This window comes from Streptomyces sp. NPDC002870, from assembly GCF_042888505.1.
GTDB lineage: Bacteria > Actinomycetota > Actinomycetes > Streptomycetales > Streptomycetaceae > Streptomyces.
The window spans coordinates 1-57671 of record NZ_JBIAPW010000046.1 but is presented as its reverse complement, the minus strand read 5'-3'; the positions used below and the strand labels follow the sequence as shown (position 1 = coordinate 57671).

The window sequence follows — 57671 nt, the reverse complement described above, 5'->3', positions numbered from 1 at the left end:
GCTGCTCGAACCGTACGAGGGCCGGGTTGTGATCGCGGCACTGAACGGACCGGCCGCCACCGTCATCAGCGGTGACGAGGATGCCGTCGCCGAGGTCGCCGGCCAACTGGCCGCCGCGGGACACAGGACCAGGCGTCTGCGCGTCAGCCACGCCTTCCACTCGGCCCACATGGACGCGATGCTCGAGGAGTTCGCGGCCGTCGCGGCCGAGTTGAGCTACGAGCCGCCGACCGTGCCCGTCATTTCCAACGTCACGGGACGCCCGGCCACCACGGACGAGCTGTGCAGCCCCGACTACTGGGTGCGCCACGTGCGTCAGGCAGTCCGGTTCCACGACGGGACCCGGACCCTCGAAGAGATGGGTGCCACGACGCTCATCGAGCTCGGGTCCGGGGTGCTCACCGCCATGGCGGACGAGTGCCTGACAGCGGACGGGGTGGCGCTCGTCGCCCTGCTGCGCCGCGACCTGGGCGAACCGGAGTCGGTCACCACGGCGCTCGCCCATCTGCATCTGCGGGACCACGGACCTGACTGGGACGCCTATTTCGAGCACTCGGGCGCCCGGCGCGTGCTGCTGCCGACGTACCCGTTCCAGCGGCAGCGGTACTGGCTGGAGGCAGCCGCGAGCCTGGATGACATGTTCGCCGCGGGACTGGAAGCGGCGGGCCATCCGCTGCTCGGGGCGGCCGTGCCGCTCGCCGGTTCCGACGGCGCACTGTTCACCGGGTTGCTCTCCGTCGGGCGCCAGCCGTGGCTGGCCGACCACGCTGTGGACGGCACACTGCTCTTCCCCGGCACGGGTTTCCTGGAGTTGGCGCTCCAGGCATGCGAACGGATCGGCGCCGGCCACGTCGAGGAGTTCACGATCGAGGCCCCGCTCGTCCTGCCGGAGGACGGCACGGTACAGCTCCAACTCACCGTCGGCGACGCGGACGAGTCGGGCCGGCGTGCGGTCACCGTGCACTCGCGGCCCGCGGCACGCGCGGACCAGGAGGACACCCCCTGGACCCGGCACGCCGACGGCACCCTGGCCGAGGGCCCGCCCGAACCCGATGCCCTCGCCCTCGCCGACCTCACCGCCTGGCCCCCGCCGGGCGCGGATCCGGTCGACGTATCGGACCTGTACGAGCGGACGGCCGCGAACGGTTTCGCCTACGGACCGGCCTTCCGCGGCCTGCGCGCCGCCTGGCGCAAGGGCGAGGAGGTGTTCGCCGAAGTGACACTGCCCGAGCAGCACCATGACGCCGGCTTCGTCCTCCATCCGGCGCTGCTGGACGCCGCTCTGCACACGGTCGCGCTCGCCGCACCCGACACGGAACGGGCCGTGCTGCCGTTCAGCTTCCGGCAGGTCACCGCGGCGCCGGCCGCGAGCCCTGACACCCTGCGGGTCCGCCTGGTCCGGCAGGGAGAGGACACCTTCGGCGTACAGCTGGCGGACGCGTCGGGTGCCTGGCTCGCCGCGATACCGGCGCTCGTACTGCGGCCGGTCGACCCCGCGGCGCTGGCAGCCGCCGGACCGAAGTCCGACAGCCTGTACCGGATGGAGTGGGCGCCGCTGCCGCTGGCCGGCAGCGCCGGCGAACCGTACGCCGTGGTCGGCATCGGTGCCGTACCGCAGGCGGCCGACGCCGACGGCGGCCGGTACGCGGACCTGGCCGAACTGGCCGCTGCCGTCACCGCCGGAGCCCCGGTGCCCGCAACGGTGCTCGTCAACTGCCCGCAGGCCCAAGGTGACACGGCCATGGCCACCCGCCGGGCCGTACACCACGCACTGGACGTCGCCAAGGCCTGGCTCCAGGACGAGAGGTTCAGCGGGTCGCGGCTGGTGATGTGCACCCGAAACGCCGTGGCCACAACGGCCGGCGCCGCTGTGCGGGGGCTGCCGCAGTCCGCCGTCTGGGGCCTTGTCCGCACCGCCAAGGCCGAGAACCCGGGCCGTTTCGCCCTGCTCGACCTCGATGGAACGGACCAGTCCGTGGCCTCGCTGCCGGCCGCCCTGGCGACCGGTGAACCCGAGATCGCCCTGCGCGAGGGCGCTGGCAGTGTGCCACGTCTGGTACGGGCCCGGGCGGCAGAGCCGTTCCGCGGCCTCGGCGCGGCCGGCGCGGGAGGCACGGTGCTCATCACCGGGGCCAGTGGCGTGCTCGGCCGCATCGTCGCCCGTCACCTGGTGACGGCGCACGGTGTGCGGAACCTACTGCTCGCCAGCCGCAGCGGTCCGGACGCGGCCGGGATGCGCGAGCTGGAGAAGGAGCTGCGCGAGCTGGGCGCGAGCGTCGAACTCGCCGCCTGCGACGTCGCCGACCGGGCCGAGGTCGCCCGGCTGCTGTCCTCCGTATCCCCCGAGAGTCCGCTCACCGCCGTGGTGCACACCGCGGGCGTGCTCGACGACGGCGTCATCGGCTCGCTGACCGCGGAGCGCATGGACGCGGTGCTGCGTGCCAAGGCCGACGCCGTACTCCACCTGGATGAGCTGACGCGCGACCTCGACCTGGAGGCGTTCGTCCTGTTCTCCTCTCTCGCCGGAACGTTCGGCGGGGTCGGGCAGGGCAACTACGCGGCGGCCAATGCCTTCCTCGACGCTTTCGCCCACGCCAGGCGGGCGGCGGGACGGCCCGCAGTGTCCCTTGCCTGGGGCCTGTGGGCCGAGCGCAGCGGCATGACCACCAAACTGGACGAGGCCGACCTCCACCGGATGGCCAGGGGCGGCGTCCGTCCCATGCCGTCGGACCAGGCACTGGCCCTGCTCGACGCCGCGCTCGCCTCGGGCGAGCCGTTCCTTGCCCCGGCCAGGCTCGACGTGGCGGCGCTGCGTGCCGCTGCCGGAGACGTTCCGCATCTGCTGCGGTCACTGGTGAAGCCGCCCCGGTCCTCCGCCGGCCGTCCGGCCGCCGCGGCGGAAGCCGAGCAGCTCGGCGCCCGGCTGGCCGGGCTGCCGGAAGCGGACCGACGCCGGGCCGTGCTCGATACCGTCCTGAGCCAGGCCGCTCTGGTCCTGGGGCATGCCTCGGCCGACGCGATCGACCCCGACCGCGGCTTCCTGGAGCTGGGCTTCGACTCGCTGACCGCGGTCGAGCTGCGCAATCGGCTCGGCGCCGTGACCGGAACCAGGCTGCCCGCGACACTGCTGTTCGACTACCCGGAACCCACCGGACTGGCCGACCACTTGCTCGGCAGGCTGGCACCCGCGGTGGAGGAGCAGCTGGGCGACGGCTCGGTGCTCGACCGGCTCGACGCGTGGGAGGCGCAGATCGAACCGATCATGGACGACACGGAGGCCAGGGCGGCGCTGCGCAGTCGGCTGCAGGGGCTCATGGCCCGGCTCGAGAGCCTGCCGGAGGACCCGGATCCGGGGCTGGAGAACAGGCTGGAGAAGGCGTCGGACGATGAGCTGTTCGACTTCATCGAGAACGAGCTCGGCGGGTCGTGAAGACCTGACCGCAAAGGGAACGGCCCCGCGCCCGGGCCCCGGGGGGGGGGGGGGGGGGGGGCGCGGGCGCCGGGGGGGGGGGGTGCGATCGCCGTGGGCGCGGGGGGGGGGCCGGCCCCCCGCCCCCCGCGCGCCCCCCCCCCCGGCGGGGGGCGCCGCGCCCCCCCCCCCCCCCGCGGGGGGGGGGGGGGCGCCCCCCCCACGAACGGGGCCTGTCCGAAGAGAACTGACACCAGATCAACTACCTCCAGGTCACGGGCAGTTCGAACACGCCGTAGTGCATGGCCTTCTCCCGGAGCGGCACCTGCGACGCCGGTACCGTCAGCCGGAGATCGGGGAACCTGTCGAAGAGCTTCTGGAACGCGATCCGCAGGGTCGCCCGCGCCAGATGCTGCCCCAGACACTGGTGGATACCGAAGCCGAAAGCCAGGTGTCTGCGCGCGGGACGGGTCACATCGAGTGTGTCCGCGTCCTTGAAGTACTCGGCGTCGCGGTTCGCCGACGGAAGGGACAGCACCACCGTCTGTCCCTTCTCGATCTTCACGCCGTCGATCTCGACGTCCTCCAGCGCCACCCGGCTCGCTCCGAAGTGGGAGATGGTCAGATAGCGCAGCAACTCCTCCACCCCGCTGCTCATCAGCTCCGGATTCGCCCGCAGCTTCGCCAGCTCCTCGGGATGCTCGAGCAGCGCGAACGTGCCCAGCGCCAGCATGTTCGGAGTGGTGTCCAGGGCCCCGCCGATGGCGATCCACGCGATGTTCGCCATCTCCTCCTCGGTCAGTTCGCCGGTGGCGATGAGCCGGCTCAGCAGGTCGTCACCCGGCTCGGCGGCGAACCGCTCGCGCATCATCCGTTCCAGAGTCGTGTTCAGACCCGTGTTGTGATGGATGAACTCTTCGAGGGTGTAGTCGATGCGCATGATCACATCGAAGTGCTCGGCCAGAGTGACCAGATCGCTCTCCGATACGCCCATGACCGAGCAGGTCGACCTGGCCGGGATCTTCAGAGCGAACGCCTTGACCAGGTCGACGGGCGGTTCCATCTCCGCCATCTCGTCCAGTACGCCGTCGATGATCGCTTCGAGTCTGGGCTCGTACTCCTGGATTCTGCGGACGGTGAAGAAGCCCGTCAGCAGCCGCCGGTAACGGGTGTGCTCCGGTGAGTCCATGCGGACGAAGTTGCCCGGCGCGGACGGCTGCGGATCGTAGTTCTCCACCTCGAAGGGCGGCGAGTGCACCAGAGCCAGCAGCTCGTTGCGATGGCTGAAGCGTTGGTCGGTCATGATCTGCCGCACATGTTCGTGCCGCGTGATCAGCCACCCGTCCTTGCGGCCCGGTGCCACGTCGAACGACACCGGGCTGATCGGATCCTCCTCGCGCAGCCGGCTGTACTCGGCTGCCGGATCGAACGGGCAGGTGCGCTTGTAAGGGACCACTGGTGACTTGGGTTTGTAGGCGGGATCCTGAGCAGGCTCGGAAACCATGGCTCCTCCGACTGGGATGGGGACGGGTGGCCTCGCATGACTGTTCGCCCGGACTGGTGCGGCAGGGTCACGCCCGCCGGGACGCCAGGGGCAGTCGCCGCAGACCGAAGACGTTGACCCTGTTCTCGTAGTAGGAAAGCTGCGCGTCCCGGTCCAGCCGGACCTCGGAGAACCGGTCGAGCATCAGGTTGAGCGCGATCCGCCCCTCGAGCCGGGCGAGCGGAGCGCCGAGGCAGTAGTGGATGCCATGGCCGAAAGCCACCTGACGGGCGTTCGGCCGGAGCGGCACGAAGTGGTCCGGGTCGTCGAAGACCCGCTCGTCGCGGTTGGCCGACAGCAGCCAGAGATGCATCATCGTGTTCGCGGCGACCGGCACCCCCGCGATCTCCGTGTCCGCGGTCGGCACCCGCTCGATCTTCAGGAACGGGGGGCGGCAGCGCAGCACTTCCTCGATGTAGGCCGGGATCTGTGAGCGGTCGGACCGCAGTTCGCCCCAGCGGTCCGAGTCGGTGTTCAGGCTGAGCAGCATGTTGCCGAGCAGCACGGACGTCGTGACATGCCCCGCGAGCAGCAGGAGCGCGGCGAAGCTCACCACGTCGTCGTCGTTGAGCCGCTCGCCGTCCACCTCGGCGCGTACCAGGGTGCCGATGAGGTCGTCGTGCGGGGCACGGCGGCGGGCCGTGACGTGCTCGCGCAGATACGCGTCCAGTTCCCCTACCAGTCGGCCGAAGGCGGCGGGGCCGTCAGGGGCCGCGGGGTCGATCGTCAGCAGGTCGTCCGCCCAGCCCTGGAAGAGGTGCCGGTCGGAGATCGGCACCCCCAGCATCGAGGCGATCACGATGACGGGCAGCGGATTGGCCAGCGCGTCCACCAGATCGAAGCGGTCCGAGTCGATGTCGTCGAGCAGCCTGGTCGCCACATCGGTGATCTGCGGTGTGAGATCGCTGATCATCTTCGCCGTGAACGCCTGGCTGACCAGACGGCGCATCTTCCCGTGCCGAGGAGGGTCGAGCAGGAGCAACGTGCCGCCCGGAGGTTCACGCTCGCCGCCCGACAGAGACGTCACCGTGTCGGAGGAGAATGCGGCGGGCTGGGAGACGATCCGCTGGATGTCCCGGTGCCGGAAGACGTGGACATTGCCCTTGTCGTCCCGCCACACGGGCTGCTCGTCCCGCATCCGGCGGAGCCACGCGAGCAGCGAGGCGCCCCCGTCCAGATCGATCTCCGGTGGCGCCGTGACGTCGAGTGCCGTCATCGGCGAGGACCCCTCGCGTACGGCATCGGATGTTTCCTGCGGCACCTTCGTGCCTCCCCTCTCCTACGGCCCTGGGGTGGCGCGTTTACGGGCCACAGGCCGATCGGCCCTCACCCCAGCACGAAGAGCACTCAGCGAGCCAGCGCGGCGGGGGAACTCTAGGGAATCGCCGGTCGAGGCAGGCCGACCTCGTCCTAGGGGTTCTCTTAGAGTCACCGGCCGCCGCCCCGAAGGGCCGCTCGACGCCCACAGAATGCGATCAGTGAGAGCAGGATTCGAACGTCGTTGGTGCCAGCGTGAGGCAGGCCGGTCCGCCAAGTGCGGGTCCTGGGAAGGGAGCTGAGCTGTGAGCGAGGGAAAGCTCCGCGACTATCTGAAGCGGGTGACCGCGGATCTGCACCGCACCGGCAAGCGCCTGCGGGAGATGGAGGCCCGGGAACGCGAGCCCATCGCGATCGTGGCCATGAGCTGCCGATACCCCGGCCGAGTACGCTCACCCGAAGACCTCTGGAAGCTGGTCGCCGACGGCACCGACGGCATCACGCCCTTCCCGGAGGACCGCGGTTGGGACGTCGACTCGCTGTACCACCCGGACCCCGCCAACCCCGGCACCTGCTACACCCGGGAAGGCGGCTTCCTGCACGACGCGGCCGACTTCGACCCGGACTTCTTCGCCATGTCGCCCCGCGAGGCGCTGGCGACCGACCCGCAGCAGCGCCTCCTCCTCGAAACGTCCTGGGAGGCGTTCGAGCGGGCAGGCCTTCGGCGACAGGCGCTCAAAGGCAGCCCCACCGGCGTCTTCGTCGGCGTCATGTACAACGACTACGGCTCGCGGTTCACCGAGCCGCCCGCCGGTCTCGAAGGGCACCTGGGCAACGGCAGCGCGGCCAGTATCGCCTCGGGCCGCGTCGCCTACACCTTCGGCCTCGAAGGCCCGGCGGTGACGGTGGACACGGCCTGCTCGTCGTCGCTGGTCGCTCTGCACCTGGCCTGCAACGCACTGCGCCAGGGGGAGTGCAACCTCGCCCTCGCGGGAGGCGTGACGGTGATGTCCACGCCGGTGACGTTCCTGGAGTTCAGCAGGCAGCGCGGGCTCTCCGCCGACGGCCGGTGCAAGGCGTTCTCCGACAGCTCCGACGGCACGGGGTGGGGCGAGGGGGCAGGCATCCTGCTGCTGGAACGGCTCTCCGACGCCCAGCGCAACGGCCACACCGTGCTCGGTCTCGTACGGGGCACCGCCGTCAACCAGGACGGGGCGAGCAGCGGTCTGACCGCCCCCAACGGGCCGTCCCAACAGCGGGTCATCCGGGCGGCACTGGCCACCGCGGGCCTGGGCCCATCCGATGTGGACGCCGTGGAGGCGCACGGCACCGGGACCACCCTCGGCGACCCGATCGAAGCGCAGGCGCTCCTTGCCACCTACGGCCAGGAGCGGGAAGCCGGCCGGCCCCTGTGGCTCGGCACGGTCAAGTCCAACGTCGGTCACACCCAGGCTGCGGCCGGGGTCGCCGGAGTCATCAAGATGGTGCAGGCGATGCAGCACGGGGTGCTGCCGCGGACGCTGCACGTGGACGCGCCCTCGTCGCATGTCGACTGGTCAGAAGGGAACGTCCGGCTGCTCACCGAAGCGGTGGACTGGCCGGACACCGGCCGGCCGCGGCGCGCCGGGGTCTCGGCCTTCGGGGTCAGCGGCACGAACGCCCACGCCGTGGTCGAACAGGCCCCGCCCGCCGGAACCAGGTGGGAAGGCGCCGACTCCGACGCGGAGGCGGCGCCCGACCGGTCCGGGGAGCTCACCGCCTCGGCTTCGAGCCCGGTGGCGCCGCTTTCCGTGGTGCCCTGGGTGCTCTCCGCCCGCAGCGAGCCGGCCCTCCGGGCCCAGGCAGCGCGTCTGCTGGCCCACGTCGGGGACCTGCCCGAGACCGTCGGCCCCGCGGACATCGGCGCTTCGCTGGCCATGTCCCGTACCGCCTTCGAGCACCGCGCGGCGGTACTGGGCGAGGACCGCGGGGAACTGCTGTGCGGCCTCGCCCAGTTCGCGCAGGGGGACGACACCGGCGTGATCCGGGGGACTGCGGGCCGCGGCAGGACGGCGTTCCTCTTCGCGGGCCAGGGCGCGCAGCGACTCGGCATGGGCCGCGGCCTCCACCGGGAGTTCCCCGTCTTCGCGCAAGCCTTCGACGAGGTCTGCGCCCACCTCGACGCAGAGCTGCGACAACGGCTCCGGGACATCGTCTTCGGTGAGGACGCCGACGTACTGGACCGGACCGGCTTCACCCAGCCCGCGCTCTTCGCCTTCGAGGTGGCGCTCTTCCGGCTCGTCGAGTCCTGGGGCGTCCGGCCCGACTTCCTGCTCGGCCACTCCATCGGGGAGCTCGCCGCCGCGCACGCCGCTGGGGTGCTGTCGCTGGAGGACTCCTGCCGGCTCGTGGCGGCCCGCGGAAGGCTGATGCAGGCGCTTCCGGCCGGAGGCGCGATGTTCTCCCTCCTGGCGGGCGAAGCCGACGTGCTGGCGCTGCTGGCCGAGGCCGACGCCGGCGACCGGCTGAGCGTCGCCGCGGTGAACGGGCCAGGGACGACCGTCGTGGCCGGTGAACAGGACGCTCTCGAACCGCTCGTACGGCGCTTCGAAGAGCAGGGCGGCAAGGCGAAGCGGCTACGGGTGAGCCACGCCTTCCACTCCCCGCTGATGGAGCCCATGCTCGCCGAATTCCGCATGGTCGCCGAGGGTGTAACGTTCCGTCGGCCACGTGTGCCCGTCATCTCCAACGTGACCGGAGAGCCGGCCACCGACCTCGGAACCGCCGACTACTGGGTACGGCACGTGCGCCAGGCCGTACGGTTCGCGGACGGCATCCGGTGGCTGGAACAGCAAGGGGTCACCCGCTTCCTCGAACTCGGCCCCGACACCACCCTCACCGCGATGGCTCAGCTCTGCCTCGACGCGGACTCCGACCACCTCCTCGTACCCGCCCTGCGCAAGGACAGGGACGAGGCCCGCAGCGTCGTCGCCGCCCTCAGTGCGCTGCACACGCGCGGCGCGAGTCCCGACTGGGCCCCCCTCTTCCCCGGCGCCGACCACGTCGACCTGCCCACCTATGCCTTCCAGCGCGAGCGCTACTGGCTGGACGCCGAGGCGGCCGCGGCGCCGCGCCAGGGCGAACACCCGCTGCTCCCGATGGCCGTCACACTGGCGGACAGCAGTGCCGTCGTCTCCACCGGACGCCTCTCCATGTCCACGCACTCCTGGCTCGCCGACCGGGCGGCCGACGGCGCCGTCGTGCTCCCCACGAGCGCGTACCTCGACCTCGCCGTCCACCTCGGCGCACTCGCCGGCTGCGACCACCTTGCCGAACTGGCCGTGGATGCCCCCCTCGTAGTGCACGAGAGGTCATCCGTAGAGATCCAGGTCGTGCTCGCCGCCCCCGCGGCGCAGAACGGACACCGCACACTCACCGTGCACTCCCGCCCCGCCGAGCAGGACGGAGACGCGCCGTGGACACGGCACGCCCACGGCGTGCTCACCCCGCATGCGCCGCAGCTGCCCGCCCACGACCTCGGTACCTGGCCTCCTGCCGACGCCCGTCCCGTGGACCTGGCCGCGTACCGCGCGGCGCGGGAAGGCGACGAGTCCCCGAACAGCCCTGCGTCCGACGGGCTGCGGAGCGTATGGCGAAGCGGTGACACGGTGTTCGCCGAGGCCGAACTGCCCGAGGCGTACCGCGGCGACGCGGCCCGCTTCGCCCTGCACCCGGCGCTGCTCGACGCGGTGCTCCGGGCGCTCCCGGCGGCCGGGCACCCCGGCGCCGTAGCCGTGTCCTGGCGTGACTGCGCGCTGCACGCGGTGGCCGCCGAATCGGTGCGCGCCCGGCTCGTACCCGCCGACGACGGCAGCGTGCAGGTGTACCTCGCCGACGAACTCGGCGACCCTGTCGCCTCGATCGGCTCCGTGACGCTGGTGCCCGTCACCGAGTCCGGACTGCCGCAGCCATCCTCCGACCGCGACAGCCTCTTCACCGTCGATTGGACCGCGCTTCCCGAACCCTCCCCGGGCGCGCCGCGGCAGCCGTACACGCTCACCGTCCTCGGCCACAACAACCCCGGGTCCGGCACCGAAGCGAACCAACTCCACGCCCAACTGGACGCTCTGGCCACCGCCGTGGAAGAGGGCGAAGAGGTTCCCGACATCGTCGTCGTGCCGTGGCGGACAGCGGAATCCGGCGAACCGGCCGACGCCGCGCTCGAGGCTGTGGCGGAGGCGCTCGCGCTGCTCCAGAGCTGGCTCGGCCGCCCAAGCCTCGCCGGCTCACGTCTCGTCCTGCTCACCCGGGGCGCCGTCGCCACCGGCCCGGGTGAGACCGTACGGGACCTCCCCGCCGCCGCCGTATGGGGCCTGGTGCGCTCCGCACAGTCGGAGAACCCCGACCGGTTCGTCCTGGTGGACACCGACGAGGACGAGGCGCCCGGCGCGGCGGTCGCCGATGCGGTGCGCACCGGGGAGACACAGATCGCCGTCCGCGCAGAGCGCGTCATGGCCGCCCGCCTCGTCCGGCTGCCCGCGCCTGCTGAGGAACCCGGGCCCGCGGAATCCGCGGCCAGGGCGCCCTTCGAAGCGCACCGCACCGTCCTCGTGACGGGCGCCACCGGAACCGTGGGTGCCGCCGTGACGAGGCACCTGGTGACGACACACGGCGTACGGCACCTGCTGCTCGCCGGCAGGCGGGGGGCAGCGGCGCCGGGCGCCGGACAACTGGCCGCGGAACTCGGTGAACTGGGCGCCCACGTCACCATCGCCGCGTGCGACGTCGCCGACCGCGGAGCCCTGGCCGACCTGCTGGCCACCGTCCCCGAAGAGCACCCGCTGGGCGCGGTCGTGCACGCCGCCGGAGTGCTCGACGACGGCGTGATCTCCTCCCTCACCCCCGAGCGCATCGCCACCGTGCTGCGCCCCAAGACCGATGCCGCGGTCAACCTCGACCGGCTCACCCGCCACCTCGACCTGTCGGCCTTCGTGCTGTTCTCCTCGGCCGCCGCCACGTTCGGCGGCCCCGGCCAGGGCAACTACGCTGCCGCCAACGCCTTCCTGGAGGCGCTCGCCCACCGTCGCCGCGCCGAAGGCCGCCCGGCGATGGCGATCGGCTGGGGCATGTGGGCCGAGCGCAGCGAGATGAGCGCCCGTCTGGACGAGGCGGACCTGCGGCGGATGAACCGCGGCGGGGTCGGTGCCCTGCCTACCGAGGCGGCTCTCGCGCTCCTCGACCGCTGCCTCGCCCTGAACCGGGTCGCACCCGTCCCGGTCCCGCTCGACGTCGCCGCGATACGCAGGCGGCGCCCGGAGGTTCCCGCCCTGCTCCGCGGACTCGCCGGCGGGCCCGCCAGGCGGACCGCCGCCAGGGCGACCGGATCGGGCGCGGGCGCCGAGTCCTCGACGGCCCGCTCGCTGGCCGCCCTTCCCCGGACAGAGCGCGAGGCCGCCGTCCTCGACCTCGTACGCACCGAGATCGCCACCGTGCTCGGCCACACCTCGGCGGACCGGGTCGACGCAGGCCGCGTCTTCGGCGATCTCGGCCTCGACTCGCTGACCTCTCTCGAACTGCGCAACGCGCTCGGCCGGCGCACCGGGCTGCGACTGCCGGCCACGCTCGCCTTCGACCACCCCACGCCATCGGCGGTCGCCTCCCACCTGCTGGAGGAACTGCTCGAAACCGGTCGCACATCCGAGGCTTCGGAGCCCGACCGCGCGGCTGCGGGCGAGCCCGTCGCGATCGTCGCGATGAGCTGCCGCTTCCCGGCCGGCATCCGGACACCGGACCAGTTCTGGGAGTTCCTGGCCTCCGGGGGCGACGGCATCGGCGAGTTCCCCGACGACCGCGGCTGGGACACCGAGGCCCTGTACGACCCCGACCCGGAGCACGAGGGCACGACGTACACCCGCAAGGGCGGCTTCCTCACCGGCGTCGACCGCTTCGACGCGGGCTTCTTCGGCGTCTCGCCACGCGAGGCCCTGGCCATGGATCCGCAGCAGCGGATCCTGCTCGAGGTCTGCTGGGAGGCGTTCGAGCGGGCCGGGATCGACCCGCTGTCCCTGCGCGGCAGCCGTACGGCCGTATTCGCCGGCACCAACGGGCAGGACTACACCACCGTCCTGGGCAACGCCGCTGAGAGCGTGGACGGTTACCTGGGAACGGGCAACGCGGCGAGCGTCGTCTCCGGCCGGATCGCCTACTCCTTCGGCCTCGAAGGGCCGGCCGTGACCGTGGACACCGCGTGCTCCTCCTCCCTCGTCGCCCTGCACTGGGCCGTACGCGCCCTCCAGGCGGGGGAGTGCTCGCTCGCGCTGGCGGGCGGCGTCACCGTGATGTCGACCCCCGCGGCGTTCCTGGAGTTCAGCCGCCAGCGCGGACTGTCCGCCGACGGCCGCTGCAAGGCGTTCGCCGACGGCGCCGACGGCACCGGCTGGGGCGAGGGCGCGGGCATGCTGCTGGTCGAGCGGCTGTCCGACGCCCGGCGCAACGGGCACCCGGTGCTGGCCGTCGTACGCGGCAGCGCGATCAACTCCGACGGCGCGAGCAACGGTCTCACGGCGCCCAACGGCCCCTCCCAGCAGCGTGTGATCAGGCAGGCGCTCGCCGACGCCCGGCTCTCCACCGGCGACGTCGACGCCGTCGAGGCACATGGCACCGGGACCACCCTCGGCGACCCGATCGAGGCGCAGGCGCTCCTCGCCACCTACGGTCAGGGCCGCGACGAGGAACGGCCGCTGTTGCTCGGCTCTGTGAAGTCCAACATCGGGCACACCCAGGCCGCGGCCGGGGTCGCCGGAGTGATCAAGATGGTGCTGGCCATGGGGCACGGCCTGCTGCCGCAGACGCTGCACGTGGACGCGCCCTCGTCGCACGTGGACTGGGAGGAAGGCGCCGTCGAACTGCTTGCGGCCCCCGTCGCCTGGCCCGAGCAGGGGCGCCCCCGGCGGGCCGGGGTGTCCTCGTTCGGCTTCAGCGGCACCAACGCCCACATCATCCTCGAACAGGCCCCGGAACCTGCTGAGTTGGCAGCCGCGGCACAACCGGCCGACGGCGGGCAGCCCGCCGCCGAGCCGGCCCCGGACCAGCGGGAGGACGCCGACGCCGTCCAACTGCCCGTCGTGTGGCCGCTGTCCGCGCGCAGCCCCGACGCTCTCCGCTCCCTCGCCGAGGCACTGCGAACCCACGTCGGACACCGCGAGGACCTGCCTGCCGCGGCCATCGGCCACGCCCTGGCCACCACCCGGGCGTCCTTCGAGCACCGCGCAGTCGCCTACGGCACCGAGGGCGCGGCCCTCCACGCTGCCCTGGACGCACTCGCCGGTGGGAAGACAGCGGCCGGAGCCGTCGAGGGCGTGGTCCGGCCCGGCGCCCGCACCGCCTTTCTTTTCACCGGGCAGGGCGCCCAGCGCCCTGGCATGGGCAGCGAACTGCACAGCTCCTTCCCGGTGTTCGCCGAAGCGCTCGACGAGATCTGCGGACACTTCGCCGACCACCTCGACCGGCCGCTGCGCGACGTCATGTTCCACGACACCGACGACGCCGACGGACTGCTCCACCGGACCGCGTACACCCAACCCGCACTGTTCGCCATGGAGGTCGCACTCCACCGCCTCGCCGAGTCCGCGGGCCTGCGCGCCGACTACCTGCTGGGCCACTCCATCGGCGAGCTGGCCGCCGCGCACATCGCCGGCGTGTTCTCCCTGGCCGACGCGTGCGCCCTCGTCGCGGCACGAGGCCGCCTCATGCAGGCGCTCCCGGAGAACGGGGCCATGGTCGCGCTCCAGGCGACGGAGACCGACGTGCTGCCGCTGCTGGAAGGGCGCGAGCAGCAGGTCTGCGTCGCCGCCGTCAACGCACCGGACTCCGTCGTGATCTCCGGTGACGAGAGCGCCGTGACAGAGATCGCCGAACGGCTGGCCGCCGAGGGCCGCAGGACCAAGCGGCTCCAAGTCAGCCACGCGTTCCACTCACCGCACATGGATCCGATGCTCGACGAGTTCCGCGAGGTCGCAGAGGCGCTGACCTACCACGAGCCGCGCATCCCGGTCGTGTCAGATGTGACCGGCGAGATCGCCACCGAGCTGGACCGCGCCGACTACTGGGTACGCCATGTCCGCCAGGCCGTCCGGTTCCACGACGGCGTTCGCCTGCTCGCCGAGAAGGGCGTGCAGCGGTACGTCGAACTCGGCCCCGACGGCACCCTCTCCGCCATGGCCGCCGCCTGCCTCCCTTCCAGCGCGACCGGAACGGCGGTCATCCCGCTCGTCCGCGACCGGGCATCCGAGTCCCTGTCGCTGCTCGACGCCCTCGCCCTCGCGTACGTTCACGGCGCGGACCTCGACTGGCCCGCCGTCGCCAACGTGCACCCGGGACGTTCGGCCGTCGACCTGCCGACCTACCCCTTCCAGCGGCAGCGCTACTGGCCGACTCCCGGCGTCGCCACTGGCGACCTCGGCGCCGCCGGACTCGCCCCGGCAGATCACCCGCTGCTCGGTGCCACCGTCGAACTCGCCGACGGTGGCCATCTGTTCACCAGCCGGCTCTCGGTACGCGACCAGCCGTGGCTCGCCGACCACGCACTGGCAGGCACGGTCGTCGTCCCCGGCACGGCCTTGCTCGAACTCGCCGTCCTGGCAGGAGACCGTGCGGGCTGCCGCCGCGTCGAGGACCTGACCCTGGTCAGTCCTCTGATCCTGCCCGCGCGGGGCGCGATGGCCCTGCAGGCAGTTCTCGGCGCCGACGACGGATCGGGCCACCGGCCCTTCACCGTCCACGCACGCGACGCCGAGGCGGATGCCCACGAGCCGTGGACGCTGCATGCAACGGGCATGCTCACCGCCGCCACTCCCGAGCCCGCCGGGCCCGTCCTGCCCACATGGCCGCCCACCGGCTCCGTACCGCTCCCGGTGGAGGACGTCTACGAGCGGCTGAGCGCGGGCGGATTCGACTACGGGCCCCTCTTCCAAGGGCTGCGCGCCGCCTGGCGGCACGGCGACCAGATCCACGCCGAGGTGGCCCTGCCCGAGGAGGCACGGCAGGACGCGAGCCGCTTCGCGCTGCACCCGGCGCTGCTCGACGCCGCTCTGCACGCGACCACGTTTCTGCCGATGCAGGACACGGCGGCCGGACGGCTGCCGTTCTCCTGGCGCGGGGTGGAGATCCACGCCACCGGAGCGACGCAGCTGCGGATCCGCCTCGACCTGTCCGCACCCGACACCGTGTCCCTGGTTCTCGCCGACACCGACGGCCGGTCCGTGGCCGAGGTCGAGGCGCTGACACTGCGGGAGGTCTCGCCCGACCGGATCGCGCTCTCCGTACAGGCCTCCGACCCCCTCTACCACCTCGACTGGCCCACGGCCCCGGTGGACGCGACATCCGCCGGAGAGCCGGCGCGGATCCTCGTCCTGGACAGCGAGGGGCTCGCCGCCGACCTGGACGGCGCGGGTGTGCCCGTCACCCGGCTGACCACTCTCGCCGACCTCGACCAGAACAGCGGCACCGTCCTCGTGGAGCTTCCCGCCTCCCACCCCCACGAGGCGGCCACCGGCGCACTCGCACTGGTCCAGGCGTGGTCGGCGGACCGAGCCGCCCCGACCCGGCTCGCCTTCCTCACCCGGGGAGCCGTGAACGCCCCCGGCACGACCCACCACGACTCCGCGGCCGCCTCGATCTGGGGCCTGGTGCGCTCGGCTCAGTCCGAGCATCCCGGCCGCTTCGTCCTCGCCGACATCGACGACCAGGACGCCTCGTACGCCGCGCTTACCGCGGGCCTCGCGACGGACGAGCCCCAATTCGCCGTCCGCGGCGGCACCGTGCACCTGCCGCGCGTCGCCACGATCCCGTCCGGCACCGGGCTGTGCGAACCCGACGAAGGGGCCTTCTGGTGTCTGGGCATGACCGGGAGGGGCACGCTCGATCACCTCGCCCTCGTTCCACGCGAGGAAGCCGCAAGGCCGCTGGAGCGGGGTGAGGTACGGATCGCGGTGCGGGCTGCCGGGGTGAACTTCCGTGACGTACTGAACGTCCTCGGCATGTATCCCGGGGACGCGGGAGCCTTCGGCCTGGAAGGTGCGGGCGTGGTCACAGAGACGGGCCCCGGTGTCGTCGGTTTCGCCCCGGGGGATCGGGTGATGGGGCTGTTCCCGTATGCCTTCGGGCCGGTGGCGGTGGCTGACGAGCGCACGGTCATCCGTATTCCGGAGGGGTGGTCGTTCGGGCAGGCGGCGGCTGCGCCGGTGGTGTTCCTGACGGCGTATTACGCGCTGGTGGACTTGGGCGGGCTCCAGGCGGGTGAGTCGGTGCTTATCCATGCTGCCGCGGGTGGTGTGGGTATGGCCGCAGTGCAGTTGTCGCGGCATCTGGGTGCTGAGGTGTTCGGTACCGCGAGTCCTGGGAAGTGGGGGACGTTGCGCGGGTCGGGTCTGGATGATTCGCACATTGCGTCTTCGCGTGATCTGGGCTTCGAGCGGTCGTTCCTGGATGTGACCGGTGGCCGGGGTGTGGATGTGGTGCTGGACTCCCTGGCGCGGGAGTTCGTGGATGCGTCGTTGCGGTTGCTGCCCCGTGGCGGGCGGTTCCTGGAGATGGGCAAGACCGACATCCGCGAGCCCGGACAGGTGGCCGCCGACCATGCGGGCGTGCGCTACCAGGCGTTCGACCTGATCGAGGCGGGGCCCGACCGGATCAAGGAGATGTTCGCGCAGGTACGCGATCTGTTCGAGCGGGGTGTGCTGGAGCCGTTGCCCGTGACGGCCTGGGACATTCGAAAAGCCCCGGAGGCGTTCCGTCACCTGAGCCAGGCCAGGCATGTGGGCAAGGTCGTCCTCACGATGCCGGTCGCCCTCGACCCGGAGGGCACGGTGCTGATCACCGGCGGAACGGGTGGTCTGGGCGCGCTGGTGGCCCGGCACCTGGTGACCGAGCACGGCATACGGCACCTCGTACTCGCCAGCCGCCGGGGGATGGAGGCGCCCGGCGCCGTCGAGCTGATGGACGAACTGGCTGCCCTCGGCGCCGACACCACTGTCACCGCCTGCGACACCGCGGACCGGGACGCCCTGCGAAGCCTGCTCGACTCCGTATCGAAGCAGCATCCGCTCACCGCTGTCGTCCACACGGCGGGCGTGCTCGACGACACCGTCGTCGCGTCGCTCACACCCCAGCGGCTCCGCGCGGTCCTGAGGCCCAAGACCGACACTGTGACCCACCTGCACGACCTCACCCGCCATGCGGACCTGGCCGCGTTCATCGTCTTCTCCTCGACCGCCGGGGTGTTCGGCGCTCCCGGCCAGGCCAACTACGCGGCTGCCAACGCCTTCTGCGACACCTTCGCCGCAGAGCGCAGGGCCGCCGGGCTGCCCGCCACGTCGCTCGCCTGGGGCCCGTGGTCCCAGGCGACCGGCATGACCAGCGGGCTCACCGAAGCGGACCTGCGCCGGATGGCCCGCGCGGGCCTGCCCGCGCTGTCCACGGACCGCGGGCTGGCCCTGTTCGACGCGGCGCTGGGCCGACCCGAGGCGGTCCTGCTGCCGATGGTGGTCGACACCCGCGCTCTGAGCTCCGGCGGACCCGTACCACCGCTGCTGAGCGGCCTCGTCCGCACTGCCGCCCGTCGTACGGTGGCGGGGTCGGCAGCATCGTCCGGGCCGGGCTCGGCCGACATGCTGGCCCGTACGCTTGCGGCGCTGGACCGGGACGACGCACACCAGGCCGTACTCGACGTGGTGCGCACCCAGGTCGCCGCTGTACTCGGCCATGCCTCCGCGGCAGAGGTCGGCGACGAGCAGTCGTTCAAGGACCTCGGCTTCGACTCGCTGACCGCGGTCGAGCTCCGTAACCGGCTCGGCACCGCGACCGGAGCCCCGCTGCCGGCCACGCTCGTGTTCGACTACCCCACCCCGCTGGCCCTCACCGACCACCTGTGCGCGGAGCTCCTCCCCGGCCAACAGATACCGGACGGCGAGACACCGCAGGACGAGACGGCGGTACGCGAGGCACTGGCCACCGTCCCCGTCGCGCGGCTGCGGCAAGCCGGCCTGCTCGACGCCCTGTTGGCGCTGGCACACACCGCACCGCCCCCCGGCGAGGCCGACTCCGCCTCCGACGCCATAGACGGCATGGAGGTCGACGACCTCGTGCGCCTGGCGTTCGGCACCGCAGAGGGCTGAGCACCACCCGTCCCGACGAAGCCACAAACGACGAAGCCAGAAAAACGGAGCTGACCAATGGCCACGTCCGCGGATCAGATCGTCGAAGCCCTCCGGGCCTCGCTCCGGGAGAACGATCGGCTGCGTAAACAGAACCAGCAACTCGTCGCCGCCGCCGGGGAACCCATCGCCGTCGTCGCCATGAGCTGCCGCTTCCCCGGCGGGGTGCACACGCCTGAGGAGTACTGGGAGCTGCTCGCCGGGGGCGTGGACGCCCTGTCCGACTTCCCCGCCAACAGGGGCTGGGACCTGGACGCACTCGACGTGGCCACCACCCGGGGTGGCTTCGTCCACACCGCCGACGAGTTCGATCCGCAGTTCTTCGGGATGAGCCCACGCGAGGCGCTGGCCACCGACCCCCAGCAGCGCCTGCTCCTCGAAATCTCCTGGGAGGCACTCGAACGGGCGGGGATCGACCCGGCGACGCTGCGCGGCAGCCGGACCGCAGTCTTCGCGGGGTGCAGCAACCAGGAGTACGGATCCGGCCTGCGCGGCGACGTACCCGAGGGCATCGAAGGGCACATCCTCACCGGCAACACGGGGAGCGTCGTCTCGGGCCGCGTCGCCTACGCACTCGGCCTCGAAGGCCCGGCCATCACTGTCGACACAGCCTGCTCGTCCTCGCTGGTGACACTGCACCTGGCCGCCCAGGCCCTCCGGGCGGGCGAGTGCGACCTCGCGCTCGCGGGCGGTGTCGCGGTCATGTCCACCCCCGCCGCCTTCGTGGAGTTCGACCGTCAGGGCGGCCTCGCCGGCGACGGCCGGTGCAAGCCCTTCTCCGACCGCGCGGACGGCACCGGCTGGGGGGAAGGCGCCGGGATGCTCCTCGTCGAGCGGCTGTCCGACGCGCGCCGCCACGGCCATCCGGTCCTGGCCGTCGTACGCGGCAGCGCCCTCAACCAGGACGGCGCGTCCAACGGACTCACCGCCCCCAACGGCCCTGCCCAGCAGCGCGTGATCCGCTCCGCGCTTGCGGGCGCGGGCCTGTCCACGGCCGACATCGACGCGGTCGAGGCACACGGCACGGGGACGACGCTCGGCGACCCCATCGAGGCACAGGCACTACTCGCCACCTACGGGCAGGACCGGGACGAGGACCGGCCGCTCTGGCTCGGCTCCGTGAAGTCGAACATCGGACACACACAGGCAGCCGCCGGTGTGGCCGGTGTGATCAAGATGGTGCTCGCCCTCCAGCACGGCGTACTGCCGCAGTCCCTGCACGCCGAGCAGCCCTCCACCCACGTGGACTGGTCGGCGGGCAACGTGCGGCTGTTGACCGAGCCCGTGGCCTGGCCGGAGAGCGAACGGCCGCGCCGCGCCGCCGTCTCCTCCTTCAGCATCAGCGGCACCAACGCCCACACCATCCTCGAACAGGCCCCGGCCGCCGATGAGCAGGACGCAGGGGCGGAGGACGCAAGCGTGGGGGACGCAGGGGCGGAGGTCGCCCACCGGACTGCCGCCCCACTCCCGCGCATCCCCTGGGTGCTCTCCGCCCGCAGCGAGCCCGCGCTGCGGGCTCAGGCCAGGGGCCTGCTCGCGCATGTGGACGCTCACCCCGGCCTGGACCCACGCGATGTGGCGTATTCGCTGGCCACCACCCGGACGGGCTTCGAGCATCGCGCGGTCGTCCTCGGCGCGGATCCGGCCGAGCTGCGCGACCGGCTGGCCGTACTCGCCGACGAGAACGCGGCCGCCACGAGTGCGGTCACCGGCTCGCCCGTACGCGGCAAGACCGCGTTCCTGTTCACCGGCCAGGGTTCCCAGCGCCTCGGCATGGGCCGCGAGCTGCACGAAAGGTTCCCCGCGTTCGCCGAAGCCTTCGACGCCGCTTGCGCGCACCTCGACCGTGAACTCGCCCCGCCGCTCCGCGAGACCGTCTTCGGCGACGACGTGGAGCTGCTGAACCGGACGGCCCACACCCAGCCCGCGCTCTTCGCCTTCGAGGTGGCGCTGTTCCGGCTCCTTGAGCGGCTGGGCGTCAAACCCGACTTCCTGATGGGCCACTCGATCGGCGAGCTGGCGGCAGCTCATGTGGCCGGAGTGCTGACCCTTGAGGACGCCTGCCGGCTGGTGGCGGCTCGCGGTCGGCTGATGCAGGCGCTCCCGCCCGGCGGAGCCATGGTCTCCCTCCAGGCAGCCGAAGCCGAGGTGGTTCCGCTGCTGGCCGGCCTCGGCGACCGGGTGAGCATCGCCGCCGTCAACGGCCCGCAAGCCACCGTCATCGCCGGAGACGAGGACAGCGTCCTCACCATCGCCGACCACTTCCGCGACCAGGGCCGCAAGATCTCCTGCCTGCGGGTCAGCCACGCCTTCCACTCGCCCCGCATGGACCCCATGCTGGACGACCTACGAGCCACCGCCCGCGAGCTGACGTACCGGCAGCCCACTGTCCCCATCGTCTCCAACGTCACCGGCCGCCTCGCCACGGCCGACGAACTGTGCAGCCCCGACTACTGGGTGCGCCACGCCCGCCAGGCCGTACGGTTCGCCGACGGCGTCCGCTCTCTCGCCGAGCGCAACGTCACCCGGCTCCTGGAGATCGGCCCCGACGGCACCCTGACAGCGATGGCGGCTGCCTGTCTGCCCGACGGCGACAGCCTGCTGACCCCCGTACTGCGCAAGGACACGCCCGAAGACGCGAGCCTCCTCACCGCGATCGGCAAGCTCCATGTGGCCGGCGCCCGCCTCGACTGGGCCGCCATCCTGCCCGGCGCGCGCCGTGTCGAGCTGCCCACGTACGCGTTCCAGCGCACTCGATACTGGCTCACCGCGCAGGCAGCCGCGGACGAGCCCGGCAGCCAGTCCGCACACTCCGCGTTCTGGACCGCCGTCGAACAGGAGAACGTGCCGGAACTCGCCGCCGGTCTCAGCCTCGACCGCTCCCTCCTCGAACCCGTCGTACCCGCGCTCGCCGCGTACCACCGCGACCAGCAGCAGCACTTCACCGCGCGGTCATGGCGCTACCGCGAGCAGTGGGAACCGGTGGACCTCCGTCCCGCCGCGGACCCGTGGGACCGTCCAGCCCCGGACCCGTGGGACCACCGTCCCGCCGTGGCCACGCCCGCCGCTTGGACGCTGGTCGTGCCTGAGGAGCTGGACGACCACCGGCCCGTGGACGCCGTCAAGGCCGCACTCACCAGCCATGGCGCCACCGTCGTGACCGTGTCCCTCACACCGGGTGCCGATCGTGAACACATCGCCCAACTGGTCGACCAGGCACGAGCACAAGACGGCGTCAACATCCTCTCGCTGCTTGCGCTGAGCGAGGGACGCCACCCCGACCACCCCGAAGTCCCCTCCGGGCTCGCACTGACCACCGCACTCGTTCAGGGTCTCGCCCGCGAGAGCGCACCCGCAAGGATGTGGGCCGCGACCCGAGGCGCGGTGAGCATCGGCCGCTCCGACCCGCTCACCGCCCCCCAGCAGGCAACCCTCTGGGGCCTCGGGCGCGTTGCGGCCCTCGAACACTCCGACCACTGGACCGGCCTCGTCGACCTTCCGGAACAGCTCGACGACCGGGCCCTCACGCGCCTCTGCTCCCTCCTCACGGACCCGGACCGCAACGCCGGAAGCGGCAACGAGTACGCCATACGCGCCTCGGGCCTGTTCGCCCGCAGGCTCGTACGCGCCCCACAGGGTGACAAGACCGCCCGCCCCTGGACCCTCGGCGGCACCACCCTGATCACCGGGGGAACCGGAACCATTGGCGCCGAGGTCGCTCGCCGGCTTGCCCGCGAAGGTGCCGAGCACCTGCTGCTCACCAGCAGGCGCGGCCCAGACGCACCAGGAACCCAGGAACTCGTAGCCGAACTCGCCGAGTACGGCACCCGGACCACCATCGCCGCCTGCGACACGGCCGACCGCGCCGCGCTCGCGGAACTGCTCGCCTCCATCCCCGAGGAATACCCGCTGAGGAGCGTCTTCCATGCGGCGGGCGTCCTTGACGACGGCGCGTTCTCCTCGATGGACGCCGAGCGGTTCGCCACCGTGATGCGCCCCAAAGCCGAAGCAGCGGCGAACCTCCACGACCTGACGCGCGAGCACAACCTGTCCGCGTTCGTGCTCTTCTCCTCCATCGCGAGCACCCTCGGATCTGTCGGCCAGGCCAACTACGCGGCGGGCAACGCCTACCTGGATGCGCTCGCCCGGCACCGTCGCGCCAACGGTCTGCCCGCCACCAGCATCTCCTGGGGCCCCTGGGCGAACCATGGCATGGCTGACGCCCCCGCCGTGCGTGCCAGGCTCATCCGAGCGGGACTGCCGCCCATGGACCCCGAGCCCGCGCTTGTCGCGCTGCGCCAGGCACTCGACGACGAGGAGACGCATCTGGTCGTCTCCGACATCGACTGGACCCGCTTCCCAGCGGGCCGCAGTGCACTGTTCAGCAAGCTGCCCGAAGCATCAGCGGAACGTCTCCCTGGACATAGCCCGACCGAGGGCATCCGCAGCCTGCTTGCCGGGCTGCGCACCCCGGCCGAGCAGGAACAGCGGCTGCTCCGCCTCGTACGCGAGCACGCCGCGACCGTACTCGGATATCCAGGCCCCGAATCCGTTGAGACAGCACGCACGTTCCAGGACCTCGGCATCGACTCGCTCACCGCCGTGGAACTGCGCAACGCTTTGGGCGCGGCGACGGCCCTCTCCCTCTCCCCGACGCTCGTGTTCGATTATCCGACCCCGTCGGCGCTCGCGGGCCATCTCCGTGCCGAACTGCTGGGAGAGAGCCAGGAGCGGCACGAAGAGGCGCTCGCCCAACCGGTCCACGGGGACGGGGAGCCGATCGCGATCGTAGCGATGAGCTGCCGCTATCCGGGCCGCGTACGCTCGCCGGAAGACCTCTGGAAGCTGGTCACCGAGGGTGGCGACGGCATCTCGCCTTTCCCGGAGGACCGCGGCTGGGACATCGACGCGCTCTACGATCCCGTATCGGGCCTCCCGGGCACCAGCTATGTCCGCGAGGGCGGATTCGTCGACGACGCGGGCGAGTTCGACCCCGGATTCTTCGGAATATCGCCGCGCGAGGCGCTGGCCATGGATCCGCAGCAGCGGTTGCTTCTCGAGGTGTCCTGGGAGGCCGTCGAGCGGGCGGGGATCGACCCGGTCTCGCTCCGGGGCAGCCGAAGCGGTCTCTTCGTGGGCTGTGGCTACCAGGGCTACGGGTCGGGCGCCGGTGAAATGCCCGAGGACATCCAGGGGCACCTCCTCACCGGCAGCTCGGGCGCCGTCGTGTCGGGCCGGGTGGCCTATGCGCTGGGGCTCGAGGGGCCGGCGGTGACGTTGGACACAGCCTGCTCGTCCTCGCTCGTCGCGCTGCATCTGGCCGCTCAGGCGCTGCGTTCGGGGGAGTGCGACCTCGCCCTGGCCGGTGGTGTCACGATCATGTCCACGCCTGGTGCGTTCGTGGAGTTCAGCCGTCAGCGCGGGCTGGCTGCGGATGGCCGGTGCAAGGCATTCGGTGCGGGTGCGGATGGCACGGGCTGGGGCGAGGGCGTTGGGATGCTGGTCGTGGAGCGGCTGTCGGATGCGCGGCGGAACGGTCACCGGGTGCTGGCGGTCGTACGCGGTAGCGCGGTGAACCAGGACGGTGCGTCGAATGGCCTGACCGCGCCGAATGGTCCTTCGCAGCAGCGGGTGATCCGGCAGGCGTTGGCGGGCGCGGGTCTTTCGGCCTCGGAGGTGGACGCGGTCGAGGCACATGGCACCGGAACGGTGCTGGGTGACCCGATCGAGGCGCAGGCGCTGCTGGCGACGTACGGTCAGAGCCGGGATGAGGACCGGCCGTTGTGGCTGGGTTCGGTGAAGTCGAACATCGGTCATACGCAGGCGGCCGCCGGTGTGGCCGGTGTGATCAAGATGGTGCTGGCGATGCAGCACGGTGTGCTGCCACAGACGTTGCATGCGGATGAGCCGTCGTCGCATGTGGACTGGTCGGCGGGGAACGTTCGGCTGCTGACCGAGGCCGTGGAGTGGCCGGAGAGCGATCGGCTTCGTCGGGCGGGTGTCTCGTCGTTCGGAATCAGCGGCACCAACGCCCACACGATCATCGAGCAGGCTCCGGCTGCTGACGACGCGGTGCGGGTAACCGCCACGGCAGGCCTTCCGCTCGTGCCCTGGGTACTGTCCGGGCGCAGCGAGGCGGCGCTGGGAGCACAGGCCGAGCGGCTGCTTGCGTACGCGGAGAACGGTACGGAGCTGGACGCTCTCGACGTGGGCTTGTCACTGGCCACCACCCGGTCGGCGTTTGAACACCGTGCCGTCGTACTTGGGGGTGACGCGGAAACACTGCTCGACGGCTTGCGCGCCCTCAGCCGGGGCGAAGCCCATGCGAACGTCGCCACAGGCGAGGCACGCCCGGAAGGGGGCCTGGCTCTGCTGTTCGCGGGGCAGGGTGCGCAGCGGGTGGGGATGGGGCGGGAGTTGTACGACGCCTTCCCGGTCTTCGCGGAGGCGTTTGATGCCGTGTGTGCGTACTTTGACGGTGAGTTGGAGTTGCCGCTGCGGCAATTGGTCTTCGGTGATGACGCGGATGCGTTGAATCGGACGGGTTTTACGCAGCCTGCGTTGTTCGCGGTCGAAGTGGCGTTGTTCCGGCTGGTGGAGTCGTCCGGTGTCAGGCCCGATTTCCTGCTGGGGCATTCCATTGGTGAGTTGGCGGCCGCGCATGTGGCGGGGGTGTGGTCGCTGGAGGATGCGTGTCGTCTGGTGGCGGCCCGCGGCCGGTTGATGCAGGCGCTGCCGGCGGGTGGGGCGATGGTCTCGCTCCAGGCCACCGAGGCCGAGGTGCTGCCGCTCCTGGACCCGGAGCGGGTGAGCATCGCGGCGGTGAACGGTCCACGGGCGACGGTCATTGCGGGTGAGGAATTGGCCGTTGCGGAGATCGCCGCGCATTTCGAGGCCGAGGGCCGGAAGACGAAGCGGCTGCGGGTCAGTCATGCCTTCCACTCGCCGTTGATGGAGCCGATGCTGGCCGAGTTCCGTACGGTCGCCGAGAGTGTGACCTACGAGCAGCCCCGTATCCCGGTCATCTCGAATGTGACGGGTGAACTCGCCACGGACCTGATGTCTCCCGACTACTGGGTGAGGCACGTGCGCGAGGCCGTCTGGTTCGCCGACGGCATCCACTGTCTGGAAGAGCACGGCGTCACCCGGTTCCTGGAGATCGGCCCGGACGGCACGCTGACCGCCATGGCACAGGGATGCGTAGAGCGGACCGACCATCTCCTCGTCCCCACCCTGCGCAAGGACCGCCAGGAGGCGACCAGTCTCCTCACCGCCCTCAGCCACGCCTACGCTCACGGTGTCTCCGTCGAATGGGCCCCGCTCTTCGCCGGTACCGGCGCTCAGCACGTCGACCTCCCGACGTATGCCTTCCAGCACCAGCGTTTCTGGCTGCGGCTCGCGCACACCGACGTCGGCAACCTCGGCTCGGCAGGGCTGGAAGCAGCCGGGCACCCCCTGCTCGCGGCCAGCATGACCCTCGCCGATTCCACTGCTGTGGTCTTCACCGGACGGGTCTCCGCGAAGACCCAGCCGTGGTTGGCGGATCACGTCGTCGAAGGTTCGATCCTGTTCCCCGGCACAGCCTTCCTTGAACTCGCCCTGCGCGCCGCCGACCAGGTCGGCTGCGACCACGTCGGCGAACTGACTCTCGAAGCACCTCTGGTGCTCCCCGAGCATGGCGCGGTCCAGTTGCAAATGCGCGTTGAGGAACCCGACCCCTCCGGCGTCCGGGCGCTCACCATCCATTCCCGCCGCGAGGGGAGCCCAGGCTCCACCGACGAGCCATGGACCCGGCACGCCATCGGCGTACTCGGAGCGAGCGAGCGCCGGGAGAAGTTCGACTTCGCGGTCTGGCCACCGGCAGATGCCCACCCGGTCGAGGTCGATGGCCTGTACGAGACGCTGGCAGCGACCGGGTTCGAGTACGGTCCTGCCTTCCGCGGCCTACGAGCCGTATGGCGGCGGGGTGACGATCTCTTCGCCACCGTGGAGCTCCCCGAAGACATCGAGACGTCGCGCTACGGCCTGCACCCCGCGCTGCTGGACGCGGTGCTGCATGTGCTGGGCCTGGGAGCCGGCGAGGACCTCGTCGGGGGACGCATGCCGTTCTCCTGGGAAGGGGCGGAGCTGTACGCATCCGAGGCATCCGTGTTGCGCGCCCGTGTGTCGACAACCGGGAGCAGCGGCCTGTCGCTCGAGCTGGCTGACGCGGAGGGGCGGCCTGTGGCGGCGATCTCCTCGCTCACGCTGAGGCCGGTATCCGCGGAGCTGCTCGGCGGGGCTCGGGCGGCGGGTTCGCACTCGGACGCACTGCACCGCATCGACTGGATCCCGGCGCCCGAGGCGGCGGCAGAAGCCGGCGTCGATATGGAGACTCTCGGCTCCGCTCTGCCGAAGGATGTTCCCGCGTTCGTCGTCCTGCGGCTGGACGAGGCAAGTGACGAGCCTGCCGATCCCGCCGCGGCGGCGCGGGCCGCGACGCACCAGACCCTGGCCCGCGTACAGGAGTGGTCGGAGGCGGAGCGCTTTGCCGACTCCCGGCTCGTCGTGGTGACCCGGAACGCCGTGTCGGCAGAGCAGCGGCAGCTCGACCCGGCGCAGGCCGCGGTCTGGGGTCTCGTACGGGCCGCCCGGCTTGAGCACCCCGACCGGTTCGTACTCGTGGATGTGGATGGCACAGAGGAATCGCTGGCCGCGCTGCCCGAGGCGCTTGCGTCCGGGGAGCCGGAGCTCGCTGTGCGGGCAGGCACGGTCTACCTGCCGAGACTGAGCAGCAATGTTCAGCGAGATGAGCTGCCCGTGCCCGAAGAGGCCAGGGACGGGTGGCGGCTCGACATCACGGCCAAGGGCACACTGGACCAGCTGGCGCTCGTACCGATCGACCAGCGGCCCCTGGAGCCCGGCGAAGTCCGGATCGCCGTTCGTGCTGCCGGGGTGAACTTCCGCGATGTGCTGAACGCGCTCGGGATGTACCCCGGGGATGCGGGTGCGTTCGGTCTCGAGGGTGCCGGAGTCATCACCGAGATCGGCGCCGGAGTCCACGGTCTTGCGCCGGGTGACCGGGTCATGGGGCTGTTCCCCCAGGCGTTCGGCCTGACGGCCGTGGCCGACGCCCGGACCGTCGTGCGGATGCCGGAGGGCTGGTCGTTCGCGCAAGGGGCCTCTGTGCCGGTCGTGTTCCTGACGGCGTATTACGCGCTGGTGGATCTGGGTGGGCTCCGGGCTGGGGAGTCGGTCCTCATTCACGCTGCCGCGGGTGGTGTGGGTATGGCCGCGGTGCAGTTGGCGCGGCATCTGCGTGCTGAGGTGTTCGGTACGGCGAGTCCCGGCAAGTGGGGGACGCTGCGCGGGTCGGGTCTGGACGCTGCGCACATCGCGTCGTCCCGTGACCTGGATTTTGAAGGGTCCTTCCTGGGCGTGACCGGCGGCCGGGGTGTGGACGTGGTGCTTGACTCCCTTGCGGGGGAGTTCGTGGATGCGTCGTTGCGGTTGCTGCCCCGTGGCGGGCGGTTCCTGGAGATGGGCAAGACCGACATCCGCGAGCCCGAGCAGGTGGCCGCCGACCATGCGGGCGTGCGCTACCAGGCGTTCGACCTGGTCGAGGCCGGGCCTGAGCGGATCGGTGAGATGTTCGCCGAGCTGCTCGACCTGTTCGAGCGGGAGGTGCTGCGACCGTTGCCGTTGACGGCGTGGGATGTGCGCCGGGCACCGGAGGCGTTCCGGTTCCTGAGCCAGGCTCGGCATGTGGGCAAGGTCGTGCTGACTGTGCCGACGGCTCTCGATCCTGAGGGAACGGTACTGGTCACGGGCGGTACAGGTGGTCTGGGCGCGTTGGTCACCCGGCATCTGGTGGCCGAGCACGGCATACGGCATCTGCTGCTGGCCAGCCGCCGGGGCCTGGACGCGCCGGGCGCCGACGAACTGCGCGAGGAACTGGCCGCGCTCGGTGCCGAAGTCACCGTCGCCGCCTGCGACGCGGCCGACCGCGAAGCGCTGGCTTCCGTGCTGGAGGGGATCCCTGGTGAGCATCCGCTGACGGCGGTGGTCCATACCGCCGGGGTGCTCGACGACGGAGTGTTGTCGTCGCTGACGGCGGAGCGGATGGATGCGGTGCTGGCGCCGAAGGTGGATGGCGCGCTGAATCTGCATGAGTTGACCGTGGCTGCTGATCTGTCTGCGTTTGTGGTGTTCTCGTCGGTGGCGGGGACACTCGGCAGTGCGGGGCAGGCCAACTATGCGGCGGCGAACGCCTTCTTGGATGCTCTGGCGTGCCGGCGCGCGGGCCTTGGCCTTCCGGCGACCTCGCTGGCCTGGGGTCCCTGGGCATCAGGTGCGGGGATGACGGGAGAGCTCGGCGAAGCGGACCTTCAGCGTATGAAACGCGGCGGCATGGTCCCCTTCAACGCGGAACGGGGCATGGCAGCATTCGATGCCGCTCGCCACTCCGCCGTACCCCTCGTCGTCCCTGTCCAGCTGAATCACACGGTGCTGCGCTCCCAGCAGTCGGCAGCAGTCCTCCCCGCGATAATGAGCGGTCTGCTGGGCATTCCAGAACGGCGCACCGCGGCCTCCAGAGCACCGGGCGAAAACGCGGTCGACGTACTTCGAGCCCGTCTTGCCACGTTGCCGAAGGGCGAGCGGGAAGCTTCGCTCCTGGAGCTCGTACGCACCCAGGCGGCGCTCGTACTGGGACACCCCGGCCCCGAGTCGATCGAGGCCGCACGCGACTTCCGGGGGCTCGGCGTCGACTCGCTCACCGCTGTCGAGCTGCGCAACCGCCTCAACGCGGCCACTGGGCTGCGGCTCTCCGCGACCCTCGTCTTCGATCACCCGTCACCGGTGGTGCTGGCTCGGCATCTGCAGCGCGAGCTGTTCGGTGAGGGCGAGTTGGAGGTGGAGACGAGGGAAGCCGCCTCACGGCGGGACACTGCTGACGACGACCCCATTGCCATCGTCTCGATGAGCTGCCGCTTTCCCGGTGACATACATACGCCCGAGGACTTCTGGCAGCTGCTCAGGGGAGCCGGCGACGCGATCTCGGACCTCCCTGCCGACCGGGGCTGGGACATCGAGGGCGGGTACAACCCCGATCCCGAGAGCCGGGGAACTTTCTACGCCCGCGGAGGCGGCTTCCTGCATGACGCGGGGTTCTTCGATCCGGCGTTCTTCGGGATGAGCCCGCGGGAGGCGTTGGCCACCGACCCGCAGCAGCGGTTGCTCCTCGAGATCTCGTGGGAGGCGCTCGAGCGAGCGGGCATCGAGCCGGGTTCGGTGCGCGGCAGCAACACGGGTGTGTTCGTGGGCGCGGCGACCTCGGGCTACGGAGTGGTAGCCGGGGAGATCCCCGACGGTGTCCAAGGGCTGCTGCTGGCCGGTAACGCCACCTCGGTCGCCTCGGGCCGTATCGCCTACACGCTGGGCTTCGAGGGGCCCACGGTCACAGTGGACACGGCGTGCTCGTCGTCGCTGGTGGCCCTGCACTGGGCGGCCCAGGCGCTCCGGTCGGGGGAGTGCGATCTCGCCCTGGCGGGGGGTGTCGCCGTCATGTGCACACCTTCGATGTTCTACGAGTTCAGCCGCCAGCGTGGACTCTCCGCCGACGGCCGGTGCAAGGCGTTCTCTGAGCGCGCGGACGGCACGGGGTGGTCGGAGGGTGCCGGCATGCTGCTTGTCGAGCGGCTGTCGGATGCGCGGCGCAACGGGCACCCGGTGCTCGCCGTCATCCGTGGGACAGCCGTCAACTCCGATGGCGCGTCGAATGGTTTGACGGCGCCGAATGGTCCCTCGCAGCAGCGGGTGATCCGGCAGGCGTTGGCGGGGGCGGGCCTCTCGGCCTCGGATGTGGATGTGGTGGAGGCGCACGGTACGGGTACGTCGTTGGGTGATCCGATCGAGGCGCAGGCGCTGCTGGCGACGTACGGGCAGGGACGGGATGAGGACCGGCCGTTGTGGCTGGGTTCGGTGAAGTCGAACTTCGGTCATACGCAGGCGGCTGCGGGTGTGGCCGGTGTGATCAAGATGGTGCTGGCGCTACAGCGAGGTGTGCTGCCACAGACGTTGCATGCGGATGAGCCGTCGTCGCATGTGGACTGGTCGGCGGGGAATGTTCGGCTGCTGACCGAGGCCGTGGAGTGGCCGGAGAGCGATCGGCTTCGTCGGGCGGGTGTCTCGTCGTTCGGAATCAGCGGCACCAACGCCCACACGATCATCGAGCAGGCTCCGGCGGCTGACGACGCGGTGCAGGAGGCGGAGCGCCTCTCGCTGCCTGTCTTGCCGTGGGTGGTGTCCGGGACCAACGAGGCTGCTCTGCGAGCACAGGCGGTCCAACTGTTGACGCGCATGGACGACGACCGATTCGAGCCCTATGACGTGGGTTTCTCGCTGGCTGCAACGAGGGCGACTTTTGAGCACCGTGCAGTGGTTCTCGTACACGATCACGACTCCGCCGTGCAGGGACTGAGCGCTCTCGCCGAGGGTGCGACAAGCGCGGCTGTTGTGCGGGGCCGAGCCCTGAGCGGGCGGACGGCTCTGCTGTTCGCGGGGCAGGGCGCGCAGCGGGTGGGGATGGGGCGGGAGTTGTACGGCGCCTTCCCGGTCTTCGCGGAGGCGTTTGATGCCGTGTGTGCCTATTTTGATGGTGAGTTGGAGTTGCCGCTGCGGGATGTCGTGTTCGGTGATGACGCGGATGCGTTGAGTCGGACTGGTTTTACGCAGCCTGCGCTCTTCGCGGTCGAAGTGGCGCTGTTCCGGTTGGTGGAGTCGTTCGGTGTCAGGCCTGATTTCCTGCTGGGGCATTCGATCGGTGAGTTGGTGGCCGCGCATGTGGCCGGTGTGATGGGTCTTGGGGATGCGTGCCGTCTGGTGGCGGCGCGTGGCCGGTTGATGCAGGCGCTGCCGACGGGTGGGGCGATGGTCTCGCTCCAGGCCACCGAGGCCGAGGTGCTGCCGCTGCTGGATGAGGAGCGGGTGAGTATTGCGGCGGTGAACGGGCCTCAGTCGGTTGTCGTCTCCGGTGATGAGGACGCGGTCACTCAGCTGGCGAAGCAGTTCGAGGCCGAGGGCCGGAAGGTGAAGCGGCTGCGGGTGAGCCACGCGTTCCACTCGCCGTTGATGGATCCGATGCTGGCCGAGTTTCGTACGGTCGCCGAGAGTGTGACCTACGAGCAGCCGCGGATTCCGGTGGTCTCGAATGTGACGGGTGAACTCGCTACGGATCTGGCCTCTCCCGAGTACTGGGTGAGGCATGTTCGCGAGGCCGTCCGGTTCGCCGACGGCATCAGCCGGCTGGAAGAGCACGGCGTCACCCAGTTCCTGGAGATCGGTCCTGACGGAACCTTGACCGCGATGGCACAGGGATGTGTAGACCGGACGGACCATCTCCTCGTACCCACCCAGCGCAGGGACCGCCCGGAGGTCGAAGCGCTGGTGACTGCAGTCGGCGGAGCGTTTACCCATGGTGGGGGCGTGAGTTGGCGGGCGTTCTTCCCCGGGGCTCGACGGGTGGATCTGCCGACGTTCGCCTTCCAGCGCGAGCGTTACTGGCTGGAGTCATCGGGGGCTGAGGCCGGCGGGGCCGCCGACGCCCCGGACGCGGCGGATGCGCTCTTCTGGGAGGCCGTTGAAGGCGGAGATCTGGACGGCCTGGCTGGGGATCTGGCGATCGATCGTGATGCTTCGTGGAGTGAGGCTCTGAGTACGTTGTCGTCTTGGCGGCGGCAGCGGCGTGAGCGGTCGGTGGTGGATGGTTGGCGTTATCGGGTTGAGTGGAAGCCGTTGGTTGGGGCTGGGGTTGCGCGGTTGGGTGGGCGTTGGCTTTGTGTGGCTCCGGCGGGGGAGAGCTGGGTTTCCTCGGTGGTGGATGGGCTGGCGGGGTGTGGTGCGCTGGTTGAGCGGGTTGAGTGCGGTCCTGGTGTGGATCGGGCTGTGCTGGCTGAGCAGTTCGCCGGGCTGGGGGATGAGCCGGTTGCTGGTGTGCTGTTGCTGGGTGCCGTGGATGTGGTGGATACGGCTGTTGTGGTGCAGGCGTTGGGGGATGCGGGTGTTGCGGGTCGCTTGTGGGTGGTGACTCGTGGGGCTGTGTCTGTGGGCCGGTCGGATGGGGCTCCGGATGCGGTTGGGGCGGCGGTGTGGGGTCTGGGCCGGGTGGCGGCGCTGGAGTTCCCGGATCGTTGGGGCGGTCTGGCCGACCTTCCCGAGGTTGTGGACCGTAGGTCGCTGGACCGGTTGGCCGGGGTGCTGGCCGATGGCGCTGAGGACCAGGTGGCGGTGCGGGCGTCGGGGGTCTTCGGCCGCCGCCTGGTGCATGCTCCGGTTCCTGGCGGGGGTGTTGAGGGTTGGCGGGCGCGGGGGACGGTGCTGGTTACGGGTGGTACGGGTGCGTTGGGTGGGCGGGTGGCTCGGTGGGTGGCTGAGCGGGGCGCGGAGCATGTGGTGCTGACCAGCCGCCGTGGTCTGGAGGCTCCTGGGGCTGGGGAGCTTGAGGCGGAGTTGTCGGCTCTGGGTGTGCGGGTGTCGGTGGTGGCGTGTGATGTCGCGGACCGGGACGCGGTCCAGGCGCTGCTGTCCGAGCATCCGGTTGACGCCGTGTTTCATGCTGCGGGTGTGGCGGATTCGGGATCTCTGGCTGAGGTGGATGGGGTTCATTTTGCTGGGGTGATGGGGGCGAAGGCTGCGGGGGCGGCGTATTTGGATGAGCTTTTGGGTGATCGGGAGCTGGATGCGTTTGTGGTGTTCTCCTCGATTTCTGGTGTGTGGGGCAGTGGTGGTCAGGGCGCGTATGCGGCGGCGAATGCGTTTCTGGATGGGTTGGTTGAGGCGCGTCGGGTGCGGGGGCTGGCGGGCTGTGCGGTGGCGTGGGGTCCGTGGGGTGAGGGGGGTATGGCGGCCGGGGATGGTGCGGAGGAGCATCTGCGGCGTCGTGGGCTGAGGCCGCTGGATCCGGGGCTGGCGTTGTCGGTGCTGGAGCAGGCCGTTGTGGGCGTGGAAGGCTTGGTGGTGGTGGCGGATGTGGAGTGGGCGCGGTTTGCTCCGGCGTTCACCAGCGCCCGCCCGAGCCCCCTGCTGGAAGATCTGCCGGAAGCCGCTGACGCGCTGAGTGGCACACCCGGGAAGGCTGAAGATGGGGCGGGCCCGTCCCTCCTCGACAGGCTCGCGGGCGTTTCCCCCGTGGAGCGCTCGCAGGCCGTTCTCGATCTCGTACGCACCCACACGGCCGCCGTTCTCGGATTCCGTGACCTGAAGTCCGTGGAGCCCGTCAAGGCATTCCGGGAGCTGGGCTTCGACTCGCTCACCGCGGTCGAGCTACGCAACGGATTGAACGCCGACACCGGAATGCGCCTACCCGCCACATTGGTCTTCGACTACCCGACGCCGCAGCTGCTGGCGGAGCATGTGCACGACACGCTGTTCGGTGCCACAGAGGACGAGCCGGAAGCCGCTGTACTGGCTGACCTGGACCGCCTTGCAAGCGCGATTTCAAGAGTTTCCCCAGAGAACGACGTCAGGGGGCTCGTTGAGACCCGTCTTCGGAGCATCCTGTCGGAGTTGGGCGGGGTGGCCGAGGGTGATCCGAAGTCTGCCGTGTCTCAGCAGCTGGATGCGGCCACGGACGACGAGATCTTCAACTTCATCAATCAGGAACTCGGCCGTTCCTGAAGGCAGGCCGCAGGTGAACCGTTCCGGTCTACGACTTATGGGGCACGTTCCACATGGCGAATGAAGAACAGCTTCGGGACTACCTCAAGTGGGTCACCGCCGACCTGCACAACGCCCGTCGGCGACTGCAGGAGCTGGAATCGCAGCAGCAGGAGCCCATCGCGATCGTCGGGATGAGCTGCCGCTTCCCCGGCGGTGTGAGCTCGCCGGAGGATTTCTGGCGCCTGCTGGTACGCGGAGACGACGCCATCTCCGAGTGGCCGCAGGACCGGGGCTGGGATGCCGAAGCGTTGTACGACCCGGAGTCGCGCGGTTCCGGCACGAGTTACTCGCGCGAGGGCGGCTTCGTCTATGACGCCAACGAGTTCGACTCCGGCTTTTTCGGAATCTCCCCGCGCGAGGCGCTCGCAATGGATCCGCAGCAGCGGCTGCTGCTGGAAGCCTCCTGGGAGGCCTTCGAAGGGGCCGGAATCGACCTTCTCGGGGTAAGGGGCAGCCGGAGCGGTGTCTTCGTAGGGTGCAGCGGCCAGGAATACGGCGCCGGCCTTCGCGATATTCCGGACGACGTTCGCGGCCATCTCCTGACCGGTAACTCGACCTCGGTCGTGTCGGGCCGTGTCGCGTACGCGCTGGGACTCGAGGGTCCTGCCGTGACCGTTGACACGGCGTGCTCCTCCTCCCTGGTGGCGCTGCACCTGGCATCCCAAGCTCTCCGGTCGGGCGAATGCACGCTCGCGCTGGCGGGAGGGGTGACGGTGATGTCGACGCCGGGAGCGTTCATCGAGTTCAGCCGTCAGCGGGGCCTGGCGGCCGATGGCCGCTGCAAGGCGTTTTCGGATGCTGCGGATGGCACCGGATGGGCCGAGGGCGTCGGGATGCTGGTCGTGGAGCGGCTGTCGGATGCGCGGCGGAACGGTCACCGGGTGCTGGCGGTGGTGCGCGGTTCTGCGGTGAACCAGGACGGTGCGTCGAATGGTTTGACGGCGCCGAATGGTCCCTCGCAGCAGCGGGTGATCCGGCAGGCGTTGGCGGGGGCAGGTCTCTCGCCGTCCGATGTGGATGCGGTGGAGGCGCACGGTACCGGCACTTCGCTGGGCGACCCGATCGAGGCGCAGGCGCTGCTGGCGACGTACGGGCAGGGACGGGATGAGGACCGGCCGTTGTGGCTGGGTTCGGTGAAGTCGAACATCGGTCATACGCAGGCGGCTGCGGGTGTGGCCGGTGTGATCAAGATGGTGCTGGCGCTACAGCACGGTGTGCTGCCACAGACGTTGCATGCGGATGAGCCGTCGTCGCATGTGGACTGGTCGGCGGGGAATGTTCGGCTGCTGACCGAGGCCGTGGGCTGGCCGGAGAGCGGTCGGCCCAGTCGCGCGGCGGTCTCCGCCTTCGGCGTCAGCGGCACAAACGCGCACGCTGTGCTGGAGCAGGCGCCCGAGACGGAGCCCGCCGACGGAGATGAGCAAGAGGGCGGTAAGGCCGAATCCCTCCAGCTGCCGCTGTTGCCCTGGGTGCTCTCCGCACGCAGCGAGGCCGCCCTGAGGGCGCAGGCCGGGAGGCTGCTTTCCCACGTCGACGGCCGTCCCGAGCAGGACGTACGCGACCTCGCCTGGTCGCTGGCTGCAACGCGAGCCGGGCTGGAGAACCGTGCCGTCGTACTCGGGAACAGCCGGGAGGAACTGGTCGCGGGACTAGGCGCACTTGCCCGTGATGAGTACGCCGAAGCTGTTGTACGGGGGACGGCCAAGTCGGGTGTGAAGACGGCATTCCTGTTCGCGGGGCAGGGTGCGCAGCGGGTCGGTATGGGGCGGGAGTTGTACGACGCCTTCCCTGTTTTCGCGGAGGCGTTTGATGCGGTGTGTGCTTATTTTGATGGTGAGTTGGAGTTGCCGCTGCGGGATGTGGTCTTCGGTGGTGATGCGGATGCGTTGAGTCGGACGGGTTTTACGCAGCCTGCGTTGTTCGCGGTCGAAGTGGCGTTGTTCCGGCTGGTGGAGTCGTTCGGTTTCCGGCCTGATTTCCTGCTGGGGCATTCGATCGGTGAGTTGGCGGCTGCGCATGTGGCGGGGGTGTGGTCGCTGGAGGATGCGTGTCGTCTGGTGGCGGCACGTGGCCGGTTGATGCAGGCGTTGCCGGCGGGTGGGGCGATGGTCTCGCTTGAGGCCACCGAGGCTGAGGTGCTGCCGCTGCTGAACCTGGAGCAGGTGAGCATTGCAGCGGTGAACGGACCGCAGGCGACGGTCATCGCGGGCGAGGAATCCGCGGTTGCGGAGGTCGCCGGCCGGTTCGAGGAGCAGGGCCGGAAGGTGAAGCGGCTACGGGTGAGCCACGCGTTCCACTCGCCGTTGATGGATCCGATGCTGGCCGAGTTCCGTACGGTCGCCGAGAGTGTGACCTACGAGCAGCCGCGTATTCCGGTGGTCTCGAATGTGACCGGCGAGCTCGCCACGGATCTGGCCTCTCCTGAGTACTGGGTGCGGCATGTTCGCGAGGCCGTCCGGTTCGCCGACGCTATCCGGTGGCTGGAGGAGCACAGTGTTGCTCGCTACCTCGAAATCGGTCCTGACGGCACGCTCAGCGCGATGGCACAGGCCTGTGTAGAAGACTCGGTGCCGGCGGCGGTGCCCGCACTGCGAAGGGACCGCCCCGAGGCACGGAACGTAGTGACAGCCATAGCGCAGCTGCACGCACACGGTGCCGCGCTCGACTGGACTGCGCTGCTGCCCGGAGCCCTCCCTGTCGATCTGCCGACTTATCCGTTTCAGCGTGAGCGCTACTGGCTGGAGTCGTCCGGGGCGGAGGTGGAGGACGCCTCAGCCCAGGCGCTCGACGGGGTCGACGCGCAGTTCTGGGACGCGATTGAGCGCGGAGACTCGACCGCGCTGGCTGGGGATCTGGCGATCGATCGTGATGCTTCGTGGAGTGAGGCTCTGACTGCGTTGTCGTCTTGGCGGCGGCAGCGGCGTGAGCGGTCGGTGGTGGATGGTTGGCGTTATCGGGTCGAGTGGAAGCCGCTGGCCGGGCAGAGCGGTGGGACGTTGGGTGGGCGTTGGCTCTGCCTCGTGTCGGCCGGGGACGCGCGGGCCGAGGCTGTGGTGGATGGGCTGGCGGGGTGTGGTGCGCTGGTTGAGCGGGTGGAGTGCGGTCCTGGTGTGGATCGGGCTGTGCTGGCTGAGCAGTTCGCCGGGCTGGGTGATGGGCCGGTTGCTGGTGTGCTGTTGCTGGGTGCCGTGGATGTGGTGGATACGGCTGTTGTGGTGCAGGCGTTGGGGGATGCGGGTGTTGCGGGTCGTTTGTGGGTGGTGACTCGTGGGGCTGTGTCTGTGGGCCGGTCGGATGGTGCTCCGGATGCGGTTGGGGCGGCGGTGTGGGGTCTGGGCCGGGTGGCGGCGCTGGAGTTTCCGGATCGTTGGGGCGGTCTGGCCGACCTTCCCGAGGTTGTGGACCGTAGGTCGCTGGATCGGTTGGTCGGGGTGCTGGCCGATGGCGCTGAGGACCAGGTGGCGGTGCGGGCGTCGGGGGTCTTCGGCCGCCGACTGGTCCATGCTCCGGTGCTTGGCGGGGGTGTTGAGGGTTGGCGGGCGCGGGGGACGGTCCTTGTCACGGGTGGTACGGGTGCGCTGGGCGGGCGGGTCGCTCGCTGGGTGGCCGAGCGGGGCGCGGAGCATGTGGTGCTGACCAGCCGCCGCGGCCCGGATGCTCCCGGGGCTGGGGAGCTTGAGGCGGAGTTGTCGGCTCTCGGTGTCCGCGTGACGGTGGTGGCGTGTGATGTCGCCGACCGGGACGCGGTCCAGGCGCTGCTGGCCGAGCATCCCGTAGACGCCGTGTTCCATGCTGCTGGCGTCCTCGACGACGGTGTACTCGATTCGCTGACCCCCGAGCGATTCGCGACCGTCATGCGGGCCAAGGCTGCCTCGGCCGTGAACCTGCACGAGGCGACCCGAGGCCATGAGCTCTCGGCCTTCGTCCTGTTCTCGTCCTTCGCCGGCGCCATCGGCGCTGTCGGCCAGGCCAACTACGCGGCCGCCAACGCCTTCCTGGACGCTCTTGCCGAACAGCGCGCAGTCGAAGGACTGCCCGCGACCTCCATCGCCTGGGGGCCGTGGGGCGAGAGCGGCATGGCGAGCGACGAAACGACGGCGCAGCGGATGCGCAGGGGCGGAGTGTCCCCGCTGCGGCCGGACCTGGCCATCGACGCCATGGAGACCGCGATCGGCTCCGGGACGCCCGGCCTGGTGATCGCCGACCTCACCTGGGCGGACTTCCTTCCCGCCTTCACCACAGTCCGTCCCAGCCCGCTGATCGGCGATCTACCTGAGGTCCGTACTGCGGTCGAGCTCATCGCCCGGACGGGTGGCGAGCGTGAACACTCCGAAGTGCGCCGGCGCCTTGAGGGGCGGGGGTCGGGCGAACAGGAACGAGTGCTGACAGATCTGGTCAGGTCACGAGCCGCCGGAGTGCTGCACTACTCGGGTCCCGCCGATGTGCCCCCGGACCGGGCTTTCCGGGACCTCGGCGTGGACTCGCTGACCGCGGTGGAGCTACGTAACGCGCTGGGCGTGGCATGCGGGATCGCGCTGCCCGCGACGGTGGTGTTCGACTACCCGACGCCGATCGCACTCGCCCGCTTCCTGCGCACGCGGATCGCGCCTGCCCAGGATGACGTCGAGCAGCTGGCGGCCCCCTCGGTGGTTGATGGTGACCCCATTGCCATCGTGGGGATGAGCTGCCGGTTCCCCGGCGGCGTTGACGGCCCGGAGGCCTTCTGGAAACTGCTGTCGGACGGCGAGGACGCCGTCGGGGGATTCCCGGCCGACCGTGGCTGGGATTTGAGTTCGGTCTACGACCCGGACCCGGAACACTCTGGGACCAGTTACGTCAACGTCGGCGGTTTCCTGAAGAACGTGGACCAGTTCGAACCTGCTTTCTTCGGCATGAGCCCCCGGGAAGCCGTGGCGACGGATCCGCAGCAGCGTCTGCTTCTCGAGGTGTCCTGGGAGGCAGTGGAGCGGGCCGGCATCGATCCCCACTCTCTGCGAGGCAGCCGGGCCGGCGTATTCGTAGGAACAAACGGTCAGGACTATCCGGCTCTGCTGGCTCACTCTCCGGATGATTTCGAAGGCTATGTCGGCACCGGAAACGCCGCGAGCGTGGTGTCCGGGCGAGTGGCCTACACGCTGGGCCTCGAGGGCCCGGCGGTGACCGTGGATACGGCGTGCTCGTCGTCGCTGGTGGCACTGCACTGGGCCGCTCAGGCGCTGCGTTCGGGGGAGTGCGACCTCGCCCTGGCCGGTGGTGTCACGATCATGTCCACGCCTGGTGCGTTCGTGGAGTTCAGCCGTCAGCGCGGGCTGGCTGCGGATGGCCGGTGCAAGGCATTCGGTGCGGGTGCGGATGGCACGGGCTGGGGCGAGGGCGTCGGGATGCTGGTCGTGGAGCGGCTGTCGGATGCGCGGCGGAACGGTCACCGGGTGCTGGCGGTGGTGCGCGGTTCTGCGGTGAACCAGGACGGTGCGTCGAATGGTTTGACGGCGCCGAATGGTCCTTCGCAGCAGCGGGTGATCCGGCAGGCGTTGGCGGGGGCGGGTCTTTCGGCCTCGGATGTGGACGCGGTGGAGGCGCACGGTACGGGTACGTCGTTGGGTGATCCGATCGAGGCGCAGGCGCTGCTGGCGACATACGGTCAGGACCGGGATGAGGACCGGCCGTTGTGGCTGGGTTCGGTGAAGTCGAATCTCGGTCATACGCAGGCGGCTGCCGGTGTTGCCGGTGTGATCAAGATGGTGCTGGCGATGCAGCACGGGGTCCTGCCGCGGACGTTGCACGTTGATTCGCCCTCGCCACACGTGGACTGGTCGGCGGGGAACGTTCGGCTGCTGACCGAGGCCGTGGAGTGGCCGGAGAGCGATCGGCTTCGTCGGACGGGTGTCTCGTCGTTCGGAATCAGCGGCACAAATGCGCACGTAATCCTGGAACGCGCCCCGGAACCAGTCGCCATAGCCGACGTTCCCCAGCCCTCGCCTGAGCGTCGGTCCGTCACGCCGTGGGTGATCTCCGGACGTACCGAGTCCGCGCTGCGTGCCCAGGCCGCCCGCTTGATGGCGGCCTACGAGGACGACGCCGAACTGGACCTGGCGGATGTCGGCTTCTCGCTCGCTACGACCCGTTCTGTGTTCGACCACCGCGCTGTGGTGCTGGCCGACGACCATGCATCGGCAGTTCACCGCTTGGCCGCTCTCGCTGGGGATCGCAAGACACCTGGTGTCATACGGGGGTCCAAGGCTGAGGGTCGGCTGGCTCTGCTGTTCGCGGGGCAGGGTGCGCAGCGGGTGGGGATGGGGCGGGAGTTGTATGACGCCTTCTCGGTCTTCGCTGAGGCGTTTGATGCGGTGTGTGCTTATTTTGATGGTGAGTTGGAGTTGCCGCTGCGGGATGTCGTGTTCGGTGATGACGCGGATGCGTTGAGTCGGACGGGGTTTACGCAGCCTGCGTTGTTCGCGGTCGAAGTGGCGTTGTTCCGGCTGGTGGAGTCGTTCGGTGTCCGGCCCGATTTCCTGCTCGGGCATTCGATCGGCGAGTTGGCGGCTGCGCATGTGGCCGGTGTGATGGGTCTTGGGGATGCGTGTCGTCTGGTGGCGTCGCGTGGCCGGTTGATGCAGGCGCTGCCGGCGGGTGGGGCGATGGTCTCGCTTGAGGCCACCGAGGCTGAGGTGCTGCCGCTCCTGGACCTGGAGCGGGTGAGCATCGCGGCGGTGAACGGGCCGCAGTCGGTTGTCGTCTCCGGTGAGGAATCCGCGGTTGCGGAGATCGCCGGCCGGTTCGAGGAGCAAGGGCGGAAGGTGAAGCGGCTGCGGGTGAGCCATGCGTTCCACTCGCCGTTGATGGAGCCGATGCTCGCGGAGTTCCGTACGGTCGCGGAGAGCGTGACCTACGAGGCGTCCCGTATCCCGGTCATCTCCAACCTCACGGGCGAGTTGGCCACCGCTGAAGATCTGACGTCTCCCGAGTACTGGGTGCGGCACGTGCGCGAGGCCGTCCGGTTCGCCGACGGCATCCACCGCCTGGAAGAACACGGCGCGACCCGGTTCCTGGAGATCGGCCCGGACGGCACCCTGACCGCCATGGCGCAGTCCTGCCTCTCAGAGCCGGATCTCCAACTGCTTACGGCCATGAGGAAGGACCGCGCTGAGGAAGAAGCTCTGCTGACAGCCGTATCCGGTGCCTTCGTTCACGGCATGGACGTGGACTGGTGGACGCTCTTGCCTGTTGCCCGGCGAGTCGATCTGCCGACTTATCCGTTTCAGCGTGAGCGCTTCTGGCCGACCCCCGCACCTGACTCCGGTCCTGCTGAGGGCTGGCAGTACCGGGTTGAGTGGAAGCCGGTAGCTGCCAGGGCCGGCGAGGCATTGGGTGGGCGTTGGCTTTGTGTGGTTCCGGCGGGGGAGAGCTGGGTTTCCTCGGTGGTGGATGGGCTGGTCTCTCGGGGGTGTGTACCGGTTCGGGTGGAGTGCGGTCCTGGTGTGGATCGGGCTGTGCTGGCTGAGCAGTTCGCCGGGCTGGGTGATGGGCCGGTTGCTGGTGTGCTGTTGGTGGGTGCCGTGGATGTGGTGGATACGGCTGTTGTGGTGCAGGCGTTGGGGGATGCGGGTGTTGCGGGTCGTTTGTGGGTGGTGACTCGTGGGGCTGTGTCTGTGGGCCGGTCGGATGGGGCTCCGGATGCGGTTGGGGCGGCGGTGTGGGGTCTGGGCCGGGTGGCGGCGCTGGAGTTCCCGGATCGTTGGGGCGGTCTGGTCGATCTTCCGGAGCAGATCGATGGGCGGGTGCTGGATCGGTTGGCAGGGGTGCTGGCCGATGGCACTGAGGATCAGGTGGCGGTGCGGGGGTCGGGGGTCTTCGGCCGCCGACTGGTCCATGCTCCGGTGCTTGGCGGGGGTGTTGAGGGTTGGGTGCCGCGGGGGACGGTCCTTGTCACGGGTGGTACGGGTGCGCTGGGCGGGCGGGTGGCTCGGTGGGTGGCCGAGCGGGGCGCGGAGCATGTGGTGCTGACCAGCCGCCGTGGTCCGGAGGCTCCCGGGGCTGGGGAGCTTGAGGCGGAGTTGTCGGCTCTGGGTGTGCGGGTGTCGGTGGTGGCGTGTGATGTCGCGGACCGGGACGCGGTGGAGCAGTTGCTGTCCGAGCACCCGGTGGACGCCGTGTTTCATGCTGCGGGTGTGGCGGATTCGGGATCTCTGGCTGAGGTGGATGGGGTTCATTTTGCTGGGGTGATGGGGGCGAAGGTCGGTGGGGCGGCGTATTTGGATGAGCTTTTGGGTGATCGGGAGCTGGATGCGTTTGTGGTGTTCTCCTCGATTTCTGGTGTGTGGGGCAGTGGTGGTCAGGGCGCGTATGCGGCGGCGAATGCGTTTCTGGACGGGTTGGTTGAGGCGCGTCGGGTGCGGGGGCTGGCGGGCTGTGCGGTGGCGTGGGGTCCCTGGGGCGAGGGCGGTATGGCGGCCGGGGATGGTGCGGAGGAGCATCTGCGGCGTCGTGGGCTGAGGCCGCTGGATCCGGGGCTGGCGTTGTCGGTGCTGGAGCAGGCCGTTGTGGGCGTCGAAGGCTTGGTGGTGGTGGCGGATGTGGAGTGGGCGCGGTTTGCTCCGGCGTTCACCAGCGCCCGCCCGAGCCCTCTGCTGGAAGACCTGCCGGAGGTGCGTAAGGCTCTGGAGGCGGGTCGTGGTGAGTCCGGTTCGGCGGTGGTGCGGGAGCGTTTGGCGGGGTTGCCGGTTGCGGAGCGGGACCGGGCACTGCTGGATCTGGTCCGTACCCACGCCGCAGCAGTCCTCGGCTACACCAAATCGGCACAGCTCGAAATCGGCGCCACATTCCGAGAGTTGGGCTTCGATTCGCTGACCGCGGTCGAGCTGCGCAACGGGCTCAACGGGGAGACCGGACTGCGACTCCCCGCCACAATGGTCTTCGACTACCCGACGCCTGTGGAGCTGGCGCGCTTCTTGGGTGATGAGCTGTTCGGGTCCGGGATTGAGGCGTCTTCTGATCTGCCGGTGGTTGTGTCCACGTCGGACGATCCGGTGGTGATTGTCGGGATGAGCTGCCGTCTGCCGGGTGGGGTGGCGAGCCCGGAGGATCTGTGGCGGCTGGTGGCCGGAGGCGAGGACGCGATCTCCGAGCTTCCCACCGACCGGGGTTGGGACCTCGACGCCCTCTACGGGAGCGATGCAGACCAGTCCGGCGCGAGCCGAACAGGTTCGGGTGGCTTCCTTCAGGACGCTACGCAGTTCGATCCGGCGTTCTTCGGCATCAGCCCACGCGAAGCGGTGGCGATCGACCCGCAACAGCGTGTGCTGCTGGAAACCTCGTGGGAAGCTCTCGAACGCTCCGGTGTCCGGCCTACGTCGGTCAAGGGCAGCCGTACCGGTGTGTTTGTCGGTGCCAGCAGTTCGGGCTACGGGTCGGGGCTGCGGGAGGCTCCGGAGGGGCTTGGGGGGCACCTGCTCACCGGCAGCTCGGGAGCCGTCTTGTCGGGTCGGGTGGCCTACACGCTGGGACTTGAAGGGCCTGCGGTAACGGTGGACACAGCTTGTTCGTCTTCGCTGGTCGCCCTGCACCTCGCAGCGCAGTCCCTGCGGTCGGGTGAGTGCGATCTTGCCCTGGCCGGCGGTGTGGCGGTCATGGCCAACCCTGGTGCCTTCGTTGAGTTCAGTCTCCAGGGCGGACTTGCGGCTGATGGTCGCTGCAAGGCGTTTTCGGATGCTGCGGATGGCACCGGGTGGGCCGAGGGCGCTGGTGTGCTGGTGGTGGAGCGGTTGTCGGATGCCCGGCGCAACGGCCATCGGGTGCTGGCGGTCGTGCGCGGTTCTGCGGTGAACCAGGACGGTGCGTCCAACGGCCTGACCGCGCCGAATGGTCCCTCGCAGCAGCGGGTGATCCGGCAGGCGTTGGCGGGGGCGGGTCTTTCGGCTTCGGACGTGGATGCGGTGGAGGCGCACGGTACCGGCACGACGCTGGGCGACCCGATCGAGGCGCAGGCGCTGCTCGCGACGTACGGCCAGGGGCGTGAGGAGGACCGGCCGTTGTGGCTGGGGTCGGTGAAGTCGAATCTCGGTCACACGCAGGCGGCCGCGGGTGTGACTGGTGTGATCAAGATGGTGCTGGCGATGCAGCACGGGGTCCTGCCGCGGACGTTGCATGCGGATGAGCCGTCGTCGCATGTGGACTGGTCGGCGGGGAATGTACGACTGCTGACCGAGGCTGCGGAGTGGCCGGAGGGCGAACGTGTACGTCGGGCGGGTGTGTCTGCGTTCGGGGTGAGTGGCACTAATGCGCATGTGGTGATCGAGCAGGCTCCGGTGGAGGAGGTTTCTTCCGCGCCGGTGGCTGTTGTGGGTGGTTCGGGTGTTGTGCCGTGGGTGGTTTCGGCGCGGAGTCGGGCTGGTCTGCGGGGGCAGGCGGAGCGCTTGCTGGCGTATGTGGAAGCCCGGCCCGAACTCCGTCTGCCGGATGTCGGGTTCGCCCTGGCCACGACGCGGGCGCAGCTCGAACACCGAGCCGTCGTAGTCGGCACCGAGCGAGAGGAACTCCTCCGGGGACTTGCCGATGTGGCCGAGGGAACCCTTGCTGCCAATGCGATAACGGGTGCGATGGAGGCCGGCGGAAGGCTGGCTCTGCTCTTCACCGGGCAAGGTGCGCAGCGGGTCGGTATGGGGAGGGAGTTGTACGACGCCTTCCCGGTCTTCGCTGAGGCGTTTGATGCGGTGTGTGCTTATTTTGATGGTGAGTTGGAGTTGCCGCTGCGGGATGTCGTGTTCGGTGATGACGCGGATGCGTTGAGTCGGACGGGGTTTACGCAGCCTGCGTTGTTCGCGGTCGAAGTGGCGTTGTTCCGGCTGGTGGAGTCATTCGGTGTCCGGCCCGATTTCCTGCTCGGGCATTCGATCGGTGAGCTCGTGGCCGCGCATGTGGCCGGTGTGATGGGTCTTGAGGATGCGTGTCGTCTGGTGGCGTCGCGTGGCCGGTTGATGCAGGCGCTGCCGGCGGGTGGGGCGATGGTCTCGCTTCAGGCGTCGGAGGCTGAGGTGCTGCCGCTGCTGGATCTGGTGCGGGTGAGTATCGCGGCGGTGAACGGGCCGCAGTCGGTTGTCGTCTCCGGTGAGGAATTGGCCGTTGCGGAGATCGCCGCGCATTTCGAGGCCGAGGGCCGCAAGACGAAGCGCCTGCGGGTCAGTCATGCCTTCCATTCGCCGTTGATGGAGCCGATGCTGGCTGAGTTCCGTACGGTCGCCGAGAGTGTGACCTACGAGCAGCCCCGTATCCCGGTGGTCTCGAATGTGACGGGTGAACTCGCCACGGATCTGATGTCTCCCGAGTACTGGGTGCGGCATGTGCGGGAGGCCGTCCGGTTCGCCGACGGCATCCGCCGGCTGGAAGAGCACGGCGTCACCCGGTTCCTGGAGATCGGCCCGGACGGCACGCTGACCGCCATGGCCCAGGGATGCCTTGACGAGGAGACGGACCATGCCCTGATACCTGTGCTGCGTGGGGACCGTTCCGAGGTGTCCGCGGTACTGTCCGCCGCCGGACGGGCATTCGTCCACGGCATCGACGTCGACTGGCAGACGTTCTTCCCCACCACCACCCGCCCCGTCGACCTGCCCACCTACGCCTTCCAACACCAGCGCTACTGGCTTGACATCCCCTCTACCACCGCAGATGCCTCCTCGATCGGGCTTGGCGCCGTCGATCACCCCCTCTTGGGCGCAGCGGTATCCCTGGCCGGTGGCGATGAGTTGCTTCTGACCGGGCGACTTTCCTCGCGGACGCAGCCGTGGCTCGCCGAGCACCGCATCGCGGGCGCGATCGTGCTACCGAGCACAGCCCTCCTGGAGCTGGCAGTGCGCGCGGGGGACGAGGTCGGCTGCTCCCACGTCAGGGAACTCGCCCTCGAAGCACCGCTCGTACTCCCCGAGGACGGCGCGGTCCAGCTCCAGGTACGCATCGAGGACCCGGATGCTGCCGGTGACCGGGCTCTCGGGGTATATGCGCGGCCCGGCGCAGCGCCGGCCGATGCGCCGTGGGTGCGACACGCGAGCGGCGTCCTGGCGGAGAGCGCCCAGCCGGAGGCTTTCGACTTCGGGGTATGGCCGCCCGCCGGAGCGGAACCCGTGGACTTCGACGACCTGTACGACGGGCTGGCGGCGGCCGGGTTCGACTACGGTCCGGCCTTTCGCGGCGTGCGAGCCGTGTGGCAGGGCGCCGACGGTGTGTACGCCGAAGTCGAACTGCCAGAGTCCGAGTCTGCGTCCGGGGCCGGATCCGAGTCCGAGGCGGAGGGTTTCTCCCTCCATCCCGCACTGCTGGACGCGGCGCTGCACCCCCTCGGCCTCGGCCTGCTGGACGGCGTAGCGACAGGGGCCGTGCTGTTCGCGTGGAGCGGGGCATCCCTGCATGCGACCGGCGCGACGGCACTGCGGATCCGGCTGGCCAGGCGCGGGCCTGACGGGGTGTCCCTCCACGCGGCCGACGGCTCTGGCCGGCCGGTGATCGCCGTCCAGTCGATGCTCATGCGGAAGACCGACGAGGACCGGGGCGACCGGGGCGACCGTGGCGACCGTACGGTGTCGTTGCCGGCTTCGCTGCTCCGTCTCGACTGGACGCCGCTCACCGTAGAAGCAGACGCCGATGGGGCGCGGTTGACCGTCGTGGGGAGCGACCCGCTGGGCGTGGCCGAGGCTCTGGGCACGACGGCCGCCGACTCGACGTCGGCTGCCGACTCCACGACGGCTGCCGATTCCACTTCCATGGCGGCCGATGCCGTACTGGTGACCGGTGTCGCCACAGCAGCCGAAGCGCACGCCGTCCTCAGCGACCAAACCGCCCAGGAATCGCAGGCCCGCCTCGTGTTCGTCTCCCGCGGCGCCGTCGCCATCGGTGACGAGAAACCGGCCCCCGAAGCCGCCGCACTGTGGGCAGAACTCCGCGCCGTCCAGACCGAACACCCGGGCCGGATCGTGCTCGTGGACGTCGACGGCCACATCGACTCCCTCCGTGTCCTGCCCGCCGCGATCGACACGGGCGAGTCCGAGATCGCGGTCCGTGCCGGTGAGGTGTCGGCGGCGCGCCTGACCAGGTGCGCATCGACCGCGCCCACGAGGCTCGACGTGGAGCCTGGCGGAACCGTACTGGTCACCGGCCCGTTCGCTGAGCAGTTCGCCGAGCACTTCGCTGAAGCGCTCGACGTCGAGGCGCACGTGGAGACCTTCGCGGACCAGGACCAGGACCAGGATCCGGACACCCTGGCGGCGGTGTTCGCCGCGATCCCGCCCGGACGACCCCTCAGGGCGGTCGTCCACACCGCCGACCTCCGCCGGAGCAGCGACATCGGTACCGCCCGGCGCCTGGACGAGCTGACCCGCAGGATAGACGTCCACGACGTAGGCGGCGTGGGCGACGTGGACAGCGACAGCCCTCTGTCCGCCTTCGTCCTCATCGGTATCGGCCCGGCCGACGCTCCGTCGTGCGGGCAGCTGGCCGCGCTCGCCCACCAGCGCGCGGCGTCCGGCCTGCCCTCTCTCGCGCTGCTCCCGCCGCCCTACGCCGGCAACCCGGGGCTCTCCGCGCTGCCGGCAGAAGACGTCGCGGCTCTGGTAGGCACCGCCCAGGCGTCGGGCCGGACCGTGCTGCTGCCCGCGCGCGTGGACCGCGCAGCCCTGCGCGGCTCCGCATCGCCCCTGCCGACCGTCCTCACCACATTGGCGCAGGGCGCGCAGGGCACCGGGCGCCGGATCGCCGTACGTGAACGGGCGAGGGCGGCCTCCGGCCTGGCGCGGCAGCTGGCCGGAAAGGGCGCGGGCGAACGCGGCCGCGTGCTCCTGGCTCTCGTACGCACCCAGGTCGCCGGGGTCCTTGCATACGCCGGCGCCGACGAGGTGGAGCCCTCCCGGAGCTTCACCGACCTCGGCTTCACCTCCCTCACCGCTGTCGAGCTGCGCAACCGGCTCAACGCGGAGACGGGCATGAGGCTGCCCGCCACGCTCGTGTTCGACTACCCGACCCCGGCAGCGCTCGCCCGCTACCTGGACGACGAACTCACCGGCGAAACGGGCGCTTCCGCGCCCAAGCCCGTCAGCACGCCCCTCGACAACGACCCGGTCGTCATCGTCGGCATGAGCTGCCGCTATCCGGGCGGTATCCGTACCCCGGAGGAGCTGTGGGAGCTGGTCGCTTCGGGCGGCGACGGCATCTCTCCGTTCCCCGCCGACCGCGGCTGGGACCTCGGCAGCCTGTATCACCCGGACCCTGACCACCCCGGCACGTGCTACGCCCGCGAAGGCGGCTTCCTGCACGACGCCAGCCACTTCGACCCGGGTTTCTTCGCGATCAGTCCCCGCGAGGCGCTGTCGATGGACCCGCAGCAGCGGCTGCTCCTCGAAGTGTCGTGGGAGGCCCTGGAACGTTCCGGGATCGACCCGGCGGCGGCTCGCGGCAGCCTGACCGGTGTCTTCGCGGGCGTTACCTACCAGGACTACGTCGGCATCCTCAGCGGAGCACAGGACAGCTTTGAGGGATACATCGGCACCGGTAACTCGCCCAGCGTGCTGTCGGGTCGCATCTCCTACACCCTCGGCCTCGAAGGGCCGGCGGTCAGCGTCGACACCGCCTGCTCGTCCTCCCTGGTCGCCCTGCACCTGGCCGTCCAGGCGCTCCGGGCGGGCGAGTGCGACCTCGCGCTCGCGGGCGGCGTGACGGTGATGTCCACCCCCGGCTCACTCATCGAGTTCAGCAGGCAGCGGGCGCTCGCCGAGGACGGCAGGTGCAAGCCGTTCTCGGCCGATGCCGACGGAGCGAGCTGGGCCGAGGGTGTCGGCATGGTGGTCGTCGAGCGGCTGTCCGACGCCCGGCGCAACGGGCACCCGGTGCTGGCCGTCGTACGCGGCAGCGCCCTCAACCAGGACGGCGCGTCCAACGGACTCACCGCGCCCAACGGCCCTGCCCAGCAGCGTGTCATCCGGCAGGCGCTCGCCGGCGCCGGCCTCGCCCCGCGTCAGGTGGACGCCGTCGAGGCGCACGGCACGGGGACGACACTCGGTGACCCGATCGAGGCGCAGGCCGTGATCGCCGCCTACGGCCAGGACCGGGACGACGACCGTCCGCTGTGGCTCGGTTCCCTCAAGTCGAACATCGGGCACAGCCAGGCCGCCGCAGGCGTCGGCGGCGTCATCAAAATGGTCATGGCGCTGCGCAACGGCCTGCTGCCCAGGACTCTGCACGCCGACGAGCCGAGCCCGCACGTCGACTGGACGGCGGGCAACGTACGGCTGCTCACCGAGGCCGTCGCCTGGCCGCACGGGGACGAGCCGCGCCGGGCAGGTGTCTCCTCGTTCGGGATGAGCGGCACCAACGCGCATGTCATCGTCGAGGAAGCACCCCGGCAGCGGACCCCGCGGGACACCGCCGCCGAATCCGTACTCCCGGTGGTGCCGGTGCCGTTGTCCGCGCGCACCGACGACGCCCTGCGTGACCAGGCCGCGCGGCTGCGCTCACACCTCCTCGCCCGGCCGGGCGAGCTGGACATCACCGGGATCGGGTACTCGCTCGCCACGACCCGGTCCGCGTTCGAGCACCGGGCGGTGCTGGTCGCGGCCGGCCGGGAGGACCTCGACCGGGGCCTGCGTGAGATCGCCGAGGGCGCGATGGTCTCCGACGTGCCGCGAGGCGTCGCACATGGCGGCGCCGCCCGCCCCGTGATGGTCTTCCCCGGACAGGGCAGCCAGTGGGCGGGCATGGCACGCGAACTGCTCGGCAGCTCGCCGGTGTTCGCCGACCGCCTGGCCGCCTGCGAACAGGCTCTCGCCCCCTTCGTCGACTGGTCGCTGACAGCTGTCCTGCTGGGCGACGCCGACGCGCCCGACCTCGAACGGGTCGACGTCGTACAGCCCGCCCTGTGGGCCGTCATGGTCTCGCTCGCCGAACTGTGGCGCTCGTACGGAGTGGAGCCCGACGCGGTCGTCGGGCACAGCCAGGGCGAGATCGCCGCCGCATGTGTCGCCGGGGCACTGACCCTGGACGACGGAGCACGCGTGGTGGCGTTGCGCAGCCGGGCCATCACCGCCATCACGGGAAGCGGCGGCATGATGTCCGTGCAGCTGCCCGTCGGAGCGGTGCGCGAGCGCATCGAGCCGTGGGGCGAGCGGCTGTCCGTCGCCGCCGTCAACGGGCCAGCGTCCGTCGTCGTCTCCGGCGAGGCGGAAGCGCTCGACGAGCTGTTCACCGCGCTGACCGGCGACGGCGTGCAGGCCCGTAAGGTCGCCGTCGACTACGGCTCACACTCGGCGCAGGTCGAGGCGGTGCGAGAGCAGGTGCTCGGCGCGCTGGAAGGGATCAGCCCGGTCGACGCCTCAATCCCATTCTTCTCGACCGTGACCGGTCAGTGGCAGGACACCTCCGGGCTCGGGCCCGACTACTGGTACACCAACCTGAGGCAGACCGTGCGGTTCGAGGACGCCGTCCGCGGCCTCTTCGCGGCCGGACACCGTTCGTTCATCGAAGTCAGCCCGCACCCCGTGCTGACCGGCGGGACACGGGACTGCGTGGACGCGCTCGGCGCGGACGCCGCCGTGCTCGGCACCCTGCGCCGGGACGCAGGCGGCCTCGACCGAGTCGTCACCTCACTCGCCGAGGCACACGCGCACGGCGTGGCCGTCGACTGGGCCGCCGTCTACGCCGGCACGGGCGCGCACCGCGTCGACCTGCCGACGTACGCGTTCCAGCGCGAGCGGTACTGGCCGCAAGCACGCGAACTGGCCGCGGCCGACAGCGAGAACGGGCCGACGTCCGACGCAGTCGAAGCGCGGTTCTGGCAGAGCGTCGAACAGGAGGACCTCGAGGCGCTCGCCGACACGCTCGACCTCGACGGCAGCGAGCCGCTCAGCGCCGTACTGCCCGCCCTGTCGTCGTGGCGCAGGAACAGCCGCGAGAAGTCCACCGTCGACGGCTGGCGGTACACCGTGCGCTGGTCGCCGCTCGCCGAGCGCACCTCCGCCGCCCTGGGCGGCACCTGGCTGCTGGCAGCCCCGGCGGCAGAAGCCGCCGACGACCGCGTGGCCGCCGTACGGGACGCGCTCGCCGCCCACGGCGCCCGGGTACGCCTGGTGGAGCTGACCCCCGAAGACGGCTCCTGCCGCGAGCGGGTTGCCGGACAGCTGCGGGACGCGCTCGGCGACGACGACGTCACCGGCGTACTCTCGCTGCTTGCGCTGGACGAGCGGGCGCACCCCGAACACCGCTCCGTGCCCGTCGGCCTGTCCGGGTCCCTGTCCCTCATCCAGGCACTCGGTGACCTCGGCATCGAGGCGCCCCTGTGGTGCGGGACCCGCGGTGCTGTCACCATCGGCCGCTCCGAGTCCGTCACGAGCACCCGCCAGGCGCTCGTCTGGGGCATGGGCCGCGTCGTCGCCCTGGAGCACTCCGACCGCTGGGGCGGCCTCGTCGACCTGCCCGAAGTCCTCGACAGGCGGGCGGCGGACCGGCTGTGCGGACTGCTCGCCGGACCGGACGGCGAGGACCAGATCGCCGTACGTGCCTCCGGCGCCTACGGCCGCCGTCTCGTACGCGCGCCGCTCGCCGGCGCACCGGCACAGCGCACCTGGCGGCCCCGCGGCACCGTACTTGTCACCGGCGGCACCGGAGCGGTCGGCGGCCACATCGCGCGCTGGCTGGCCCGGGAAGGCGCCGAACACCTGCTGCTCACCGGACGCCGCGGCTCCGACGCGCCGGGCGCGGCGGAACTCGAAGCCGAACTCACCGCGCTCGGCTCCCGCGTCACCATCGCCGCCTGTGACGTCGCCGACCGCGAGGCACTGCGCGACCTGCTCGCGGCTATCCCCGAGCAGTACCCGCTCGACGCGGTCATGCACGTCGCGGGCTCCCTCGACGACGGCGTGATCGACTCCCTCGACCCCGGCCGCATGGACACCGTGCTCCGCGCCAAGGTCACAGCGGCGCTCAACCTGCACGAGTTGACCCGGGAGCGAGACCTTTCCGCGTTCGTGCTCTTCTCCTCCACATCGGGCACCATTAGCGGCCCGGGGCTCGGCAACTACGCCCCCGGCAACGCATTCCTCGACGCACTCGCCCAATGGCGCCGCGCCGCAGGGCTCCCCGCCACCGCTGTCGCCTGGGGACACTGGGCGGGAGACGGCATGGGGGAGGGCGCCGTCGGCGACCGGCTCAGGCGCTACGGCGTGTATGACATGCAGCCCGGGATGGCCTGCGGCGCGTTGCGGCAGGCCCTCGACCACGACGAGACGTACATCTCCGTCACCGACATCGGATGGGACAGGTTCACCCCCGCGTTCACGGCTCCCCGGCCCAGCGCACTGCTGCGCGATCTTCCCGACGCGCAACGTGTCCTGGAGGCCGCGCGGGAGAGCGACGACAGCGGCTCCGACACGTCCAAACTGCACCAGCACCTTGCGGGACTCTCCGAGTCCGAACGCGCCGGCACGGTCCTGAACGTCGTACGCAGCTACGTCGCCACCGTGCTCGGCTACGCCGGACCCTCGGCGGTCGACCCCGAACGGGCCTTCAGCGACCTCGGGTTCGACTCGCTCAGTGCCGTCGAGCTGCGCAACGGCATGAACAGCATCACCGGCCTGCGGCTGCCTGCGACTCTCGTCTTCGACTATCCCACCTGCGCGGTGCTCGCGGACTTCCTGCTGGCCGAACTGTCCGGCACGGCACCGAACGGCGAGCCCGCCGCCGCGCTTCCCGCTGCGGTGGCAGAGCACGACGAGCCGGTGGCGATTGTGGCGATGAGCTGTCGTTTCCCCGGTGGAGTGGGGTCACCGGAAGATTTGTGGCGGCTGCTGAGCGCGGGCGGGGACGGGGTGGTCCCGTTCCCGGCCGATCGCGGCTGGGATGTCGAGGGGCTGTACGACCCGGAGCCGGGGCTGCCGGGGAAGGTTTCCACGCGTGAGGGTGGGTTCCTGCCGGGTGTCGATGAGTTCGATCCGGGATTCTTCGGGATCTCGCCGCGCGAGGCGGTGGCGATGGACCCGCAGCAGCGTCTGCTGCTGGAGACGTCGTGGGAGGCGTTCGAGCGGGCCGGGATCGACCCGGTGACGCTTCGCGGCAGCCGTACGGGGGTCTTCGCGGGCACCAACGGCCAGGACTACACAGGGCTGTTGGTGGCGTCGGGCGAGGACGACCTGGGCGGCTACATCGGTACGGGCAATGCGGCGAGCGTGGTCTCGGGGCGGCTGTCGTACACGTTCGGTCTTGAGGGGCCGGCGGTGACGGTGGATACGGCGTGCTCGGCATCGCTCGTGGCGCTGCACCTGGCATTGCAGTCACTGCGGTCGGGCGAATGTGACCTGGCGCTGGCCGGCGGCGTGACGGTGATGTCGACGCCAGGCTTGTTCGTGGACTTCAGCCGGCAGCGCGGGCTGGCCGCTGACGGCCGGTGCAAGGCGTTCTCGGACCGGGCGGATGGTGCGGGCTTCTCCGAGGGCGCTGGTGTGCTCGTGGTGGAACGGCTGTCGGATGCCCGGCGGAACGGTCACCAGGTGTTGGCGGTGGTGGCTGGATCCGCGGTGAATCAGGATGGTGCGTCTAATGGTCTGACCGCGCCGAACGGTCCCTCGCAGCAGCGGGTGATCCGGCAGGCGCTGGCGGGGGCGGGGCTGGCCACCTCCGATGTGGACGCGGTGGAGGCGCACGGTACCGGGACGACGCTGGGCGACCCGATCGAGGCGCAGGCATTGATCGCCACCTACGGCCAGGGACGCGAGGACGATCGTCCACTCTGGCTGGGCTCCGTGAAGTCGAATCTCGGTCACACGCAGGCGGCCGCGGGTGTGGCCGGTGTGATCAAGATGGTGCTCGCGATGCAGCACGGGGTCCTGCCGCAGACCTTGCATGCGAGTGAGCCGTCGTCGCATGTGGACTGGTCGGCGGGGAACGTACGACTGCTCACCGAGGCCGTGGAGTGGCCGGAGACCGACAGGCCGCGGCGCGCTGGTGTGTCGTCGTTCGGCATCAGCGGTACCAACGCACACACCATCCTGGAGGAAGCCCCGCCCCTGGAAACCACGGACGAGGCACGGCCCCTGGCAACCGCCGACGAGGCACCGCCCCTGGAAACAGCGGCTCCGACCTCAGCTGCGGACGACGCCGAGGGCACCCGGACGGTTGCGGAATCCTCCGCTCTCCCCTGGGTGATCACCGGCAAGACCAGGTCCGCGCTCCGTGCGCAGGCCGCACGGCTGCTCGCGCACGTGGAGGCCCATCCGGATCTGCGCGCCACCGATCTGGGGCTGTCGCTGGCCACCACCCGGTCCGTCATGGAGCACCGGGCCGTGATCCTCGGTGAGGATCGGCACGAGTTGCTGCGCGGCCTGGCCGCCGTGGCCGACGACGAACCGTCTTCGAACGCGGTCACCGGCTCGGCCAAGGCAGGCGGCCGGACGGCTTTGCTCTTCACCGGGCAGGGTGCCCAGCGGGTCGGTATGGGGAGGGAGTTGTACGACGCCTTCCCGGTCTTCGCTGAGGCGTTTGATGCCGCGTGTGCCTATTTTGATGGTGAGTTGGAGTTGCCGCTGCGGGATGTCGTCTTCGGTGATGACGCGGATGCGTTGAATCGGACGGGCTTTACGCAGCCGGCGCTCTTCGCTGTCGAAGTGGCGCTGTTCCGGTTGGTGGAGTCGTTCGGTGTCAGGCCGGACTATGTGGTGGGGCATTCGATCGGTGAGCTGGCGGCTGCGCATGTGGCGGGGGTGTGGTCGCTGGAGGATGTGTGTCGTCTGGTGGCGGCGCGTGGCCGGTTGATGCAGGCGTTGCCGGCGGGTGGGGCGATGGTCTCGCTCCAGGCATCGGAAACCGAGGTGCTGCCGCTCCTGGATGAGGAACGGGTGAGCATTGCGGCGGTGAACGGGCCTCAGTCGGTCGTCGTCTCCGGTGATGAGGACGCGGTCACTCAGCTGGCGAAGCAGTTCGAGGCCGAGGGCCGGAAGGTGAAGCGGCTGCGGGTGAGCCACGCGTTCCACTCGCCGCTGATGGAGCCGATGCTGGCCGAGTTCCGTACGGTCGCGGAGAGCGTGACATTCGGCGAGCCGCGTATCCCGGTGGTCTCCAATGTCACGGGCGAGTTGGCCACCGCAGAGGACCTGGCCTCTCCCGCGTACTGGGTGCGGCATGTGCGGGAGGCCGTCCGGTTCGCCGACGGCATCCGGTGGCTCGAGGAGCACGAGGTCTCACGGTTCCTGGAGATCGGCCCTGACGGCACGCTGACCGCCATGGCCCAGGGATGCGTGGACGAGCCCGGCCATCTTCTCGTAACCACCCAGCGCAAGAACCGCCCGGAGGCTGTCGGCCTGCTCACCGCCCTCGCCGAGACGTTCGCCGACGGTGTGCCGCTCACCTGGGAGGCCGCATTCGCAGGGCGCGATGCACGCCGGGTCGGCCTGCCGACCTACGCCTTCCAGCGGCACCCCTACTGGCCCAAGCCGCCCGTCATGCCGACCGGTGACATCGGCTCGGCGGGTCTTTCGTCGGCGGACCACCCCCTGCTCGGTGCGGCGGTGGAGGTGGCCGGATCCGACGCCTTCCTCTTCACCGGCAGGCTGTCGCTACGCACCCACCCTTGGCTCGCAGACCACGCCGTGACCGGGACCGTCCTGTTCCCCGGCACGGGCTTCCTCGAACTTGCCGTGCGTGCGGCCGACGAGGTGGGCTGCGACCGCGTGGACGAGTTCACCATCGCCGCCCCGCTGGTCCTGCCGGAGCGCGGTGCCGTACAGCTGCAGCTCGCCGTGGAGCCACCGGACGAGTCGGGGCGGCGCACGCTGAACCTGTACGCGCGACCGGACGACGACCTCGCCGAGCAGCCGTGGGTACTCCACGCCAGTGGCGTGGTGTCCACCGGCGCGGCAGCGGACCAGGACGAGCGGTACGACTTCGCAGTCTGGCCGCCGCGCGACGCGCACGCCGCCCCGGTCGACGACTTCTACGACCGCTTCGCCGAGGCCGGATTCGCCTACGGCCCGGTCTTCCGCGGGCTGAAGGCCGTCTGGCAGCGCGGCGATGAGATCTTCGCCGAGGTAGCGCTGCCGGAGGAGCACGACGGGCTGGCCGGTGCGTTCGGGCTCCACCCCGCGCTGCTCGACTCCGCACTGCACGCGATGATGTTCGTGTCCATGGAGGATGTCGGCCGGGGCCGGCTGCCGTTCTCCTGGAACGGGGTCTCCCTGAGGGCCGCCGGGGCCACCGCCCTGCGCGTACGTCTCGTCCAGTCCGGACCCGAGTCGGTCTCTCTCGAACTGGCCGACCCCACGGGAGGTTCGGTCGCCTCCATCGATTCACTGACGCTACGTCAGGTATCTGGAGAGCAGGTGAGCGGCAACGCTCCCTTCCACGACGCGCTGTTCCAGGTGGACTGGGTCACGGTGCCCGTGCCCGCGGTTCAGGTGGAAGAGCCATGGGCGGTCGTCGGGGACATGGCACAGGCCGCGGCCCTGGACGGCGTCGGCATCCGGGTGGACGTGAGCGACAGCCTGAGCGATCTCGCCGACGAGGTGCCTCCCGTGGTCATGGTCACCTGCGCGAGCGATGCGAGCGAAAGCGGCGCTGCCACCGCGGCGCGCACCGCCGCCAACCGAACGCTCGCACTGCTGCAGGAGTGGCTGGAGGACGAGCGCTTCGCCGCCTCCCGGCTGGTCTTCGTCACCTACGGCGCAGTGAGCACCTCGGACGCGGACCGCCCGGACCCGGCGCAGGCCGCCATCTGGGGCCTGGTACGTGCCGCCGGTGTCGAGAACCCAGGCCGATTCACTCTCATCGACCTCGACGGGAGTGCGGACTCGATGGCCGCCGTCCCCGGCGCACTGGCGGGCGGAGAGCCTGAGGCGGCGGTGCGAGGAGGAGCGGTGTACGCACCGAGGCTCGCCCGGGTCGCGTCCACGGACGGTCTGGCCCCGCCCGAGGCGGAGGCCTGGCGACTGGACATCGCCGACAAGGGCACCCTGGAGAAGCTGCGCCTGGTGGAGTGCCCTGAGGTGAAGGGCGAGTTGGGGGCAGGTCAGGTACGCATCGGGGTTCGTGCGGCAGGGGTCAACTTCCGCGACGTGCTGAACGCGCTCGGCATGTACCCGGGTGAGGCCGGGCTGCTGGGCAGTGAGGGCGCCGGGGTGGTGCTGGAGGTCGGCCCCGGAGTGAGTGATCTGAAGCCCGGTGACCGGGTCATGGGCATGTTCTTCGGATCCTTCGGTCCCATGGCGGTGGCAGATCGCCGCTTGCTGGCCCGTATCCCGGAGGGGTGGTCGTTCGGGCAGGCTGCGGCTGCGCCGGTGGTGTTCCTGACGGCGTATTACGCGCTGGTGGACTTGGGCGGTCTCCAGGCGGGTGAGTCGGTGCTTATCCATGCTGCTGCGGGTGGTGTGGGTATGGCTGCGGTGCAGTTGGCGCGGCATCTGGGTGCTGAGGTGTTCGGCACGGCGAGTCCTGGGAAGTGGGGGACGTTGCGCGGGTCGGGTCTGGACGATTCGCACATTGCGTCTTCGCGTGATCTGGATTTCGAGCGGTCGTTCCTGGATGTGACCGGTGGCCGGGGTGTGGATGTGGTGCTGGA

General features: G+C 70.5%; 6 protein-coding genes (1 of these 6 running past the window's edge). 4 read left to right on the top strand and 2 right to left on the bottom strand.

Translation table 11 applies throughout. The features are described 5' to 3' along the window. A protein-coding gene (locus ACFYWY_RS34960) for a type I polyketide synthase (RefSeq protein WP_389194482.1) crosses the window boundary here: on the top strand, positions 1 to 3430 show its 3' portion. Its footprint begins 8792 nt before the window's first position; 3430 of the gene's 12222 nt are visible here — the last part of the coding sequence; its start codon lies beyond the left edge, outside the window; the stop codon is at positions 3428 to 3430. Positions 3431 to 3671: 241 nt separating this feature from the next. Here the strand turns inward: ACFYWY_RS34960 and ACFYWY_RS34955 are convergent, their stop codons facing one another. Both ACFYWY_RS34955 and ACFYWY_RS34950 read right to left on the bottom strand, forming a co-directional pair. Beyond that, complete coding sequence (locus ACFYWY_RS34955; protein ID WP_389194479.1) at positions 3672 to 4913, bottom strand: cytochrome P450; 1242 nt, start codon at positions 4911 to 4913, stop codon at positions 3672 to 3674. 67 nt (positions 4914 to 4980) lie between these two features. Further along, on the bottom strand, positions 4981 to 6213 hold the full coding sequence (locus ACFYWY_RS34950; protein WP_389194476.1) for a cytochrome P450: 1233 nt from the start codon (positions 6211 to 6213) through the stop codon (positions 4981 to 4983). A 301-nt stretch (positions 6214 to 6514) separates the two neighbouring features. Here ACFYWY_RS34950 and ACFYWY_RS34945 point away from each other — a divergent pair, with 301 nt between their 5' ends. The 3 genes from ACFYWY_RS34945 to ACFYWY_RS34935 all read left to right on the top strand — a co-directional run. Beyond that, complete coding sequence (locus tag ACFYWY_RS34945) at positions 6515 to 18361, top strand: SDR family NAD(P)-dependent oxidoreductase (protein ID WP_389194472.1); 11847 nt, start codon at positions 6515 to 6517, stop codon at positions 18359 to 18361. Between the two features lie 57 nt (positions 18362 to 18418). After that, positions 18419 to 34054, top strand: coding sequence for a type I polyketide synthase (locus ACFYWY_RS34940; protein WP_389194469.1), 15636 nt, complete (start codon positions 18419 to 18421; stop codon positions 34052 to 34054). 53 nt (positions 34055 to 34107) lie between these two features. Further along, the coding region (locus ACFYWY_RS34935) for a type I polyketide synthase (RefSeq protein WP_389194466.1) at positions 34108 to 57671 on the top strand (23564 nt) is incomplete at its 3' end.

Bases quoted from the DNA above. Each gene is read 5' to 3' on its own strand.
- ACFYWY_RS34940 (WP_389194469.1), top strand. From the start codon at position 18,419: ATGGCCACGTCCGCGGATCAGATCGTCGAAGCCCTCCGGGCCTCGCTC.
- ACFYWY_RS34955 (WP_389194479.1), bottom strand. From the start codon at position 4,913: ATGGTTTCCGAGCCTGCTCAGGATCCCGCCTACAAACCCAAGTCACCA.